This is a genomic window from Pigmentiphaga daeguensis (genome assembly GCF_039523035.1).
Lineage (GTDB): Bacteria > Pseudomonadota > Gammaproteobacteria > Burkholderiales > Burkholderiaceae_B > Pigmentiphaga > Pigmentiphaga daeguensis.
The window spans coordinates 1-53940 of sequence record NZ_BAAAEN010000032.1 but is presented as its reverse complement, the minus strand read 5'-3'; the positions used below and the strand labels follow the sequence as shown (position 1 = coordinate 53940).

Annotated in this window: 53 protein-coding genes and 1 pseudogene; 34 read left to right on the top strand and 20 right to left on the bottom strand. The window is 68.3% G+C overall.

Features of this window, described 5'->3' with window-relative positions:
* Nucleotides 1-352, top strand: a pseudogene (locus ABD104_RS26905) (hypothetical protein); the annotation flags it as partial.
* 115 nt (nt 353-467) lie between these two features.
* Here the strand turns inward: ABD104_RS26905 and ABD104_RS26900 are convergent.
* Together ABD104_RS26900 and ABD104_RS26895 are read right to left on the bottom strand one after the other, a co-directional pair.
* Nucleotides 468-1076 carry a cupin domain-containing protein gene (locus ABD104_RS26900; protein WP_343928547.1) on the bottom strand — a complete coding sequence of 203 codons (609 nt, stop codon included), beginning with the start codon at nt 1074-1076 and terminating at the stop codon, nt 468-470.
* Between the two features lie 28 nt (nt 1077-1104).
* Nucleotides 1105-2076 carry a Bug family tripartite tricarboxylate transporter substrate binding protein gene (locus ABD104_RS26895; protein ID WP_343928546.1) on the bottom strand — a complete coding sequence of 324 codons (972 nt, stop codon included), beginning with the start codon at nt 2074-2076 and terminating at the stop codon, nt 1105-1107.
* A 143-nt stretch (nt 2077-2219) separates the two neighbouring features.
* On the opposite strand from ABD104_RS26895, the gene ABD104_RS26890 reads away from it, so the two are divergent.
* The 12 genes from ABD104_RS26890 (at nt 2220) to ABD104_RS26835 (ending at nt 12313) form a co-directional block, all read left to right on the top strand.
* The gene (locus ABD104_RS26890; RefSeq protein WP_087841181.1) at nt 2220-3149 is read left to right on the top strand and encodes a LysR family transcriptional regulator; all 930 of its coding nucleotides are present in this window, start codon (nt 2220-2222) and stop codon (nt 3147-3149) included.
* Nucleotides 3150-3221: 72 nt separating this feature from the next.
* The gene (locus tag ABD104_RS26885) at nt 3222-3623 is read left to right on the top strand and encodes a RidA family protein (protein ID WP_087841182.1); all 402 of its coding nucleotides are present in this window, start codon (nt 3222-3224) and stop codon (nt 3621-3623) included.
* A 2-nt stretch (nt 3624-3625) separates the two neighbouring features.
* On the top strand, nt 3626-4582 hold the full coding sequence (locus ABD104_RS26880) for a Bug family tripartite tricarboxylate transporter substrate binding protein (protein WP_343928545.1): 957 nt from the start codon (nt 3626-3628) through the stop codon (nt 4580-4582).
* A 63-nt stretch (nt 4583-4645) separates the two neighbouring features.
* Complete coding sequence (locus tag ABD104_RS26875) at nt 4646-5332, top strand: GntR family transcriptional regulator (protein WP_087841184.1); 687 nt, start codon at nt 4646-4648, stop codon at nt 5330-5332.
* Between the two features lie 76 nt (nt 5333-5408).
* Complete coding sequence (locus ABD104_RS26870) at nt 5409-5669, top strand: AbrB/MazE/SpoVT family DNA-binding domain-containing protein (RefSeq protein WP_087841185.1); 261 nt, start codon at nt 5409-5411, stop codon at nt 5667-5669.
* Nucleotides 5666-6061, top strand: a complete 396-nt coding sequence (locus ABD104_RS26865; RefSeq protein WP_087841186.1) for a type II toxin-antitoxin system VapC family toxin — start codon at nt 5666-5668, stop codon at nt 6059-6061. Before ABD104_RS26870 ends, ABD104_RS26865 begins: the two co-directional genes overlap by 4 nt.
* 22 nt (nt 6062-6083) lie before the next feature.
* A complete protein-coding gene (locus ABD104_RS26860; RefSeq protein WP_087841187.1) occupies nt 6084-6776 on the top strand; it encodes a PAS domain S-box protein in 693 nt (230 codons plus the stop codon).
* 111 nt (nt 6777-6887) lie between these two features.
* A complete protein-coding gene (locus ABD104_RS26855; protein WP_087841188.1) occupies nt 6888-7628 on the top strand; it encodes a DUF3348 domain-containing protein in 741 nt (246 codons plus the stop codon).
* A gap of 10 nt (nt 7629-7638) precedes the next feature.
* Entirely contained in the window at nt 7639-10224 is a 2586-nt protein-coding gene (locus ABD104_RS26850; protein WP_343928544.1) for a DUF802 domain-containing protein, read from the top strand.
* Nucleotides 10224-10859 carry an OmpA family protein gene (locus ABD104_RS26845; RefSeq protein ID WP_087841190.1) on the top strand — a complete coding sequence of 212 codons (636 nt, stop codon included), beginning with the start codon at nt 10224-10226 and terminating at the stop codon, nt 10857-10859. Before ABD104_RS26850 ends, ABD104_RS26845 begins: the two co-directional genes overlap by 1 nt.
* On the top strand, nt 10852-11454 hold the full coding sequence (locus ABD104_RS26840; protein WP_343928543.1) for a DUF2894 domain-containing protein: 603 nt from the start codon (nt 10852-10854) through the stop codon (nt 11452-11454). Before ABD104_RS26845 ends, ABD104_RS26840 begins: the two co-directional genes overlap by 8 nt.
* Nucleotides 11455-11557: 103 nt before the next feature.
* A complete protein-coding gene (locus tag ABD104_RS26835; protein WP_132980309.1) occupies nt 11558-12313 on the top strand; it encodes a YoaK family protein in 756 nt (251 codons plus the stop codon).
* A gap of 27 nt (nt 12314-12340) precedes the next feature.
* Here ABD104_RS26835 and ABD104_RS26830 read toward each other — a convergent pair whose 3' ends face one another.
* Entirely contained in the window at nt 12341-13519 is a 1179-nt protein-coding gene (locus ABD104_RS26830) for an ABC transporter substrate-binding protein (protein WP_343928542.1), read from the bottom strand.
* 205 nt (nt 13520-13724) lie between these two features.
* On the opposite strand from ABD104_RS26830, the gene ABD104_RS26825 reads away from it, so the two are divergent.
* Complete coding sequence (locus tag ABD104_RS26825) at nt 13725-14630, top strand: LysR family transcriptional regulator (RefSeq protein WP_279818446.1); 906 nt, start codon at nt 13725-13727, stop codon at nt 14628-14630.
* A 23-nt stretch (nt 14631-14653) separates the two neighbouring features.
* On the opposite strand, the gene ABD104_RS26820 is transcribed toward ABD104_RS26825, so the two are convergent.
* From ABD104_RS26820 to ABD104_RS26810, 3 genes are read right to left on the bottom strand one after another with little or no spacing between them, the layout of a single operon-like run.
* The gene (locus ABD104_RS26820) at nt 14654-15550 is read right to left on the bottom strand and encodes a fumarylacetoacetate hydrolase family protein (RefSeq protein ID WP_279818445.1); all 897 of its coding nucleotides are present in this window, start codon (nt 15548-15550) and stop codon (nt 14654-14656) included.
* Nucleotides 15547-16080: a VOC family protein gene (locus ABD104_RS26815; protein WP_087841196.1), complete on the bottom strand. Its 534-nt coding sequence runs from the start codon at nt 16078-16080 to the stop codon at nt 15547-15549. The genes ABD104_RS26820 and ABD104_RS26815 overlap by 4 nt, the downstream gene beginning before the upstream one ends.
* 34 nt (nt 16081-16114) lie before the next feature.
* Entirely contained in the window at nt 16115-17143 is a 1029-nt protein-coding gene (locus ABD104_RS26810; RefSeq protein ID WP_279818444.1) for a CDP-6-deoxy-delta-3,4-glucoseen reductase, read from the bottom strand.
* A 292-nt stretch (nt 17144-17435) separates the two neighbouring features.
* On the opposite strand from ABD104_RS26810, the gene ABD104_RS26805 reads away from it, so the two are divergent.
* The gene (locus tag ABD104_RS26805) at nt 17436-18182 is read left to right on the top strand and encodes a GntR family transcriptional regulator (RefSeq protein WP_176400842.1); all 747 of its coding nucleotides are present in this window, start codon (nt 17436-17438) and stop codon (nt 18180-18182) included.
* A 43-nt stretch (nt 18183-18225) separates the two neighbouring features.
* On the opposite strand, the gene ABD104_RS26800 is transcribed toward ABD104_RS26805, so the two are convergent.
* Nucleotides 18226-19971, bottom strand: a complete 1746-nt coding sequence (locus tag ABD104_RS26800; protein WP_343928541.1) for a tannase/feruloyl esterase family alpha/beta hydrolase — start codon at nt 19969-19971, stop codon at nt 18226-18228.
* 214 nt (nt 19972-20185) lie between these two features.
* Here ABD104_RS26800 and ABD104_RS26795 point away from each other — a divergent pair, with 214 nt between their 5' ends.
* Nucleotides 20186-21217: a TauD/TfdA family dioxygenase gene (locus ABD104_RS26795; RefSeq protein WP_343928540.1), complete on the top strand. Its 1032-nt coding sequence runs from the start codon at nt 20186-20188 to the stop codon at nt 21215-21217.
* 10 nt (nt 21218-21227) lie between these two features.
* On the top strand, nt 21228-22199 hold the full coding sequence (locus tag ABD104_RS26790) for a Bug family tripartite tricarboxylate transporter substrate binding protein (RefSeq protein ID WP_165963267.1): 972 nt from the start codon (nt 21228-21230) through the stop codon (nt 22197-22199).
* 9 nt (nt 22200-22208) lie between these two features.
* On the opposite strand, the gene ABD104_RS26785 is transcribed toward ABD104_RS26790, so the two are convergent.
* Entirely contained in the window at nt 22209-22940 is a 732-nt protein-coding gene (locus ABD104_RS26785) for an IclR family transcriptional regulator (RefSeq protein ID WP_087841202.1), read from the bottom strand.
* A gap of 154 nt (nt 22941-23094) precedes the next feature.
* Here ABD104_RS26785 and ABD104_RS26780 point away from each other — a divergent pair, with 154 nt between their 5' ends.
* The 4 genes from ABD104_RS26780 to ABD104_RS26765 are packed head-to-tail and all read left to right on the top strand — an operon-like array spanning nt 23095 to nt 27623.
* A complete protein-coding gene (locus ABD104_RS26780; protein WP_343928539.1) occupies nt 23095-24843 on the top strand; it encodes a hypothetical protein in 1749 nt (582 codons plus the stop codon).
* A complete protein-coding gene (locus tag ABD104_RS26775) occupies nt 24840-25586 on the top strand; it encodes a hypothetical protein (RefSeq protein ID WP_087841203.1) in 747 nt (248 codons plus the stop codon). Before ABD104_RS26780 ends, ABD104_RS26775 begins: the two co-directional genes overlap by 4 nt.
* 19 nt (nt 25587-25605) lie before the next feature.
* Nucleotides 25606-26613, top strand: coding sequence for a dipeptidase (locus ABD104_RS26770; protein WP_165963266.1), 1008 nt, complete (start codon nt 25606-25608; stop codon nt 26611-26613).
* Between the two features lie 23 nt (nt 26614-26636).
* Complete coding sequence (locus ABD104_RS26765; protein ID WP_279818440.1) at nt 26637-27623, top strand: Bug family tripartite tricarboxylate transporter substrate binding protein; 987 nt, start codon at nt 26637-26639, stop codon at nt 27621-27623.
* Nucleotides 27624-27672: 49 nt separating this feature from the next.
* On the opposite strand, the gene ABD104_RS26760 is transcribed toward ABD104_RS26765, so the two are convergent.
* Together ABD104_RS26760 and ABD104_RS26755 are read right to left on the bottom strand one after the other, a co-directional pair.
* Nucleotides 27673-28107: an RcnB family protein gene (locus ABD104_RS26760; protein WP_279818438.1), complete on the bottom strand. Its 435-nt coding sequence runs from the start codon at nt 28105-28107 to the stop codon at nt 27673-27675.
* A gap of 125 nt (nt 28108-28232) precedes the next feature.
* The gene (locus ABD104_RS26755; protein WP_132980302.1) at nt 28233-29195 is read right to left on the bottom strand and encodes a Bug family tripartite tricarboxylate transporter substrate binding protein; all 963 of its coding nucleotides are present in this window, start codon (nt 29193-29195) and stop codon (nt 28233-28235) included.
* A 237-nt stretch (nt 29196-29432) separates the two neighbouring features.
* On the opposite strand from ABD104_RS26755, the gene ABD104_RS26750 reads away from it, so the two are divergent.
* Together ABD104_RS26750 and ABD104_RS26745 are read left to right on the top strand one after the other, a co-directional pair.
* Nucleotides 29433-31229 (top strand): putative bifunctional diguanylate cyclase/phosphodiesterase, encoded by a 1797-nt coding sequence (locus ABD104_RS26750; protein ID WP_132980301.1) that lies wholly within the window; start codon nt 29433-29435, stop codon nt 31227-31229.
* Nucleotides 31230-31248: 19 nt separating this feature from the next.
* Nucleotides 31249-32412, top strand: a complete 1164-nt coding sequence (locus ABD104_RS26745) for a sensor domain-containing diguanylate cyclase (RefSeq protein WP_087841208.1) — start codon at nt 31249-31251, stop codon at nt 32410-32412.
* A gap of 8 nt (nt 32413-32420) precedes the next feature.
* Here the strand turns inward: ABD104_RS26745 and ABD104_RS26740 are convergent, their stop codons facing one another.
* Nucleotides 32421-33200 (bottom strand): IclR family transcriptional regulator domain-containing protein, encoded by a 780-nt coding sequence (locus ABD104_RS26740; protein WP_343928538.1) that lies wholly within the window; start codon nt 33198-33200, stop codon nt 32421-32423.
* A 115-nt stretch (nt 33201-33315) separates the two neighbouring features.
* On the opposite strand from ABD104_RS26740, the gene ABD104_RS26735 reads away from it, so the two are divergent.
* The 8 genes from ABD104_RS26735 to ABD104_RS26700 all read left to right on the top strand — a co-directional run bounded on the left by ABD104_RS26735 (nt 33316) and on the right by ABD104_RS26700 (nt 41761).
* Nucleotides 33316-34290 carry a Bug family tripartite tricarboxylate transporter substrate binding protein gene (locus tag ABD104_RS26735; RefSeq protein WP_087841210.1) on the top strand — a complete coding sequence of 325 codons (975 nt, stop codon included), beginning with the start codon at nt 33316-33318 and terminating at the stop codon, nt 34288-34290.
* A gap of 23 nt (nt 34291-34313) precedes the next feature.
* Nucleotides 34314-35558: an aromatic ring-hydroxylating dioxygenase subunit alpha gene (locus ABD104_RS26730; RefSeq protein ID WP_087841211.1), complete on the top strand. Its 1245-nt coding sequence runs from the start codon at nt 34314-34316 to the stop codon at nt 35556-35558.
* Between the two features lie 5 nt (nt 35559-35563).
* Nucleotides 35564-36037: an aromatic-ring-hydroxylating dioxygenase subunit beta gene (locus ABD104_RS26725; protein ID WP_087841212.1), complete on the top strand. Its 474-nt coding sequence runs from the start codon at nt 35564-35566 to the stop codon at nt 36035-36037.
* Entirely contained in the window at nt 36034-37041 is a 1008-nt protein-coding gene (locus ABD104_RS26720; RefSeq protein ID WP_087841213.1) for a PdxA family dehydrogenase, read from the top strand. Before ABD104_RS26725 ends, ABD104_RS26720 begins: the two co-directional genes overlap by 4 nt.
* A gap of 15 nt (nt 37042-37056) precedes the next feature.
* Nucleotides 37057-38085 (top strand): 2Fe-2S iron-sulfur cluster-binding protein, encoded by a 1029-nt coding sequence (locus ABD104_RS26715; protein WP_343928537.1) that lies wholly within the window; start codon nt 37057-37059, stop codon nt 38083-38085.
* 71 nt (nt 38086-38156) lie between these two features.
* Nucleotides 38157-39083, top strand: coding sequence for a LysR family transcriptional regulator (locus tag ABD104_RS26710; RefSeq protein WP_087841215.1), 927 nt, complete (start codon nt 38157-38159; stop codon nt 39081-39083).
* 93 nt (nt 39084-39176) lie between these two features.
* Nucleotides 39177-40148 carry a Bug family tripartite tricarboxylate transporter substrate binding protein gene (locus tag ABD104_RS26705; RefSeq protein ID WP_279818425.1) on the top strand — a complete coding sequence of 324 codons (972 nt, stop codon included), beginning with the start codon at nt 39177-39179 and terminating at the stop codon, nt 40146-40148.
* Between the two features lie 32 nt (nt 40149-40180).
* On the top strand, nt 40181-41761 hold the full coding sequence (locus ABD104_RS26700; RefSeq protein WP_132980298.1) for a sulfatase family protein: 1581 nt from the start codon (nt 40181-40183) through the stop codon (nt 41759-41761).
* Between the two features lie 88 nt (nt 41762-41849).
* On the opposite strand, the gene ABD104_RS26695 is transcribed toward ABD104_RS26700, so the two are convergent.
* Genes ABD104_RS26695 through hmgA form a run of 3 tightly spaced genes read right to left on the bottom strand, consistent with a single transcriptional unit; the run spans nt 41850 to nt 45461 of the window.
* Nucleotides 41850-42824, bottom strand: coding sequence for a Bug family tripartite tricarboxylate transporter substrate binding protein (locus ABD104_RS26695; RefSeq protein ID WP_087841217.1), 975 nt, complete (start codon nt 42822-42824; stop codon nt 41850-41852).
* Nucleotides 42825-42843: 19 nt separating this feature from the next.
* Nucleotides 42844-44133: a fumarylacetoacetase gene (gene fahA / locus ABD104_RS26690; RefSeq protein WP_343928536.1), complete on the bottom strand. Its 1290-nt coding sequence runs from the start codon at nt 44131-44133 to the stop codon at nt 42844-42846.
* A complete protein-coding gene (gene hmgA / locus ABD104_RS26685; RefSeq protein ID WP_087841219.1) occupies nt 44130-45461 on the bottom strand; it encodes a homogentisate 1,2-dioxygenase in 1332 nt (443 codons plus the stop codon). Before hmgA ends, fahA begins: the two co-directional genes overlap by 4 nt.
* A 137-nt stretch (nt 45462-45598) precedes the next feature.
* On the opposite strand from hmgA, the gene ABD104_RS26680 reads away from it, so the two are divergent.
* A complete protein-coding gene (locus ABD104_RS26680; RefSeq protein WP_087841220.1) occupies nt 45599-46426 on the top strand; it encodes an IclR family transcriptional regulator in 828 nt (275 codons plus the stop codon).
* 153 nt (nt 46427-46579) lie between these two features.
* On the opposite strand, the gene ABD104_RS26675 is transcribed toward ABD104_RS26680, so the two are convergent.
* The 4 genes from ABD104_RS26675 to ABD104_RS26660 form a co-directional block, all read right to left on the bottom strand.
* Nucleotides 46580-47791 (bottom strand): vWA domain-containing protein, encoded by a 1212-nt coding sequence (locus tag ABD104_RS26675; RefSeq protein ID WP_132980297.1) that lies wholly within the window; start codon nt 47789-47791, stop codon nt 46580-46582.
* Between the two features lie 249 nt (nt 47792-48040).
* Nucleotides 48041-48343: a Dabb family protein gene (locus ABD104_RS26670; RefSeq protein ID WP_087841222.1), complete on the bottom strand. Its 303-nt coding sequence runs from the start codon at nt 48341-48343 to the stop codon at nt 48041-48043.
* 35 nt (nt 48344-48378) lie between these two features.
* Complete coding sequence (locus tag ABD104_RS26665; protein WP_420495212.1) at nt 48379-49500, bottom strand: methyltransferase; 1122 nt, start codon at nt 49498-49500, stop codon at nt 48379-48381.
* Nucleotides 49501-49533: 33 nt separating this feature from the next.
* Nucleotides 49534-50166, bottom strand: coding sequence for a class I SAM-dependent methyltransferase (locus tag ABD104_RS26660; protein ID WP_087841223.1), 633 nt, complete (start codon nt 50164-50166; stop codon nt 49534-49536).
* A 75-nt stretch (nt 50167-50241) separates the two neighbouring features.
* Here ABD104_RS26660 and gor point away from each other — a divergent pair, with 75 nt between their 5' ends.
* Nucleotides 50242-51597: a glutathione-disulfide reductase gene (gor, locus tag ABD104_RS26655; protein ID WP_343928535.1), complete on the top strand. Its 1356-nt coding sequence runs from the start codon at nt 50242-50244 to the stop codon at nt 51595-51597.
* Nucleotides 51598-51608: 11 nt separating this feature from the next.
* Nucleotides 51609-52463: a beta-keto acid cleavage family enzyme gene (locus ABD104_RS26650; protein ID WP_087841225.1), complete on the top strand. Its 855-nt coding sequence runs from the start codon at nt 51609-51611 to the stop codon at nt 52461-52463.
* 25 nt (nt 52464-52488) lie between these two features.
* Here ABD104_RS26650 and ABD104_RS26645 read toward each other — a convergent pair whose 3' ends face one another.
* The gene (locus ABD104_RS26645; protein WP_087841226.1) at nt 52489-53451 is read right to left on the bottom strand and encodes a Bug family tripartite tricarboxylate transporter substrate binding protein; all 963 of its coding nucleotides are present in this window, start codon (nt 53449-53451) and stop codon (nt 52489-52491) included.
* A 41-nt stretch (nt 53452-53492) separates the two neighbouring features.
* On the bottom strand, nt 53493-53903 hold the full coding sequence (locus ABD104_RS26640; RefSeq protein WP_343928548.1) for an amidohydrolase family protein: 411 nt from the start codon (nt 53901-53903) through the stop codon (nt 53493-53495).
* Nucleotides 53904-53940 lie beyond the last annotated feature (37 nt).

The following is a 53940-nucleotide window of genomic DNA, read 5'->3' as shown; positions in this document are numbered from 1 at the left end:
CGGGCCGCTCGGTCACGTTCCCGAAATGATCGGTCACGTTGCCGAAATCGCCGGTCACGATCCCGAAACGGCCGGTCACCTTTGTCCGAAATACGCAGCTTCCTTCAGGATGCCAATGATTTGTTCTTCTGTGAAACGCTTCTTCATGCTACCTCCACGGAGGCAGACTCTACATCATTACCGTACTAATCTCGGGGAGCAGGTCAAGACGACAAAAGCATCGTCGCGACAGATTGCCGGCCGATACAAACGTGCACGCATATCGCCCTCGGCACCTGCAACAGTCAAATCACGCGTGCTCGCAATGGGCGGCAACCGTGCATTGATCGCCGCAAAGTATCGATCCTGCTGAGCCCGTGCCTCGGCCAGCGGCAGCACAGTGGGATCCGCCTGGGCGCACCCAGCAGCCTTGAGACGGGCTTGCTCGGCGGCGATCAGGGGATCGAGAGCCGGGAGCGGTGCCGCCGTCATGCCTGAGCCTCCTGCCGCATGCTCTTGGGCACCAGGGAAAAATCCCAACCATTGTTCTCCATCTTGTCCAGCACATCGGCACCGTACTGGTCGATGATCTTCTGCCGCACGGCGGGCAGGCGGCCGACGTCGTCGAAGTCTTCCAACTGGCCCTGGATGATCACGAGCAGATGGGCGTCCTGGTCGGAGATGTTGATGAACTGGCGGGCGACCTTGGGCGGTATGGCGATCATGTCGTAGGGGGCCAGTTCCACGCTTTCCTGGCCCTCGTCGCCCCAGCGTATCAACCACCGGCCGGAAAGCGCCATGAAGGTTTCGTGGGTCTTCCAATGCACGTGGAGTTCGGGGCCGTCGTTGGGCGCGGCGACGGCAAGGCCGACGCGGATGACACCCTTGTCGCCATCGACGATGGCGGGGTTGGGGGACAGCCGTCCGGGCAGGGACGCGGGCGCCATCAGCACGTAGTTGGCCTTGGGGTTGAAGATGCGCAGCACGTCCGCGGGGATGCCGAGGTTGTCGTTCCAGTGGGCGGAGCGCGGTTTGAGTTTGTCGAAGCGGGCGATGCGGGATTGCATCTCGTCCTGGGTGGGGCAGAGGGTCTTCATGGTGGTTCCTGGTGGCAAGGGAAGGAGCTCAGTTCTGTACGCTGATGGCCGCATCGGACACGACTTTCTTCCAGGCGGTGTAGTCCTGTTTGATGAAGTTGGAGAAGTCGCGCGGATTGGCATAAACGACTTCGATGCCGTTGTCCGCCAGGCGTTTGCGGACCTCGGCGGCCGAGAATCCTCGCTTGATGGCGGCGGCAATCTTGTCGACGATGGGCGATGGCGTGCCTTGCGGCGCGAGCACGCCGTACCAGGTCGTCACGACCATGCCGGGCAAACCGACTTCGACCGCGGACGGGGTGTCGGGCAACAGGGGTTGGCGCTCGCGAGTCAATACGAACATCGCTTTCAACTGCTGTCCCTTGATGAGGGGCACGGAGCTGGGCAAGCCGTTGATCACCATGTCGATCTGTCCGCCCACCGCCGAGGTCACCGCCTGCGAGGCGCCCTGGTAGGGGACGTGCAGGATGTCGGTGCCGGTCAATGCCTTGAATTTCTCGAAGGCTAGGTGGTTGGATGATCCGGCGCCGCCGGAGCCGTAGCTGAACCGGCCCGGATGGGCGGTTAGCCGTGCGCGCAGGGCGGAAAAGTCGTCCTGGCCGAATTTCTGTGGATTGACCACGAATACGTTGGGCACCTCGGCGACCATGGCCACGGGTGCCAGATCGGCCAAGGGGTCGAAGCGCAGGCTCTGGTTGATGGCGGGGGTAATCGTCAGTGTGGGCGAGGTCAGCAGCAGGGTATAACCGTCGGGCTGGGACTTGGCGACGTGTTCCATGGCGATGCGTCCGCCGGCGCCGGACTTGTTTTCCACCACGACTGGCTGGCCCAGTTCCTGTGTCAGCCGCTCGGCCAGCATCTGGCCGACGACGAAGGTGGCGCCGGTGGGGAAGGGCAAGATCAGCTTGACGGGCTTAGCCGGATAGCTCTTGGCATCGCTGGCGATCGCAAGCGTGGAACAGGCCGCCAACAGGGCGCCCAGTAGCCAGGTCGGTTTCATCGCTGCCTCCTTATGCTTGTATTTGGCAGGCATGCTACGCGCCGTCGAACGGGGTGTCGGCGGGGTGGCGCTTATGAAGGAAATAAGCGGCGTCTAATGGGCGCAGGTTCGAGACTGCGCTTGCCCACTATTAGGGAGCCTCTATGCACCCGTTGGCCAATGTCGACTTTCGTACCCTGCAGATTTTCCTGACGTTGATGACCGAGCGAGGGGTGACGGCCACATCGCTGGTGGTGGGCGTTTCGCAGCCGGCCATCACGCAGGCGCTGAACAGGCTGCGCAAGACCTTCGGCGATCCGCTGCTGGTGCGCAGCCCGCAAGGCATGCAGCCGACGGAAAAGGCATTGGCCCTGGAGCGCGAGACCAGGCGTTTCCTGGAGGAGGTCGCGCAGATCCAGGCGTCGCAGGAGGATTTCGATCCCTTGCGCGAGCGGCGCGAGGTCGTGCTGACCGCCCCGGAGTATCTGGAGCAGTTGCTCCTGCCGGTCATAGCGACCGTGCTGCGGCGCGATGCCCCGTACGTCACGTTGAGCATACGTTCGCCCGACCAGCGGCGCATCGATGCGCTGCTGGCCGCGGGCGACGTGAATTTCCGGCTGGGGTGGGTGCGCGATCCCCAGCCCTCGGTGCGGGCCATGCCGCTGTTCGAGGACGATGTGGTGGTGATCGGCGGGCCCGGCAATCGGGCGCTGGCCGAGCGGCTGACATTGCCCGCCTACGTCGCCTTGCCGCACGCGCGCTTGCTGGGAAGCGGCCGTACCACCTCGGGCCGGGTGATCGACGAGTTCATCAAGCAGCATGGCCAGAGTCTGGCGGTCTGCATCCATGCCCAAGGGTTGATGGCACTGCTCGGCACGCTGATGGTGTCCGATGCCGTCGCCACGGTGCCGCGTCGCGTGGCGCTGAAGATACAGGAGGCATTTCCGGTGCGGATGGTTGATTTCCCGGGCCGTTTGCCGCGTGTCAGCAATGCCTTGTACTGGCACGAGCGTACCCAGCGCAGCGCCTTCCACCAGTGGTTCCGGGGAGTGATCGGCCAGGCGGCCAGGCATGCCGCTGCGACATATGCATGACCGGGTAGCGGTGGCTGGGTTTTTGTGGAATGATTGTGAAATATCACAAATATTTCACAAGGAGTGCCCTTCATGCCACGCAAGCAGCGCATCACCACCCCCCACGTCGCCGAAGCCGCCCCCGGCCTTTGGTCCAACTGCCTGCAAGTGGGCGACACTCTCTACCTGTCGGGCCTGACCTCTCGCGCCAACGACGGCGAAACCATCCAGGGCAGCGACGAGTACGAGCAATCGCAGTTCATCTTCGCCAAGATCAAGCATCTGGTGGAAGCGGCGGGCGGCAAGATCGACGACGTGGTCACGCTGACGGTGTTCGTGACGCGCATGTCGGGCAACCAGGGGGTGTGGAAGGCGCGCCGCGAGTTTTTCACGGGCGATTTTCCGGCCTGCGCGCTGGTCGAGGTGAAGGGGCTGGCCAAGCCGGAAATCCTGGTCGAGATCCAGGGCCAGGCCAGACTGGGCGCGGGGGGCTGATCATGAAGAAACTCGTGTTGGGTCTGGCGTTGTCGTTGGCATCCACTGCCCCGATGGCGCAGTCGTTTCCCTCGCAGCCGCTGACGCTGATCGTGCCCTATGCCGCGGGCGGATCGTCCGATGCCCTGGCACGCGCGCTGGCCCAGGTGGTGGGCAAAGCGGCGGGGGTGCCGGTGGTGGTGGAGAATCGTCCCGGCGGCGGCACGGTCATCGGCGCGCAGGCGCTGCTGGCCAAGCCTGCGGATGGGCAGACTGTGCTGATGATGGCGGCGAGCTTCGTCATCAATCCCTATCTGATCAAGAACCTGCCGTTCGATACGCGCAAGGATTTCCAGCCGGTGACGGCGCTGGCCTCGAATCCGCATGTGCTGGTGGTCTCGTCCAAGGTGCCCGCCCAGGACCTGAAGGGGTTCATCGACTGGGCGAAGGCGCAGCAGGGCAAGGCGAGCTTTTCGTCCTTCGGCAATGGTTCGTCGGGCCATCTGGGCTTCGAGCTGTTCAAGCAGCGCGCGGGCCTGGAAATGCTGCATGTTCCCTACAAGGGTTCGGCGCCGGCCACGATGGCGGTGCTGTCGGGCGAGGTGGACGCGACGCTGGGCGACGTGGGCGTGGTAGCGCCGCACATCGCGGCGGGCAAGCTGAGGGTGCTGGCGGTGTCGGGGGCGAGCCGCTCGGCCGCGCTGCCCGGGGTGCCGACTTTCGCCCAGGCCGGATTGGAGGGGTTCTCGTCGGAAACCTGGATGGGCCTGCTGACCCGCGCCGGCGTGGCGCAGGACCGGGTGGAACGTCTGCATGATCTGTTCGCCCAGGCCTTGAAGGACCCGGAGGTGCAGAAGACGCTGCAGCAGCAAGGCATGGAGGCCAAGCCCTCGGCCCCGGCCGAGTTCGCGCGTTTTCTGCAGCAGCAGTCGGACCAGTACCGCGTGGCGGTGGAGAAGGCGGGACTCAAGCCGGAATGAGCCGAGGCGGGGCGCCCGCGAGGCTACAATCGCGGGCGCACTTGCCACGCTTCATCCATCCGCATGCCCAGACCTTCGAAGACCTCGCGTATTGCCGCCGCCCGCGACGGCGATGAACATGCCGGTGGCTCGCCCTCGCTGGGCGAGCAGGCCTACGTGGCGGTCAAGCGGATGATCCTGTCGCACGAGCTGCGGCCGGGCGAGCACATCAATGTCGCGCAGTTGTGCCAGCGGCTGGGCCTGGGCCGCAGTCCCATCCACCTGGCCACGCACCGGCTGGCGCGCGAGGGGCTGGTGGAGATCCTTCCGCGCAAGGGGCTGCTGGTGAAGGCCGAGACCCTGGACGGTTTCCTGGAACTGATCGCGGCGCGGCAGTTGATCGAGCCTTTCCTGACGGGGCTGGCGGTGGATCGCATGCGTCCGGAGATCGTGGAGCAGTTGCAGGAACTGGTGGACGCCGGCTGGGAACGCTACCGCCAGAAGGACCACGCGGGCGGCATGGAGGTCGACCGGCGTTTCCATCATTTGTTGTACGACACGGCGGACAACCGCACCTTGTCGGATTTCGCGGCGCTGTTGCTCGATCGTTCCATGCTGCTGTGGTTCCGCCCCAAGGTGGATGCGGGCGAGCGCGCGAACGTGGCGGAACTGGAGGATCTGCTGGACTGCATCCGGCGCGGCGACCGCGACGGGGCCGTGCGGACGATGGAAGCGCACGTGGGGTCGATCCGGCAGAAGTACCTGGGTTGAGTTCTCCGACTACCTTCCATTTATCTTTCATGTAATGCAAAATTGCATTACAATGACCGGGTAATGGAGGTAAGCCATGAGCATATTGACCGTGACCGCCCGGGGCCAAGTCACCTTCCGGAAGGAAGTCTTGCAACACCTTGGGATCAAGCCGGGCGACAAGATCGAACTGGATCTGCTGCCGGATAATCGGGCCTCCTTGAAAGCCGCGGAGCGGAAAGGATCCTTCCGGGAATTGCGCGGCATCCTGAAAGGCAAGACCAACGGCGCCAAGCTAAGCATCGAGGACATCAACGATGCGATAGCGGAAGGTGCCATGAAGGCCGATGGGCAATGAAAGTTACCGCCGACACGAACATCATCCTTCGCAGCATCGTTGACGATGACGAAGCCCAAACGACCCGGGCCATCGAGCTACTGGAAACCGCTGACATGGTGGCGGTGAGCCTCCAGACGCTGTGCGAAGTCGTTTGGGTGTTGCGCGGTCGGTATGAGGTGGACCGCGCGGATATCGCCGTGGCGATCCGCGCGCTTTTGAGCACGAACAACGTCGTTGTCAATCGTCCTGCGGCCGAGGCCGGCCTGGCGTTGCTGGAGGCCGGCGGCGATTTTGCCGATGGGGTAATTGCCTATGACGGAACGTGGCTCGGCGCGGAAACCTTTGTGTCGTTCGACAAGAAGGCGGTGTCTCTGCTAACAAAGCAGGGGTATTCTGCAAAGCTGCTTTGACGAACCATTGCCCGAATGACCCATGGCCAAGCTGCCGCCCGCCGAAGTCCTGGACCTGCTGCTCGATGCCATCTGCGTCGTGGACCACGACGGCCGTTTCCTGTCGATCACGGGGGCGGGCGAGAGCATCTTCGGCTACAAGCCCGAGGAAATGCTGGGCCGCCGCATGATCGAGTTCGTCCATCCCGATGACCGCGCCCGCACGCTGCAGGCGGTCCAGCGCATCGAGGCCGGCTATCTCCAGCGCTATTTCGAAAACCGCTATGTCCGCAAGGACGGCAGCGTGGCCCACATCATGTGGTCGGCGCGGCTGTCGGACGACAAGACGCATCGCGTGGCGGTGGCGCGCGACATTTCCGCCCGCGACGAGGTACTGCCGGACGAGCGCCTGAAGCCGGCGGCGGCAGGGGAGACATGGCGGCTTTCCTCGGCACCGCCCAGCCTTACCCCGCCCGGATTCGGGCCGATCCCGCTGTCGGCGCAGGACTACAAGGTGCTGCGCGCCCTGGCCAACGGCACCGGCGAGTGCGTGACGCGCAAGGCCATCGTGCAGGCGCTGGACGAGAACTTCCTGGACTACGACCAGCGCCGCCTGGATACGCAGATGCGCCGTCTGCGGCGCAAGGTGGAACAGGCGTGCGGGCTGGAATTGCCGGTGTCGACGGTGCGCAGCCAGGGGTTCAAGGTCTACCGGAAGATCGAAGTGGCCGACTAGGGCCTGTTCCCGCTCTGTCAATGCAGATGTAACCACTTCTGTTCCCGTTGCCCCAGGCGGTTTGCCGGGCGGCCGGCCGTGTAAACTTCCGGCTTTTGCCCGTCCGGTCCCATGGCGCACATGTCCGGGCGCACAGGCGCCAGCGGTCCGGCTTTCGTCCGCCTGCTTGCCCGCCTGGCGCACGCCCACGTTCCCACCCCCCGGCAGCCGCTTGCCGACCGGCTGAGCCTGTGGCTCGGCTGGACCGATGCCATCGCGCTGTCCGCGGTGCTGAGCGGCAACGCGAAAGCGGCGCCCGCCAGCACGCCTGCCTGCGATACGGCCGCGCGGGAGGACTGCGTGCGGGTGCGGGACGAACTGGCCCAGGCCATCGAGCAGGACAGGGTGCTGCGCCCGGTGCGCAGCCGCCATCGTCGCGATCCGGCGCTTCTGGTCGATCCGGACGACGACACCGATTTTTCCCGCTACCGCCAGCGCTACCTGGCCAAGCAGCAGCAGATGGAGACCGGCATCGCGGCCCTGCGCGGCCGGTTGCGCGCCATGCTGGCCGCCGGGTCGCCCGACATGGCGCGGCTGGCGGCCGTGGACGCCGTCATGGAGCGGGTGCTGGGCACGCAGGAGCGCAACCTGTTGGCCTCGGTGCCCGGCCTGCTGGAAGGCCATTTCCTGCGCCTGCGCAAGGCGGGCCGGGATCCCGCCGAGAAGACGCAGGAGGCCGGCGCGCCGGCCAGCAACGATCCCGGCCCCTGGCTGGACACCTTCCGCGCGGACATGCGGGGCGTCCTGCTGGCCGAACTGGATTTCCGATTTCAACCGGTCGAGGGGCTGCTGGCGGCCCTTCGCGCAAGCTGATTCGTCCTAGATGAGCAGATATCTTCCTTTCGTGGTTTTCTTCGTGGGTCTGGCCGTCGTGGGCTGGGTGGGCGTGGGCTATGTCGGCTCGAACCTGCTGGCGCTGGCGGTGATCCTGCTGATCGCCGCGTTCTACGTGCTGGGCGGGCTGGAACTGCGGCGCTTCCACGAGGCGACGTCCTCGCTGGCGCGGGCCACGGCCGACCTGTCGTCCCCGCCATCCAGCCTGGGGACGTGGCTGGAGCAAGTGCACCCCTCGCTGCGCAACGCCGTCCGGCTGCGCGTCGAGGGCGAAAGGGTGGGGCTGCCGGGCCCGGCGCTGACACCGTACCTGGCCGGACTGCTGGTGCTGCTGGGCATGCTGGGTACGTTCCTGGGCATGGTGGCGACGCTGCGTGGCACGGGGGTGGCGCTGGAGAGCGCGACCGACCTGCAGGCGATCCGGGCGTCGCTGGCGGCGCCGGTCAAGGGACTGGGCTTCGCGTTCGGGACGTCGGTGGCCGGCGTGGCGGCATCGGCCATGCTGGGGCTGCTGGCCTCGTTGTGCCGGCGCGAGCGCCTGCAGGCGGCGCAGGCGCTGGATACGCGCATCGCGACGGTGCTGCGGCCGTATTCGCTGGCCCACCAGCGCGAGGAGTCGTTCAAGCTGTTGCAGCGGCAGGCGGAGCTGATGCCGGCGCTGGTCGACCGGCTGCAGGCACTGGCGGAGTCCGTGGCCAAACACAACGAGGCCCTGGGCGAGCGCCTGGCCGCCGGGCAGGAAAGCTTCCACGGCCGGGTGGAGGCCGAGTACCGGCGCCTGGCCGGTTCGGTGGAGCAAAGTCTGAAGGAAAGCCTGGCCGACAGCGCGCGGGTGGCCGGCGCCACGATCCAGCCGGTGGTCGAGTCCGCGATGGCCGGCCTGGCGCGCGAGACGGCCAGCCTGCACCAGACGGTCACGCAGGCGGTGCAGCGGCAGCTGGACACGCTGTCCAGCCGCTTCGAAGCCAGCACCGCCACGGTGGCCGATACCTGGAGCACCGCGCTGGGCGAGCACCGGCGGACCAGCGACGCGCTGGCCGGCGACCTGCGCGCGGCGCTGGACGGATTCGCCCGGACTTTCGAGCAGCGCTCGGCCAGCCTGGTCGACGGCATGTCCACCCGCCTGGAAGCGTCGGTGGACAAGGTGTCGTCGACCTGGGGGACGGCGCTGGCGGCACACCAGCAGACCAGCGAGACCCTGTCGGGCGAACTGCGCGCCACCTTCGACGGCGTCGCGCAGGCCTTCGCCCGGCGTTCGACCGAGATGGTGGAAACCGTGGCCGCGCGGCTGGAGGGCGTGGCCGGCCAGGTGTCGCAGGCTTGGAATGCGGCGCTGGCGGGGCACCAGCGTACCAGCGAGGCGCTGGCCGGCGACGTCCGTGCGTCCTTCGAGCGGCTGGCGGGGGATTTCGAGCAGCGTTCGGCGGGGCTGGTGGACGGGATCGCCGCCCGGCTGGATGCCACGGCCGGGACGGTGTCCGGTGCCTGGAGCATGGCGCTGGACGAGCACCGGCGCACGGGCGAGGCCCTGGCTGGCGACATGCGTGCGTCCTTCGAGCGTTTCGCGGCCACTTTCGAGCAAGGGGCGGCCAGCCTGGTGGAGCGCGTGGCCGGCCAGATGGAGGCCACCGTCCAGAACGTATCGGGCGCCTGGAACGAGGCGCTCGCGCGGCATGGACAGGTCAGCGAGCAGTTGTCCGGCGACACGCGCCAGGCGCTGGCCGAGGCCGCGGCCACCTTCGAGCGCCACGCGGTTTCGCTGCTGGACACGGTGGGACAGGCCCATGGCGAGCTGAGGTCCGAGCTGGCCGCGCGCGACGAGGCGCGGCAGGCGGCATGGACCGGCGCCCTGGAGACCCTGGCCGGGTCGCTCAGCCAGGAATGGCGCGAGGCCGGCGAGCGGATCGCGGGCCGGCAGCAGGAAGTCTGCGAGACGCTGGCGCGGACGGCGGGCGAGATGACGGCCGAGTCCCAGGCCCATGCGCGCGCCACCATCGCCGAGATCGAGCGGCTGGTGCAGGCAGCCTCGGAAGCCCCGCTGGCGGCGGCCCGGATCATCGGCGAACTGCGGCAGCAATTGTCCGACGGCATGACCCGCGACAACGCGATGCTGGAAGAGCGCGAGCGCCTGCTGCAGACGGTGGGCAGCCTGCTGGACACCGTCAACCACGCCAGCACCGAACAGCGGGAGGCGGTCGATGCGCTGGTGGCGGCGTCGGCCGAGATGCTGGAACGGGTGGGGACGCGCTTCACCGAGCAGGTCGGCGCCGAGACCGGCAAGCTGGAGTCCGTGGCCGCGCAGGTCACCGGCAGCGCCGTCGAGGTTGCCAGCCTGGGCGAGGCGCTGGGCCAGGCGGTCAAGCTGTTCGGCGAGTCCAGCGACAAGCTGATGGAGCATCTGCGCGGCATCGAGGGCGCGCTGGACAAGGCCATCGCCCGTAGCGACGAGCAGCTTGCCTACTACGTGGCGCAGGCCAAGGACGTGATCGACCTGAGCATGATGTCGCAGAAACAGATCGTCGAGGAGCTGCGGCAGCTCGACACGCAACGGGCGCCGGTGGGCGACGCGACCTGATGGCCGACGATATCGAATCCAACGTCGAGCCGGCATCGCCCGTCTGGGCGGTGTTCGGCGACCTGATGTCGGTCATGCTGGGGGCCTTCGTGCTGCTCCTGGTGGGCGTGATCGGCACGCAACTGGAGCTGTCCACCAAGCTCGAGGAAGAGGTGCAGCGCAGGCAGGGCGAGGCGCAGCGGCGGCAGGCCCTGGAGCAGGCGCTGGCCGGACCGCTGGCCGCGGGACGGGTGACGCTGGTCGATGGCCGCATCGGCATCAGCGGCAACGTGCTGTTCGCGTTGAACTCCGACGCCCTGCAGCCCGAGGGCCGGCAGTTGCTCAAGAGCCTGGTGGGGCCGCTGGGCGCCTACCTGAAGGCCCGCGACGAGATCATCATGGTGAGCGGGTTCACCGACGACAGGCAGATCCGCGAGGGCAACCGCCGCTTCGCCGACAACTGGGAACTGTCGGCGCAGCGGGCGCTGACGGTCACGCGCGCCCTGATCGACGAGGGTATCCCTTCGTCTTCGGTATTTGCCGCGGCCTTCGGCGCCGAGCAGCCGGTGGCGCCCAACGCCGACGAGGACGGCCGTTCGCGCAACCGGCGCGTGGAGATCGCGCCCATGCCCCGGTCTTCCCAGCGCCGTGAGTAAGGACGTCGTTACCGAGGCGGCGGCGCTGCTCGATGCCTGGCGGGGGCAGGGAGCCGATCGCGTCGACCCGCTGCGTTTCCATTTCATCGAGGCGCTGGCGCGGCGGGCGTCCGGCCACGACGGCGAGGCGCGCCGCGTCCTGGACGAGAAGCTGACCGCTGCACTGGCGGACTATGCCCGCGATGTGGCGCAGGCCGCGGATGCGAGCGAGGCCGTGGCGGCGCCCGTGGCCGCCGACGGCCTGACCACGCTGGTGGATCTCTTGTCCGCGAACGGCGCCGCGCTTCAGGATGCGGCCGGCGACATGGCGGTGCTGGACTACTTCCGTGGCCTGTGGGCCGAGTTGCGCGTGGGCCGGGAATTGCGGCAGGCCCTGGAGAACGTGCCCGAGAACGCCGGGCCGCTGAATTCGCTGCATCTCGTCCACCAATCGCTGATGCTGATGCACGACCTGGCGCCGGGATACCTGCGGCATTTCCTGTCGTATGCCGATACCCTGTCGTGGATGGAGCGCATGAGCGGCGCCGACCTGTTGCTGGGAGCCGCTGCGCGCGCCGAGGCGCCGAAGAAGGGCGGCAAGGGCAAGCCGGACTGAAGCCGGCTCCCGCAGGGCGCGGGAAAACGTCTATGCTTGGCGGGTCGCCCGGCGCGGCCTCTGCTGGCCCATGCGCCGCCGCCGTTCCCGGAATGCCCGCGCCATGCCCCTGTTCTACCTACGCAGACTGACCGCCGTCGAACGCACGCCCCAGGCCAACCGCCATCTCGCCTATTTCCTGGCCTTCGTCGCCGGCGCGGTGAACGCGGGCGGTTTCCTGGCGGTGCAGCAGTACACCTCCCACATGTCCGGCATCCTGTCGTCCATGGCCGATCACCTGGCCCTGGGCGGCATCGCCTTCTTCCTGCAGGGGCTGGCCGCGCTGCTGTTCTTCGTGCTGGGGGCCGCGACCTCGGCGGTGCTGATCAACTTCGGCCGCCGCTCGCGCCTGGCCAGCGAGTATGCGCTGCCGCTGCTGCTGGAGGCCGGGCTCCTGCTGTGCTTCGGCCTGCTGGGCGGCAACATCGAGCAGTTTCGCTGGCTGGCGGTGCCCGCGACCGTCATGCTGCTGTGCTTCATCATGGGCTTGCAGAACGCCATCATCACCAAGATCTCGCGCGCCGAGATCCGCACCACCCACGTCACGGGCATGGTGACCGACATCGGCATCGAGCTGGGCAAGCTGTTCTACTGGAACGTCTCGCGCGAGGCCGATCCGGGGCATTTCGTGCGGGCCGACCGCGCCAAGCTGCGCGTGCTGAGCATGCTGGTGGGGCTGTTCTTCGCCGGCGGCGTGGGCGGCGCGCTGTCGTTCGCCTATTTCGGCTTCGTGTCCACCGTGCCGCTGGCGGTGCTGCTGGGCCTGCTGGCGGCGATGCCGGTGGCCGAGGACCTGCAAGGGTACTGGCGGCACCACTAGGGGGTGCCGCGCGCGGCGGCGTGATGGTCACGCGCCCTCGGCCTTGAGCGCGCAGTCGCGCGCGTAGGCGTCCTCGTGGTCGGCCAGCACGTTGGGCACCAGCACCTTGAAGGCGGGCTTGCCGCCCGTGCCTTCCACCACCTGGTAGATGTGGTAGTTCTGGACAGGGTAGTTGTTGCGGTTGAACCGGAAGGGGCCGCGCACCGACTTGAACGGCGCGCCGCGCAGCGCGGCGGCCAGCGCGCGGCGGTCGGACACGTCGCCCGAGCGGGCGCGGACGGCGGCGTCGATCAGCATGGCGGCGTCATAGCTGAACGCCGCATAGGATGTCGGCGTGCGCTTGTACTTTTTCTCGAAAGCGGCGACGAAGCGGCGCGACTCGTCGTTGTCGGCGCCGGGCTGCCAGGATTCGGCCACGATGGCGCCGACGCCGGCCTTGCCCATGGCGTTCACGCTGCCGGGCTCGACGGTATGCACCGAATACATGGGCAGCTTCTGCAGCATGCCGAACTGCTGGTACTGGCGCACGAAGCTGACGCCCTGGCTGCCCGGGAAGAAGGCGAACAGCCCCTTGGCGCTCGAGTTGCCGGTGGCGGACAGCTCGGCCGAGAAGTCGAGCTGGGTGAGCGGGGTATAGGTTTCCTGCGCGATCTTGCCGCGATAGAAACGCTTCAGCCCGGTGACCTTGTCCTTGGAGCCCAGGAAGTTCGGCGCGAGGATCGCGATCGGATCGATGCCCTTGTCCTGGAGATACTTGCCCATGGCCTCGGCGGTGGCGTCGCTCTGCCACGAGGTGATGAAGAGATTGGGCTTGCACTGCGCGCCGGCCGTGGGCGAAGGGCCGGCCACCGAGCCGATGAAGGGGATGTCCGTGCCGGCGATCTTCCCCTGCAGGGCCATCAGGACGTTGGCGTAGGTCAGCCCGGTGACCACGTCCACCTTGTCGCGGTCCAGGAGCTTGGTCAGCGCCTGGACCGCGATCTCGGGCTTCATCTGGTCGTCTTCCCGGACGACCCGGGTGGCGACGCCGCCCAGTTTTCCCTGCATTTGCTCGACGGCCAGCATGAAGCCGTCGTACTGGTCCTGTCCCACGTCGGCCGACGGGCCTGACAGGGTGGCCAGGAATCCTATCCTGAGTTCGGCCGCCGCCGTGCCGCAGGCGGCCGCGGCGGCCAGGCCGAGGGTCAATGCCAGAGTGCGTCGCATGTGTGTCTCCCTTGTTGAATGTCCTGCCCGCAGTCCCTGTTGGGGCATGCCCGCATGCCTGCGGACCGGGCATCACCGTGCTTTATAGTTATGCCGTTGGTTGGCCAGTATCCGCGCCTGCCGGCCCGCCATCCATGGGCCGGCGGTGATTCCAGGCTATTAGCGGAATTGATAGTTTTTCCTGGGTTGCGACCGGAGCCGCGACGTGAAAGACCTGAATCTGCTGTATGTGTTCGAGGCGCTGTGGCGCGATCGTTCGGTTACCCTGGCCGCCGAGAACCTGGGCGTGACGCAGGGGGCGGTCAGCAGCGCGCTCAAGCGCATGCGCGAGGAGTACCGGGACAAGCTGTTCGTGCTGGCCGGCCGCCGCATGGAGCCCACGGCGCTGGCGGCCGAGATCGCGCCCGCGCTGCTCGAATCGCTGAACGCGATACGCAAGACGTCGGGCATGTTGTCGTCGTTCGACGCGGCGCAGTCGCGGCGGGCCTTCACCATACGCACGCGCGACGTGGGCGAGGTGGTGGTGCTGCCCAGCCTGTTCACCCGCATCGCCCGGGCCGCGCCAGACGTCAAGCTCAACGTCGTGTTCGCGCCCATCGACGAGACCGTGCAGGGCCTGTCGACCGGCCGCATCGACGTCGCGCTGGGCTACCTGCCGGCGCTCGAGCGCAACATCCACCGGAAGGTGCTGTTCAAGCAGCGCTACCTGTGCCTGATGCGGCGGGACCATCCCATCGCCAGGCAGGAACTGACGCAGAAGCGCTTCGTGGCCCAGCAGCACCTGCTGGTGGAGTACGCCGGCAGCGGCCACATCCTGCTGGAGCGGGCGCTGAACGAGGTGGGCGCCCGCGACCGGATCCAGGTGCGCATGCAGCAATACCTGGCGGCCCCGCACCTGGTGCTGAACTCGGACCTGATCTGGACCTGCCCGGAGTCGCTGGTGGTGGAGCTGTGCAAGTATTTCCCGCTGGCGGTGAAGCCGGTGCCGCTGCCGCTGGGCCATTTCGAGGTGGCGCTGTACTGGCATGACCGTTTCCACAAGGATCCGGCCAGCCAGTGGTTCCGGGCGCAGGTGGTCGACTGCATCGATGGCATCGGCTTCCGGCCCTGAGCGCAGGGCGTGCGCGCGCGGGTTCATTGCGCGATGGTGAAGCGGAATTCGCCGATGTGCTCGATCCATTGCCGCACGACGTCGCCCGGTTTCAGGAAGCGCTTGCGCGCGGCGCCCACGCCGGCCGGCGTGCCGGTCAGGATCAGGTCGCCCGGCAGCAGCGTCAGGCGCGAGCTCAGGTGGGCGATCTGGTCGGCGATGCTGAACAGCATGCGCGACGTGTTCGAATCCTGCATCAGTTCGTCGTTCACCCACAGCTTCATGGCCAGGTTCATGGGGTCGGGCACGAAGCGCGCGGGCGTGATGGCGGGGCCGATCGGGCAGGCGCCGTCAAAGGATTTCTGGCCTATCCAGTCCCACTTGAAGGGCGAGCCCTCGGCCACGCCGGGCCGGCCGAAATGGCCGCGCGCCGACAGGTCGTTGGCCACCACGTAGCCCGCCACGTAGTCCATCGCCTCGTCGACGTCGACGTCCTTGGCGGTCTTGCCGATGATCACGCCCAGTTCCAGCTCCCAGTCCAGCAGGGGAGCGCCGCCGGGCACGCGCACCCGGGCCTCGGGCCCGACCACCGTGGTGCCCGAGGCCTTGATGGCATGCCAGGGCATCTGGCCCGCACCCTTGGGGTCGATCTCCAGCGGCATGGACAGCTCGCGCTGCATTTCCTCGACGTGGTCGCGGTAGTTGGCGCCGGCGAAGTAGATGGTGGGCGGATGGGGGTGCGGCGCGAGCAGGGTGGCGCCGCGGACCGGATCGCGGGCGGGCAGGTCGCCGGCCAGCATGGCCAGCTTGCCGTCGGCGCGGGGCCAGTCGTCCAGCACGTCCTGCACGCGGGCATAGCGCGGCGAGGCGTAGATGTTGCCCTCGTGGAGCAGGCCGGTCCTGCTCTGGCCGTCGTGCAGGAAGGTCACGAGCTGGATCATGCGTCCCCCTGGTTGCGGATCTTGAGTTCTTCCAGCGAACCGATGTCGGCGGCGTCGTCCATCGAGAAGCGGTCGCCGAAGTCGAACAGGTCGTCGTGCTGGAAGCCGTTGTCGTAGCACTGCAGCTCCCACCAGTTGTGATCCAGGTCCTCGAGGTAGAAGGAGTACACGCCGTGCATGTCCTGCACCGGCAATACCTGGCGGATGCCGTACTTGTCCTGCAGGCGCACGGCGTCCGCGTGGGCCTGGTCCACGGCCTCGCGGCTGGGCAGGTCCAGGCCCCAGTGGTTGAGCAGGTTGGCGGGATGGACCTGGTCGCCGACCTCCACGCAGATGATGTGGAAGCGCATAGCCAGGCGCACCGCCATGGCCGGCTTGCCGTGGCGCACGCATTCCAGTCCCAGGAATTCTTCGTAGAACCGGCGCGAGGCCTTCAGGCTGTAGCACTCCAGCGTGCCGTGGCCCAGACAGAAGGGCTTGACCACGGAGTCGTGGGCCGGCGTATCGACCCTGCAATTTTCGGGCAGCATGATGTCTCCTTGTTCCAAGGCGTGGGTACGGATGTCAGCGCTTGTCGGCGGCGGTCAGGAACGCGTCGGCGAAGAATTCGTCCTGGGGCAGGCCGCAGCGCGCCACGTAGTCGCGGCGGGCCGCGTCGACCACGACCGGCGCGCCGCAGGCGTAGACCTGGTGGCCGGACATGTCGGGAAAATCCTCCATCGCGGCCAGGTGCACGTAGCCCGTGCGCCCGGTCCATGCGCAGCCGGGCGTGGGCTCGCTCAGCACCGGCACGAAACGCACGTGCTCGTGTCGGTCGGCCCACGATTGCGCCAGATCGTGCAGGTAGAGGTCGCCGCGCCTGCGGCCGCCCCAGTACAGCGTGATGGGGCGGCGGATGCCGCGCTCCAGCGCATGTTCGATCAGGGACTTGATGGGGGCGAAGCCCGTGCCCGAGGCCAGCATGATCATGGGCTTGTCGCTGTGCTCGCGCAGGAAGAACGAGCCGAGCGGGATTTCCAGCTTGTGGATCTCGCGCAGCTTCATCGCGCCGAACACGTGGTCGGTGAAGCGTCCGCCCGGCAGGTGGCGCATGTGCAGTTCGACCTGCCGGACGCCCTCGTTGTTCGGCACGCTGGCGATGGAATAGCTGCGGCGGGTGCCGTCCTGCAGCAGGATGTCCAGGTACTGGCCCGCGCGGAACAGCGTGGGCTCGTTCATGGGCAGGCCCAGCGTGACGATCATCACGTCGTCGGCGGCCCGTTCCATCTTCAGCACGCGGGCCGGCATGTATTTCGAGCGGATGGCATCGGCCGGATCCAGTTCGTTCACCTGGACCACCAGGTCGGTGAGCGGCGTGGCCTTGCACAGCAGCGCGTAGCCCTGGCGCTTGTCGTCCTCGTCCAGGCAACTGGGATGCACGTCGCCGTAGTCGACGCGGCCTTCGACGATGGTGGCGCGGCAGGTCCGGCAGATGCCGGAGCGGCAGCTGTAGGGCATGAACAGCCCGTTGTCGAGGCCGGCCTTCAGCACCGGGGTGCCGGGCGGGCAGGCGTAGGTGTGGCCGCTGGGATGCAGGGTGATGGTGTAGTCCATGTCTCTCCACCTGCGCCCGGTACGTCGCCGCGGCGCAGTCATCGTGTTCGACGCCAGTCTAATGACGGTCGGCCCGGGGAACTATCGTTGAAAGAGAAGGCTTGGTATTAGCAGCATTAATGAAGGGGCCGTCCGCATGGACGTGCCGGGACGAGGACGCCTGGGCATTCTCGCGATGGCGCAACTATTGATAGCAGCAATAGATGGCGCGCTTCGCGGCCCGCCGGTCCGGGCCGCGCCTGCGCCGTATACTGCCCGCTTGCCAGACGCAGACAACCAACCAGGGCATTCGATGGAGCCGTCCGCTATCACCCGATCTTCCGCATTCCTGCAAGCCAACGACGAAGGCAGCGCGACCAGCTTCCGCTGGCTGCTGGGGCAGTCCAAGACCTTGACGCTGCCGGAACAGATCGCCGCCCACGTGGGCGACCGCATCCTGAATTCCGCCATCGAGCCGGGCGAGTGGATACGCGAACAGGACCTGGCCGACGAGTTCGCGGTCAGCCGCAGCCCGGTGCGCGAGGCGATGCGGCTGCTGGAGAAGGAAGGCATCGTGCGTATCCATCCGCGCCGGGGCGCGCAGGCCACGCAGTTGTCGCTGAAGGAAATCGAGGACCTGCAGGAAGTGCGCCAGGCCCTGGTCCGCGTGGTGGCGCGGCGCGTGGCCGCCCGGTCGTCCCCCGAACTGGTGGCGATCCTGGAGGCGGGCGTGGCCCAGCTCGCGCCGCTGGCCGAGGATCCGGCGGGTGGCGATGCTTTCGGCGAGACGCTGTCGCGCCTGACGCTGTGCTGTGCCGCCCACAGCGGCAACGACCGCCTGTTCACGCTGATCACGTCGCTGTCGCTGCAGATGTCGCGCTATACGCGACTGGGCCTGCGCTCGGTCGAGCGCCGCAAGCGTTCGCTGGCGCTGTGGCGCAAGTCGCTGCAGGCTATCCGCAAGGGTGATGCCGACGAGGCCGAGCGGCTGTGGGCCGCCCGGCTGGACGAGAACAGCGCGGAGATCCGCCGCCTGCTCAAGGACAGCGGCGCCGCGTAGCGCCGGGCCTGGATCGGCCCGGGACGCGGCGCGCGCCGGCCGCCTAGCGCGCTCCCAGGCTGGAGCAGCGGTAGCTGTCGGCCGACAGCGGGTCGCCACCGCCATAGAGCGGGAAGGCCGGATAGCGGCACATGGGCCGCGAGGCCAGGACCTTGTGCGGCGCCGCCGTGTCGCGCCGGACCTGCACCAGGGCATCGGCCGGCGCGACGCCCGCGTCGGCCCAGCGGTCCAGGGTGTCCAGCGTATCGTGCGTGGTGGGGACTTCCTGGCCGGTGGTGCGGCTGGCCGCGCGGCCGCCGTGCGACGAGGCGGGCGAGACATACAGCCGCAGGAACTTGTCGGCGTCGGACTGCCCCATGCGCGCGACGACGCTCTCGTAGTACTGAATGCCGGCCGCAGGGCTTTGCGCAAAGTCCCCGGTGTTTTCGCGGATGATCAGCTTGCCGCCCCGCTTGAAGAAGGCCGACAGGTCGGGGTTGGTGGAGTCCATCCATTCCGAGACTTGCCGGATGCGGTCGGCGTAGGCGAGGGGATCGTAGCCGCGCACGTCGAAGGCGGGGTCGCGGGCGATGACGTAGCGGGCGTAGCTGCTGCCATAGATGACGCCTCGTGCGTCGGTGGCTGCCGGCGTGGGCACGGAAGGGACCTGCCCGGTGCTGATCCAGCGGCCGATGCCTTCGCCCCCCGGCTGTATCTCGCCGCCGAACATCCGGCCCGGATAGGTGGTGATGCCGTTGGCGAGCGGGAAGGGCATGCGCACGGGTTCATAGGCCGCCTTCAGCGTGGCGAGCTGCGCATCCGACAGGCAGGCGGCACCGTCGCCGCCGTCGGGACAGCGCAGCGCCTGGAGGTCGAACCTGGCCTGGCAGCCCAGGTAGTCGCTGACCACGCCATCGGCGATGCCGTCCAGCGCGTCGCAGGCGCCATTGACGGCGTCGGCCACCAGCTTGATGCTGGCCGTATCCAGCGTTCCGCCGTGGAACTGCGGCTGGGTGAAGGCCAGGAAGCCGTTGAAGAGCCCGGTCCATTGGATGACGGGGACGACCGACACGATGCCGTCGAAGTCCTGCGGGTAGCGCTGGGCCATCGTCAACCCCTCGCGTCCGCCTTCCGATCCGCCGAAGAAGTACTGCTTCCTGGGAGCGCGCTGGTAGAAGCGCCTGAAGACTTCGTGCGCGACGTCCTTGACCTTCTTGTAGGACTCGTGGGCGAAGTTGGCGAACATCTCGTCATTGAGCGCGAACTTCGCGGGGTCCGTGGCAAGGTAGGCGGCGGCATCGTGCCCCGAGTCCGTGCCGAACGTGGCGTAGCCCTGGGCCAAGGGCAGCGGCTGGCCGGCGGGCGCGTCGCGCAGGGGGTCGAGCCCGGTGACGAGGGTGCCGTTGAAGCCGCCGCCCCCGACCATCAGCGCTTTCTCGTTCCACGACAGCGGCAGGTTGATCTGGAAGCGGATGGGATCGGCGCCGGCGCTGCGCGCCGCGATGGCTCCCCGCACCTGGCAGTATTCCGGCAGGCCCGTGGCATCGCCGGCCGCCACCAGTTGGGCCGATGCCAGTGTCGCATCGCCGCTGGGCAGGCCGAGCAGGCGGCCTTCCACCTTGGTGCCGGCCAGCGCGGGGCAGGCCGTTCGCAGCGCCGCCTGGTCGGGCGGCGGCGTCGTGCCGGACGTGTCGCCGCCCCCGTCGCCGCCGCAGGCCGCGACGGCCAACGCGAAGCTGGCGCCGAACAGGAGTCCGGGGCGGAGCCGGCCGTGCCGGGTGGGCGTACGGGGGGCTGTCGTTGTGTGCATGTCTCCTCCTTGCCTGGATGTCATGGCCCATGGACGGCTTTCCATGGGTTGTTCATGAAATTTAATTCATATTTTCGTGAAGTCTGATGCATCTTCGTTCCTCTTACAATTGGAATCATGCCTATGCCCAGGTGGGTGGCAGGCGTATTCAACCAAGTCCTTAAATTGTCGACAATGTTAAGATGCTCAAAATTAATGCCACGAAGGAGACGACATGACGACCCGACCATTGCAACCCATCGCCGGTCCCGAGGTGTGGAGCGGCGACAGCCTGGCCGGCACCAGCGACTGGATCTGGCGCCTGGCGCCGGAGGAGATCCGCGAGCTGGCCGAGGCCACCGCCACGGCGCGAGCCAAGGGATTGGAGCCGACCGGGTTCGAGGCCGCCGACTTTCCCATTCCGCGCATGGCCGCGCGCCTGGAAAAAGTCCGCGGGGAACTCGAGGGCGGACGCGGTTTCACCCTGTTGCGCGGCCTGCCCATCGCCGACTACACGGACGACGAGGCGCGGCTGCTGTTCTGGGGCCTGTCCGTGCACCTGGGCGAGCCGCAGGAGCAGGATGGCGCCGGCAATCGCATGCACAGCGTCACCAATACCGGGATGAAAGTGTCGAACGACAATTCGGTGCGCAGCTACCAGACCGACGACGAACTGACCTTCCACAACGACGGCGGCGACGCGTTCATGCTGTTGTGCCTGCGCACCGCGCGGTCGGGCGGCGTCAGCAAGCTGGTCAGCGTCGCGACGCTGTACAACGAGGTGCTGCGGCGCCGGCCGGACCTGGTCGGCGTGCTGCAGGAGCCGTTCCATTTCGACACGCGGGGCCAGCATCGCGGCGGCTTGCGCATCCAGACCGTGCCCATCCTGAACTTTTTCGAGGACCGGCTCAGCGCCCTGTACAAGCGCCGCTACCTGAAGCTGGCGCAGGACCTGCCCGGCGTGCCGCGCTGGACCGATGCCCAGGCGCAGGCCATCGACCTGGTCGAGGAAATCTGCAACGACCCCGCGGTGCAACTGAGCTTCAGCATGGAGCCGGGCGACATCCAGATCGGCAACAACTATTCGGTGCTGCATGCCCGCACCAAGTACCAGGACCATGACGACCCGGCCCGCCGGCGGCACTTGCTGCGCGCCTGGCTGACCCTGCCCAACGGCCGGCCGCTGCCGGCGGTGTTCGGCCAGACGCGCGAGTTCGCCACGTCGTACGAGCGCCGACATGGGCAGGCCGCCGTGTCGGCTTCGTGAGGAGAGGGCGATGATCACCAAGCATCTGTTGGCCGCCGCGCTGGGCGGCATGCTGCTGGCCGCTCCGGCGGCGCGGGCGGACGACGCCTTTCCGTCGCGGCCCAGCAGGCTGATCGTGCCCTATACGCCCGGCGGCAATACCGATCTGCTGGGGCGGGTGGTGGCGCAGGGGCTGTCCCAGCTCTGGGGGCAGTCGGTCGTGGTCGAGAACAAGCCGGGCGCGGCCGGCACGATAGGCGTGGAGATGGTGGCCAAGTCCAGGCCGGACGGCTACACCACCGTGCTCGGCTCGTTCGGCAACATCCTGGTCGCACGCAGTTTGTACAAGAGCCTGAGCTACGATCCGGCCAAGGACCTGGAGCCGGTGGTGCTGCTGGCCACGCCGCCGGTGGTGCTGGTCGCCAACGAGAAGATGCCGTTCGATGACGTGAAGGGCTTGATCGAGTATGCGCGGCGCAATCCGGGCAAGCTCAACTACGGTTCGTCCGGCAACGGCTCGTCCAATCACCTGTTCGGCGAATTGTTCGCGTCCATGGCGGGCGTCAAGCTTACCCACGTTCCCTACAAGGGCAGCGGGCCATCCGTTTCGGACACGATCTCCGGACAGATCCAGTTGAACTTCGCGCCGTTTCCGCTGGTGCGCGAGCACATCAAGGGTGGCAAGCTCAAGGCGCTGGCGGTGACGAGCGCGAAGCGCTCGCCGGTGCTGCCCGACGTGCCCACGGTGGCCGAGGCCGGCCTGCCGGGTTACGAGGCAGTGGGATGGTTCGGGCTGATGGCCCCCGCGGGCACGCCCAGGGCTGTGCTGGACCGGATCAACCGCGACGTGAACCAAGTGCTGAAGTCGCCCGCCATCCGGGAGAACCTGGCCAGCGAAGGCGCCGAGCCGGCGGGCGGTTCGGTGGACGACGCGCGGCGCTCCATCGCCGAGGGCGAACGCAAGTGGGGAGGGCTGGTGGAGAAGCTGAACATCCAGCTTTAGCCGCCGGCGCTACTTCAACTGGCTGAGCGTTTGCACGGCCTCGCGCAGCGGTCCGATCAGCTTGTCGGGATCGAAGCGCGAGGCCGGCGTGACCAGGGACAGCGCGGCGATGCACGCGCCCTTGGCATCGAATACCGGCATGGCCACCGATTGCACCCCCGGCGTGTCGGTGCCTTCGGAGACGGCGTAGCCCCGCGCCGCGATCTCCTTGAGCAGGGCCGGCCTGGCCAGCACGGCACCCTGGCGCTGGAGCATCTCGCGGTAGGCGGGGCTGGAGAAGGCGGTCAGCACCCGGCCGGACGAGCTGTCGTTCAGGGATAGCAGGGTGCCGACCTTGACGTCGGCGCGCACCGCCACCTGCTGCGCTTCCACGCGGCGCACCAGCCGCACGCAATTGCCGTTCAGGACGGCCAGCGAAGCCGTTTCCCCCACCTGCAGGACCAGCTCCTGCATCACGTGCGCGAACCGTTCCCCCAGGTTGGCCTGCACCAGCGCGGTCTCGCCCACCAGCGCCGCGTGCAGCGACAGGCGGTAGCTGCCCTGTTCCGTCTGTTCCAGCCAGCCCGCTTCCACCAGCGTCAGGAGCTTCTGGTAGGTCGTGGCGCGGCTGCTGCCCGAGGCGGCCGCGAGTTCCATCAGTTTCATGGGCCGGTCGGACTTGCCCAGCAGATCCAGCAATTGCAGCGTCTTCAGTACCGAACTGAGCGGCCGGACGCCGCCGGCCTCGCGCGCTTCGAGCATGGCGCAGCTTCCTCGTCAGAAAAATTCTTGCATTCGCGGATGGGAAGTATAGAATGATTTAAATAGAATCATAAGTATTCTAATAGAATACAAAATCAGGAAACCGGTTTTCCCGATGCGCCGCATGGCAGGCGCGATGACGACAGGAGCATGCATGGACTTTGCCGACGTGGAAGAGGCCGCCGTGGCCCAGACGCAAGGCGGCGCCCCGGCCGGGCGCGAGCCGCGCATCCGCAGCGCGGATCTGTTGATGACGCCCGCCCGCATGGGCGTGATGCAGGCCAGCCGCCTGAGCGTGTCCCGGTTGCTGATGGCCAAGGCCATACGCGAGCGGTGGACGATCGAACGGGTGCGCTGGCAGATCGACGACCGGGCGCGCGGGACGGCGCTGTACCGCATCGACACGGGGGCGATGCCTTTCGATTTCATCGTCCATTCGTTCGAGCCCAGGATGGAAGGGCGGGCGGGCCGCATCATCGGCCGCGCCTGGGACATGATGGCGGCGCTGGTCGAAGGGCCGGTGTCCGAACGCGACATCCGCATCACGGGCGAGGAAATTCCCAAGCTCTACGCCGGCCGCGCCACGCCGGGCACCTTGATCTGGGCCCGCTCGAACCGTAGCGCGCGCGTGTTCAACCACACGGTGGAGTCGCTGGCGCAGGGGCGCCAACCCGACGTGCCCACGCTGGCCGACGTCTGCTACCTGATGCGCAACACCGGCCTGGATGGCAACGGCACGTTCGGCACCCGTTCGTTCCGCGCGCTGGAAAGCACGCATCCGCTGCGGCGTCCGCTGGACGCGCAGATGTTGTGCGCCTACATGATGCGGGTGTTCTCGGTGGACCTGGTCAATCACCTGGCGCATTGCGCCTCGCCGGCGGCGGTGCGCCTGGCGCCGGAGATCGAACGTTTCCTGGGCGTGGGCAACGCGTCGGCACTGGGACTTATCCTGTACGTGAACAACCATCCCAAGCTGGTGCACCACTGGGTACTGGCGCGGGAACAGGCCATCGTGGGCGCCAAGCGGCTGCGCGTGGCGGCCGGCGATGCGAAGCTGGCGCTGCTGTTGAAGCTGCTGGACAAGGCCATCGCGTTCCGGCGCGAGGATCGCATGGATTACGAACAGTTCACGGCCAGCGCGGACATCGCCGCCGACCTGGCGGCCATCCGGGCACAGGTGCAGGCGCTGCACGACACCGGCACGGTGCGGGGCAGCGTCGAACGCTATCCCTTGTCCGCGCTGTGCGACGCGCTGGACGGCACGGTGCACGAGGAAGCCTACGAAACCTTCCTGGGCCTGCTGACCGAACTGGTGCCCGAGCTGTGCGACCGCCTGGCCGAGGGCCTGGCGGTGGACGAGGAATACGCGACCGATCCGTCGATGTCCATCGGCCATCTGCGCGACCTGCTGCATGCCGAGTACGGGTGGGCCTTCGACATCGACCTGGAGTCCGAGGGAGCGTCGAAATTCGTCTGGTACAAGTCGGCCACGGCCGAAGAACCCCGGCGGGGTCCGCGCGCCGAGGCCGGCGAGGTCTTCAACCTCGGCCTGGACCTGCCGCGCCTGGTGGTGGGGCTGGACCGCGAGATCGCCCAGCGGCCGCCGGCCACCAGCGTCGCGCGCTTCCTGCTGGACAAGCCCGAATACCGTTTCATCGTGAGCCGCGTGCAGACGCTCAGCGGCATGGCCTTTCACTCGCCCCGCGCCAACATCATGGGCGAGCACTTCGTGCCGTGCGAGATCACGCGTTTCATCAACATCGGCATACACGGCATCGACAAGACGCGCGATTACCTGCAGCGCAACCTGCGCGGCGTCATCTACCAGGGCGCGCCCACCGCCGCCGACATCGCAGCCGGCGCCGATCCCCATTGGTTCTATCCCCAGGAGCCCGTCCTATGAACAGGCAAGCCGCCGATTCTGCCCGCGTGTTCGATGTGTCCGTGCGCGAGGCGCGCATGTGCATAGACCGCATTCTGCTGGTGTGCCGCCTGCCGCCCGGCTACGTGCACGGCGTGAGGGAAGTGGTGCTGCTTTCCCAGTCCATGGGGCTGGGCGGGTTCCGCGCCCTGTATGAAGGCCATGAACGGCTGCGCGAAGGCTGGCTGGACCGGGTGTCGGTGGTGGATGCCGATGACGGCGCGCTGGTCGTGGACGGCGGCGGCATCCACGCCTGGGTGCTGCTGCCCACCCTGATGGACCTGGGCGTGGAACGCGCCCGGTCGGCGGGGCGGGCCACGCTGCGCGTGTCCGGCGTGCAGGACCTGCACGAGTTGCACGTCATGGCCGGGCTGGGCCGCCGCTACGGCATAGGCGCCGAAGTCTCGCAGCCCGACGAGGCCACGGGCCAGGGGCCGAAGGCGGTGGTGACGCTGTTCAACACCGCGCGGCCCCTGGGCATCGACGAATGGGATCCGCTGCTGGCCCAGGCCATCCGCCACGGCTATCCGGTCGATGGCGGCTTGTGGCGGGCCATCCACGCCTTGTCGAACGAGGCCCTGGCTCCGGACTCGGTGGTCTCGCGCCGCCATGCCGGGCCGGTCATCCTGCGCGACGACGGCACGCTGCAAGGCCGCCCGCCGGCCGACGACGACATGGACCTGAACATGCTCCGCCATGTCCCCTCCAGCCAAGGATGCGCGTGACGCGCGAAGGACGATGCAGATGAACAACGTCAATGGACAGGCCGGCATCATCGTCGACGGATTGTCGATGCCGGTGCCGGAGCGGCGCTGGTTCGAGGAATGGCGCGAAGCCGGCATCGGCTGCGTCAACACCACGGTGGCGGTGTGGGAGAACGCCGCCGAGACCCTGGGCCTGCTGGGCAAGTGGCGCGTGGTGCTGGAGCAGAACCAGGACATCGTCGCGCCCGCCGCCAGCGTGGCCGAGATCGAGGCCGTGGCCGCCTCGGGCCGCACGGCCGTGATGTTCGGGTTCCAGAATACCGCGCCGGTGGAGCACAACCTGGACCTCTTCGCCATGTTCCGCCAGCTGGGCGTGTGCGTGATGCAGCTGACCTATAACTTGCAGAACTACATCGGCTGCGGCTACTGGGAAGAAAAGGACACCGGTATCTCGTCGCGGTTCGGCAAGCTGGCACTGGAGGAAATGAACCAGCTCGGCATCCTGATCGACCTGTCCCATTGCGGCGAGCGCACGACGCTGGAGGCCATCCAGATGTCGGCCAAGCCGGTGGCCATCACGCATGCCAACCCGCGTGAATACGTGGGCACGCCGGTATATGGCGCGGGCCGGCTCAAGCAGACCGAGGCCTTGCGCGAGCTCGCCCGGCGCGGCGGCGTGATCGGCCTGACGCCCAATCGCAACATGACCCGGCATGGCGCGGCGACGACGCTGGAGCAGTTCGGCGACATGGTGGCGTGGACGGTGGACCTGCTGGGGATCGACGCGGTGGCCATCGGCACCGATTACTGCCCCGGTCATCCGCGTTCGGTACGGACCTGGTGGCGCTACGCGAAGTGGTCGCGCCAGAGCGCGCCGGCCAAGGAGATGGAGATCGCGCCGCACGAAGGCTGGTCGGAGTGGATGCGCACGCCCGCCGGCGTGCAGAACATCATTGTCGAACTGGACCGGCGAGGCTTCGGCCGGGCCGACATCGACAAGATCATGGGGGGCAACTGGATGAGGCTGTTGCGTGAAACGATAGGCTGATTCGTCGATTGAGGAGCTGGGCCATGAACCGAATGCTGCGGTGTGCGTTGGGGGTGGGAGTGGTGGCGGTACTGGGCGTGGCCTCGTACGCCCGGGCGCAGGACGAGACGTTTCCGAGCCGGCCGATCCGGCTGCTGGTGGGGTTCGCGCCGGGAGGCGGGACCGACGTGGTGGCGCGGGTCATCGCGCCCCGGCTGTCCGAGATCCTAGGCCAGTCGGTCGTGGTCGAGAACAAGCCGGGGGCGAGCGGCATCGTGGCCGGCGGGATGGTGGCCAAGGCGCCGGCCGACGGCTATACCTTGATGATGGGGGTGGTGTCGGTCAACACCATCCTGCCGCATCTGTTCAACAACATTCCGTACGACACCGCCACGGATTTCGCGCCCGTGACGCTGACGGCCTCGGTGCCGCATTTCATCGCCGTGCATCCATCGGTGCCGGTGCACAGCGTGCCCGAGCTGATCGCCTACGCGAAGGCGCATCCCGGCGAGCTCAGTTTCCCGTCCGCCGGCAGCGGCACCACGCCGCACATCGCGGGCGAGATGTTCAAGAGCATGGCGGGGGTGCAGTTGCTGCACGTGCCGTACAAAAGCACCGGGCAATCGATGCCGGACCTGCTGGCGGGGCGCCTGCAGGTCGGGTTCGATACCTATCCGACCACGGCACCCTATGTGAAGACGGGCAAGCTGCGCGCGCTTGCCGTGACCGGCGCGCGCCGGCTGGCGGAGTTCCCCGACCTGCCCACGGTGGCCGAGTCGGGCCTGCCCGACTACCGTTTCGCCACCTGGTACGGTGTGTTCGCGCCCAGGGGCACGCCGGCCGCCATCGTCAATCGCCTGCACGACGGCATTGCCAAGGCCATGGCGGCGCCCGACGTGCGCGAGCAATTGGTGAAGATGGGCGTGGACGGGACCGAGACCAGGACGCCGGAGGAGTTCGCGGCGCTGGTGCGCGCCGACACGGAGCGGTTCGGCAAGCTGGTGAAGGCGGCGGGCGTGCGGGTGGACTAGGGCGCGCAGGCCCCCCGTTCCGGCGGGACGGGAGGCCTGCGGTGCGGGACTACGGGTTCAGAATGGCCTGGAGCACGACGCCGGTGGCCACACCGATCAGGAAGTAGTCGGCGCCGACGTTGATCCAGTGGTAGCCGCGGGGAGGCGGGGACAGGCGATGCACGCGCCAGTTATCCACCACGTACTGCGGCCCGCGATAGGGGTAGGGGACGCGGTCGCCCTTGGACCAGTGCCGATAGGCGGGATCCCCGGGCCCGCGTCCCGGCGGGCCCCGGTGGTCGTGGCCAGGCGCGCCGCCCGGGCCGCGCCCCATGTCGTGGCGGGGGCCGGGCCCCGGATGGCCCATGCCGGGATGTCCCGGTCCGCCATGGCCAGGGCCGCCGCCGGGCCGTCCGCCGGGAGGGCCGCCCTGCGCGTAGGACGCGGTCGAGGCCGCGAGCAGGATACCGGTCAGCAGATGCGCCAGCAGACGCTTGGATGCCATGATGATCTCCTTGAGGCAGTGCGACGCCCGGAACACAGGCGTTGCGTCGATTCTATGCCTCGCGCATGGCCGCGCCAGCCCCGCCGGGCCATGCAGGTATTGCAGCGTGTTTCAGCGGACCGGCCTCATTCCACCGTGACGTTGGCGGCGCGCACGATGTCCTTCCATTTCAGATAGTCGGTCTTGAGCAACTGGGCGAACTCCTCGGTCGACATGGCTTGCGCCTCGGCGCCCTGGGCGTGGATGGCTTCGCGGGTCTCGGGCTGGGCCAGCAACTTGTTGACCGCGGTGTTCATGGTGGCGACGATCTCCCTGGGCGTGCCGGCGGGCATGAACAGGCCGTACCAGGTACTGACGTCGAAGCCCTTGTAGCCCAGTTCGGCGACGGTGGGCACGTCGGGCAGCGAGGTGCTGCGCTTGGCGCTGGTGACGGCCAGCGCGCGCAGCTTGCCGGTCTGGATCTGCGCCATGGCCGACGGCACCGAGGACACCAGCAGATCGACGTTGCCGGCCAGCACGTCCATCATGGCGGCGTTCGAGCCCTTGTAGGGGATGTGCCGGATGTCGATCTTCGCGGCGTCCTTGAAGATCTCGCCGGCCAGGTGGATGGTGGTGCCGCTGCCGGGGGATCCGTACGTGATGGAGCCCGGTGCGGCCTTGGCCGCGCCGACCACGTCGGCCAGGGTCTTGAAGCGGGAATTCGCCTGCGTGACGATGACGATGGGCGTATAGCCGACGTGCGCCACCGCGACCAGGTCCTTGGTCGGATCGTAGGCCACGCTCTTGTACAGCCAGGGCGCGACCACCAGGTTGTCCTTCTGGCCCATCACCATCTCGTAGCCGGTGGGCGCGGCGCGCACGGCGGCGGCGATGCCTATGGTGCCGCCCGCGCCCGCGCGGTTCTCGGCCACGATGGTCCATTTCTCGGACTCGCCCAGCCTGGTGGCGACGAGGCGCGAGAGGATGTCGGTGCCGCCACCCGGCGGGAAGGGAATCAGCAGGCGGATGGGCTTGGCGGGATAGGCCTGGGCATGGGCGCCGGTGGCGGCCAGCGCCAGCGCGGCGATGGCAAGGCATTTGCGGAACATGGGATGTCTCCTTGTTCTGGGGGCGTCAAGCATACCGGAAACGGCCGCGGTCTCCGGTCCGGCCGGGTGGCCGTGGCGGAAGATTCCGCACGGGGTGATGGAAAACAAGCGTTATTTCCTGGATCATGGGGGAATTCCAATCAATAGAATATCGGGCGGACCGTCCTTCCCCCTGCGCGCCGGATCGGCTTCGCGCCTTTCGGGGGAAGACCGGCCCAGCCGTGGAGGAGGGAGCGCGTGCCCCCGCAGTACAACAACAGCCGGCGGAAAGTCGGCACGAGGGAACCCGCCAACGACGCGAGGTTCCCGGGCGGCCTGGAGCCGGAGACGGATTTCATACGCTACGCGCTGGACTGCGCCGCCATCGTGGCCAGTACCGATGCCCGGGGCACGATTACCTATGTCAACGCGCGGTTCTGCGAGATCAGCGGCTATACCCGGCAGGAATTGCTCGCCTCCAACCACCGGATGCTGAAGTCCGGCCTGCATGGCACGGCGTTCTTCCGCGCCATGTACCGCGAGATCGCCCAAGGCCGCGTCTGGCATGGCGAGATCTGCAACCAGCGCAAGGACGGCTCGCTCTACTGGATGGAAACGACCATCGTGCCCCGCGTCCTGCCGGACGGCACGGTGGACAGCTACACCTCGATCTGCCTGGACATCACCGAGCGCAAGCTGCTCGAGGACGCCTTGAGGACCAGCAAGGAGAGCCTGCGTCGCATCGCCTATGTCGATCCGGTGACGGGGCTGCCCAATCGCAGCTGGTTCCACCAGCACGTGGCGTCGCTGGTCGGCGAGTGCCGGCGGACAGGAACGGGCTTTCACCTGGGATTGATGGACGTCGACGCCTTCAAGGAAATCAACGATTTCTTCGGCCACCTGGCCGGGGACGAATTGCTGCGCGAGGTGGCCCGGCGGCTGAGGGCGGTGGACGACCCGCGCCTGTCGGTTTCCCGGATGGGGGGTGACGAGTTCGGACTGGTCCTGGCCGGCGCGACGGACGACGAGGCCACCGAGGTATTCGAGCGGGCGCTGGAAAGCGTGCGCGATCCCTTGCGCATCGCCGAGACGTCGCGGCGCTGTTCGGCCAGCCTGGGCGTGTCCGCGTTTCCCGGGCATGGCGAGGACAGCGAAAGCATGTTCCGGGCCGCCGATCTGGCGCTCTACCATGCCAAGTCGCTGGGCCGCGACCGCCTGGAATGCTTCCAGCCCAAGCTCAGGGAAGTGGCGGAGCGCAAGTCGGAGCTCCTGGCCGAGATCGAGACGGGGCTGCGGCGCGACGCGTTCGAATTGCATTACCAGCCCATCGTTCCCGTCGCGCCGGGCGGCAAGGTCGCGCTGGAGGCGCTGATGCGGTGGCGGCATCCGCAGCGCGGCCTCCTGCCGCCGGCCGCGTTCCAGGAAGGCTTCGCCGATCCCGCGGTCCGCGCGGCGCTGGGGATGTTCATGCTCGAGCGAGTGTTCCGGGACGTGGACGCGCTGTACGCGAGGAACATCCGGCTCGGGCGCGTGGCGATCAACCTGACGAACTCCGATTTTCGTTCCGAGGCCTTTCTCGACCGCTTCTTCGCGCTGGTCCGCGACAGCGGGATCGGGCCGGACCGGTTCTGTGTCGAGGTGACGGAAAGCATGTTCCTGGGCCTGAACCAGAAGCGGGTGGAGGACGGCCTGCGCCGGCTGCACGAGGCCGGCGTGGAGATCGCCCTGGACGATTTCGGTACGGGCCATGCCTCGTTGACGCACCTGCGCCTGCTGCCCATCGACCGGCTGAAGATAGACCGCAGCTTCGTCGCCAACCTGGTGGCGTCGGCCGAGGACCAGGCCATCGTGCGGGGCATCATCGACATCGCGCACAGCCTGGGCAAGACGGTGACCGCCGAGGGCGTGGAAACCGCGGAACAGGCCAGGCTCCTGTCCCGCATGGGGTGCGACCTGCTGCAGGGATGGTATTTCGGCAAGGCCTGCGATGCCGGCGGCCTGTCCGACGTGCTCGACATGATGCCGCCGATCGGCGCTCCCGCGCACAGGCCCTGACCGGAGGGGCCGCAAGGGCATGGACGCCAAGTCGGTCTTCGCGACGGTTGCACTGATGGTGCTGGCCAACGGGGCCGTGCTGGCGAACGTCTACCGAGGCCTTCCGTGGACGCTGCGGCCCGCCGCCATCCGCTGGCAGGCCGGAACGGCCCTGGTCGCCCTGGGCAGCGGCTTCTTCGCGTTCGGCAGCGGCATGCCCATGCCGGTCATGGTGACCCTGGCGAACGGCACGCTGCTGTTCGGCCTGGGTTCCTACCACCGGGCGTTCGAGCGTTTCTACGGCCGCCGTTCGTCGCCGGTGGACATCGTGATCGCCACGGCCGCGGTGGCCGGCACGTTCTGGCTGTCGGCCATCGAGCCGTGCTTCATCTGCCGCATCGGGCTGACGTCGGCCGCCTGGTCGCTGCTGCTGCTCCGGTCGATGTGGCTGCTGCACGAGATGCGCACCGAGGACGAGTCCCGCAGCCGGCGCATGCTGATCGTGATCTATGGCCTGGTCGTCGTCTACGTCATCGGCCGGGTGGCCGTCTACCTGCATCTGGACGTGCCGCGCGAGGCCACGATCGCGACCAACGACTACGGCATCAATCTGGTCTCGCCCATGTTCGTGGCCCTGCTGCCGGTGATCGGCACCACGGCGTTCGTCCTGCTTTGCGCCGAACGGGTGAAGCGTCAACTGGAGATCGCGGCGGCCACCGACTACCTGACCGGCCTGCCGAACCGGCGCACGCTGGTCGAGGACGGGAACATGGCGTTCCGCCGGACGCGGGCGACCGGCGCCGGCCTGGCGGTCGGGGTGATCGACATCGACCATTTCAAGAGGATCAACGACACCCACGGCCACGGCGTGGGCGACGAGGTGCTGGCCTTCACCGCGGATTGCCTGAAACAGGCGGCGCGCAAGGGCGACCTGGTCGCGCGCACGGGCGGCGAGGAGTTCGTGGTGCTGATGGACGACCTGGACCTGCCGGCGGCAGTCGCGGCGCTCGAGCGTATCCGCGTCGCCGTGGCGGACAGCCGCTTCAGCATCGACGGCGCGCCGGTGCCCATCACGATTTCGGCAGGCGTGGCCAGCTGCGAGCCGCGCGACCGGGATTTCGACGACGTGTTCCGCCGGGCCGACCGGGCGCTTTATCTGGCCAAGCTGGCCGGGCGGGACCGCGTGAAGCAGGCGGTGGCCTAGGCACTGCGCTAGAGCATGGCGCTGAGCATCCGGCGGCCACCCAGCAGTTCGGGCAGCAGGACCTCCACCATCCTGTCCAGCGTATAGCGGCCGGTGCCCGCTACCAGGCTCATCGCCGCGACGGTGCGTCCGGCCTGATCGTGGATGGGAACAGCGATGGAGCGCAGGCCCAGTTCGAGTTCCTCGTCGCTGGTGGCATAACCCAGGCGCCGCGTTTCCTCCAGCACCGCCGTCAGTTCGGGGATCCCCGTGCGGGTGCGGGGCGTGAGCGCGCGCCGCGGCATGCGGCCCAGCAGGCGCGCGATTTCCTCGTCCGGCAGGGCGGCCATCAGCACGCGTCCGGTGGCCGCGCAATGGGCGGGCAGGCGCGAGCCCATGCCCAGGCCGTCCGATAGGCTGCGCCGGGTCGCGGCGCGCGCCACGAAGACGACTTCGCCGCCGTCCAGCACGGCCAGGGAACTGGATTCCTTGGTGCGCTCGCTGATGGTTTCCAGCACCCGCTGGACCAGCTTGGGCAGGGGGCTGGAGCTGACATAGGCGTGCCCCAGGCGCAGCGCGCGGGGCGCCAGCCGGAAGTACCTGCCGTCGCTTTCCACATAGCCCAGCCGTTGCAGCGTCAGCAGTGAACGGCGCGCCGTGGCGCGCGGATGCCCGGTGATCTCGGCCGCCTCGCTCAGGGTGAGCGGGCCGCTGCGCAGGCCGAAGGCCTCGATGATCGCCAGGCCTTTCTCCAGGCCGGCGACGTATTCCTTGTCTTCTTTGCTGCGGGGTTCGGGCACGGTGCTCATGGTCGCGAGGTGTTCGTTTTGCGAACATTCTAACCACTTTTCTTGATCGTGGGATATCTGCGAACTAACGTTCGCTTTGCGACTTTCTGTTCGATTTATCCAAACGAGGTCAAGGATGAGACAAACTGCATGGACAGCCTGTGCCGTCGCGGTATGGGCGGCGATCGCCAGCCCGGCGCAGGCCGACGACGGCGCTTTCCCCAATCGCCCGGTACGCATCGTCGTGCCTTTCTCGGCCGGGGGCACGGCCGATGTGCTGCCCCGCATCATCGGCGAGAAGCTCAACGCGGCATGGGGCCAGCCCGTCATCATCGACAACCGGCCGGGCGCGGGCGGCAATATCGGCGCCGACATGGTGGCCAAGGCGGCGCCCGACGGCTACACGCTGATGGCCACGCCGCCGGCGCCGCTGACCATCAACCAGTATCTGTACAAGAACCTGCCGTTCGATCCCGAGCGCTTCGCGCCGGTGACCGTGCTGGCGCGCGTGCCCAACGTGCTGGCCGTCAAGACCGGCCTGCCGGTGAAGTCGGCGCAGGATTTCATCGGCTATGCCCGCAAGAACGGCGGGCAGGTGACCGTGGCGACGCAGGGCAACGGCACGACCTCGCACCTGACGGGTGCCCTGGTCGCGGCCCAGGCCGGCCTGGATTTCGTGTTCGTGCCGTACAAGGGCACGGCGCCGGCGCTGGCCGACCTGATGGGCGGACAGGTGGACGCCTTCTTCGACAACATCAGTTCGACCTTTCGCCAGCATGAGTCGGGCAAGGTGCGCATCCTGGCCGTGACCAGCGCGCAGCGCAGCCCCTTGCTGCCGAAGACGCCGACGCTGGCCGAGTCGGGGCTGCCCGGCTTCGACGTCAGCACCTGGTTCGGCGTGGTCGCGCCGGCCGGCACGCCACCCGAGGTGGTACGCAAGCTCAACGCCGCCATCGTCGAGGTACTGAAGATGCCCGACGTCAGGCAGAAGTTCATCGAGCAAGGCGCCGAAGTCGTCGGCGACACGCCGGCCCAGATGGCCGAATTCATGCGCGCCGAGCGCGCCAAGTGGAAGCAGGCCATCGACACGGCCGACGTCACCATCAACTGATGCTTGCAGCAACGAGGAAGTCCATGTCCCACAGCGAAACCCAAGAATCCCGGCGGACCTGGGAGCCGGGCCTGACCCGCGTGCCTTACTGGCTCTACCGCGACCAGGAAATCCACGAGGCCGAGCAACGGCGCGTCTTCCAGGGGCCGACCTGGAACTACCTGTGCCTGGAGGCCGAGATTCCCGAGCCCGGCTCCTATCGCACCACCTTCGTGGGCGCCATGCCGGTCATCGTGGCCCGCGACGAGGACGGCGAACTGCAGGCTTTCGAAAACCGCTGCGCCCACCGCGGCGCGCTGATCGCGTTGGAGGACGAAGGCAAGACGCGCGATTTCGCCTGTGTCTACCACGCCTGGCGCTATGACCTGCAGGGCAACCTGCGCGGCGTCGCGTTCCAGCAGGGCGTGAACGGCAAGGGCGGCATGCCGCCGGAGTTCCGCATGGAAGACCATCACCCGCGCAAGCTGCGCACCGCCAGCGTGGCGGGCATGGTGTTCGGCAGCCTGGACGAGGACGTGCCGCCGATCGAGGAGTACCTGGGCGACGAGATCCTGGAGCGTATCGAGCGCGTGCTGTGCAAGCCGGTGGAGGTGATCGGCCGCTTCAAGCAGACCATTCCGAACAACTGGAAGCTGTACATGGAGAACGTCAAGGACTCCTACCACGCCAGCCTGCTGCACGTGTTCTTCACCACCTTCAACATCAACCGCCTGTCGCAGAAGGGCGGGGTGATCGTGAGCGAGACCGGCGCCCACCACGTCAGCTATTCCAAGGTCTCGCACCAGCCGCAGCCCAATGCCGAATACAGCGCCGAAAAACTGCGCTCGGACAAGGAGGGCTATGCGCTGGCCGACCCGAGCATGCTGGACGGCTGCGACGAGTTCGGCGACGGCGTGACCTTGCAGATCCTGTCGGTGTTCCCCGGCTTCGTGCTGGCGCAGATCCAGAACACCCTGGCGATTCGCCAGATCCTGCCGGACGGGCTGGACCGGACGGTGTTGAACTGGACCTACCTGGGGTTCCAGGACGACACGCCGGAGCTGCGGCGCATGCGGTTGAAGCAGTCCAACCTGACCGGGCCGGCCGGATTCGTTTCCATGGAGGATGGCGCGGTGGGTGGCTTCGTGCAGCGCGGCATCGCGGGCAGCGATGGCCAGGCGGCCGTGCTGGAAATGGGAGGCAGCGGCATCGAGACGCAGGAGAACCGCACCACCGAAGCGTCGGTGCGCGGTTTCTGGAACGCCTATCGCGGCTATATGGAGATCTGAAGAGCATGGCCGAATTTACGCAAGAGCGGCTGGGCGCGCTGAACGCCGCCTACGCGCGCTGCATCGACAACGACGAGGTCGAGGCCTGGCCGGCGTTCTTCCAGGAGCGCTGCCTGTACGTCATCAATACCGCCGAGAACCACGCGGCGGGCATGCAGGCGGGCGTGATCTATGCCGACACGCGCGCCATGCTGCGGGACCGCGTATCGGCGCTGCGCGAGGCCAACGTCTACGAGCGCCACCGTTATCGCCACATCGTCGGACTGCCGTTCATGCTGGGCGTGCAGGACGGGGTGGCCAGCGTCGAGACGCCGTTCCTCGTGGTGCGCATCATGCGCGACGGCGCCACCGAGGTGTTCGCCTCGGGCCGCTACCAGGATCGCGTGGTCGAGGGCGCGGACGGGCAGTTGAGCTTCGCCGAGCGGCTGGTCATCTGCGACAGCCGGAACTTCGATACCCTGCTGGCGATACCGCTATGAGCGCCGACGCCCGACCATCCGCCGGAACCGTGCGCAAGCGCATTGCCATCGCGCTGGGCGATGCCAACGGCATCGGCCCGGAGATCGCCGTCAAGGCCGTCCACGCGCTGCGCGGCGCCCCGGTCGATTGCGTGCTGGTGGGCGATGGCTTCGTGTTGCGCGAGCAGGTGGCGCGCCACGCTCCCGGCATGGCGCTGGCGGCCTTCGACCCGGGCGCGGCGCGCCTGCCGGACCAGGTGTCGTGGGCCGAGGTGGCGGCGCTGCCGCCGTCGGAGTATCGGCCGGGCGAGGTGCGCGCCGCCGCGGGCGCGGCCATGGTGGCCTACGTGCGCGAGGCGGTGCGGCTGGCCCGCGCCGGCCTGGTCGATGCCGTGGTCGGCTGTCCGCATTCGGAGACATCCGTGGCGCGGGCCGGCATTGCGTTCTCGGGCTATCCGGGGCTGATCGCGCAACTGACGGGGACGCCGGCCGACCGGGTGTTCCTGATGCTGGTCACGCCCGACCTCAGGATCGGCCACGTGACGCTGCACGAACCGGTGCGGCATGCACTGGCCCGGCTGGACACGCAACTGGTCGTGGACGCGGCGCTGGCCGTCATCGACGGCGCGCGGGCGATCGGCATCGAGCGGCCGCGCCTGGGCATTTTCGGCATCAATCCGCACGCGGGCGAGGGCGGTCTGTTCGGCGACGAGGACCAGGCCATCACCGAGCCCGCGGTGGCGCGCCTGCGCGCCATGGGCCTGGAGGTGGACGGTCCCCAAGGAGCAGACCTGATGCTGGCGCAACGCGGGCATGACGTGTACCTGGCCATGTTCCACGACCAGGGGCACATTCCCGTCAAGCTGCTGAGCCCCCGCCAGGCCAGCGCGCTTTCCCTGGGCGGCGGCGTGCGTTTCAGCAGCGTCGGGCACGGCTGCGCCTTCGACATCGCCGGACAGGGCACGGCCGACCCGGCCGCGGTATTGCGTACCGTGCGCCTGTTGGCCGGGCTGGCCGATCACTAGGTCCGCCGGACCGGGATGGAATCCATGCAATACACCATACGCATCGATCAACGAGACATCGAATTTCCCTGCGAGGACGGCCAGACCGTCCTGGACGGCGCCCTGGCCGCCGGCTACGAGATCCCGTATTCCTGCCGCACCGGCATCTGCGGCAGTTGCCGGGGCCGCATCGTGCGCGGGGACGTCCGCGGCGGCGCCGGCGAGGGCGTGCTGGACGACGACGAGCGGCGCGAGGGCGGGACGCTGCTGTGCCAGGCCCGGCCCTGTTCCGACCTGGACGTGGCGGTGCGCGACATCGAGCGCCGCGATCCCGCCGCCAGCAAGACCGTGGCCGCCAAGGTCTACCGGCTGGCGCGCGCCGCCCACGACGTGACGGTGCTGCATCTGCGTTTTCCCGCCGGCACGCGGGTGCGCTTCAAGGCGGGGCAGTACCTGCACGTGCGGATGGCGGACGGCACCATACGCCATTTCTCGATGGCCAATCCGCCGCAGCAGAGCGACGGCGTGGAGCTGCACATCCGCCACGTTCCGGGCGGGAAGTTCTCGGGCTACCTGGCGGAGTCGATGCAGGCCGGCCAGTTGCTGGACGTGTCGCTGCCGTTCGGCGATTTCTACCTGCGCGAGACCGGCCGGCCGGCGGTGCTGGTGGCCAGCGGCACGGGTTTCGCCCCCATCAAGTCCATGGTGGAGGACGCCATCAAGCGCAAGCTCAAGCGGCCGATGACGCTTTACTGGGGCGCGCGCCGGGAAGAGGACTTGTACCTGGCGGACCTGCCGCGCAAATGGGCCGACAAGCACGGCTGGTTCCGCTTCGTGCCCGTGCTGTCCGACAGCCCGCCGGACGAAGGCTGGCAGGGCCGCCGCGGGTTCGTCCACCAGGCGGTGATGGACGACTTCGCCTCGCTGGCGGATCACGAGGTCTATGCCTGTGGCTCGCCCGCGATGATAAGCGCGGCGCGCCAGGGCTTCGTGCACGAGCGGGGATTGGCCACCGACCGCTTCCATTGCGACGCATTCGTGCCCATGGCGCCGCAGGCGGCGTAGCCGCCGCATCCCTCGGGGCCTCCGCCCCCCGGCTGTGCCAGAATGAGGCGTCGTCGGGGTGCGGAGGTTTCATGGACTGGATTCAACGCCTGCGTGTCAGGCAACTGTATGTGTTGGTCTCTCTTCACGAGACGGCCAACCTCAGCCTGACCGCGGCGCGGATGCACATGACCCAGCCCGCGCTGTCCAAATGGCTGCGCGAGCTGGAAACCGACCTGGGCGTGGAGCTGTTCGAGCGGCACTCGCGCGGGCTGGTGCCCACGCGTTTCTGCGATACGCTGGTCGAGCACGCGCGGGTGGTGCTGGGGGAGCTGGAACGCACCGGCGAGACGCTGCGCGCGATGAGCGACGGCTCGGACGGGCAGTTGCTGGTCGGCACCACGCCCATCGGGACCAGCGGACTGCTGCCCGCCTGCCTGGGCAACTACCGCCGCCTGCGGCCGGGCATCTGCACCGTCGTCCACGAGAATTCGCTGGAGAAGCTGCTGCCCCAGCTCAAGGAGGGCAGGCTCGATTGCATCGTGTCCCGCATCGAGGCGCCGGTCGATCCGGCGGTCGTGGCCGAGCCGCTGCTGGATGAAGGCATATGCGTGGTGGCCAGCCGGGGCCACCCGCTGGCGCGGCTGCGCAAGGTGAGCTGGGCCCAGGCCCGCGACTATCCGTGGGCGATGCCCCAGTCGGGCACGCCCCTGCGGCGCGAGATGGAACTGGCCCTGGCCGCGGTGGGCGAGCCGCCGCCGCGCGCCGCCATCGAGGCTTCGTCGGTGGTGCTGATCGCCTCGCTGCTGCAGGACGACGAGATGCTGGCGGTGATGTCGGACGCCGTGGTGCAGGCGCTGTCCCGGCTGGAGCGGCTGAAGGTCCTGCCTCTGGCGCTGGGACGCCGGGCCACGGTGGGCGTGCTGCGGCGGGCGGGCACGATGCCGACGCCCGTGCTGGAGGATTTCCTGTCCTGCCTCAGGCATGCGGCCCAGGCGGTCGGCCGGCGGCCGGAATAACCAGAATTCATGGCAGCGGGCCCATTAGTCATTATCCAGTCCGGGCCCTTGCATCCATACTCCGGGCACAAATCCATCATGCAAGGAGACAACATGGGTGCGACCCGTATCCTCGTCGCGGCCTGTGCCACATTCGCCGTGGCCGCGACCGCCGCCGCGCAGCCGGCGGCCTTTCCGTCCCGTCCCGTGCGCATCGTCGTGCCTTTCGCCCCGGGCGGTGCCGTGGATGTGATGACGCGGCAACTGGCGCGCGTGATGTCCGAGCAGCAGGGCTATACCGTCATCGTCGAGAACAAGCCCGGCGCCTCCGGCCTGATCGCCTCCGAGGCGGTGGCCAAATCCGCGCCCGACGGCTACACGCTGCTGATGGCGACCTCGAACACGCATGGCGTGAACAGCTTTCTGTTCAAGCAACTGCCCTACGACCCGGTCAAGGACTTCGCGCCGGTGGCGATGGTGGCCGACAACGTCGTGGTGCTGCTGGCGCACCGGTCGTTCCCGGCGACGACGTTCCAGGAAGCGGTGGCACTGATCCGCAAGACGCCCGGCAAGTACAGCTATGCCTCGCCCGGGTCGGGCACGGTCCATCACATGGGCATGGAACTGCTGAAGGCGGCCGCCCACCTGGACGTGGTGCACGTGGGCTACAAGGGTGCCGGTCCCGCCATGGCCGACCTGGCGGCCGGACACGTGCCGCTGATGATGGGCGGCATCGCGCCCGCGGCGCCGTTCATCAAGTCGGGCGCGGTGCGCGTGCTGGCCGTGGCCAACCCCGAGCCGTTCCCCACGCTGCCCGGCGTGCCGCTGTTCAAGGACGTGGCGCCGGAGGTGTCCGTGACCTCGTGGATGGGCTTGACGGCGCCGGCCGGCACGCCCGCCGCCGTGGTCGACCGGATCAATGCCGACGTGCGCAAGGCACTGGACAAGCCGGGTTTCGCGCAGACCATGGCCGAGCTGGGCATGGTGCCCCGCCCGATGAGCCCGGCCGACATGGGCCGCCAGATCGCCGCCGACATGCCCAAGTGGAAGCGGGCGGTGCAGATTTCCGGCGCCACCGCCGAATGAGCCCGGCCGACTACGCTTCGATGGAATCCCCGATGCCGCAATCGCAACGCCCCGTCAATTTCCTGTTGTTCATCACCGACCAGCATCGCGCCGACCATTTGGGCGCCTATGGCAACCGTGTCGTCGCCACGCCCAACCTGGACGCGCTGGCCGCCGCCGGCTGGCGCGGCGACGAGATGCACGTCGCCACGCCCATCTGCATGCCCAACCGCGCCAGCCTGCTGACCGGGCGCTACCCCTCGGCCCATGGCGCGCGCCACAACGGCATTCCGCTCGACCTGCAATCGGCCACCTTCGTGGACGTGCTGCGCCAGGCCGGCTACCGCACCTCGCTGGTGGGCAAGGCGCATTTCCAGAACATGACGGACAATCCGCCGCCGTGGCCGCCCAATCCCGCCGACCGGCTGGCGCGCGAGGCGAAGGTGCGCGGGCCCGGGCGCTACGACCAGGAGAACCGCAACAAGTGGCTGACCCAGGAGGGCTACGACCTCGACTATCCGTTCTACGGCTTCGAGGACGTGGACCTGGTGGACGATCACAGCGACTCCGTCCACGGCCACTACCGCCAATGGCTGCGCCGGCACCATCCCGAGGTGGAGGCCCTGATCGGGCCGAAGGCCGCCACGCCCGCGCCGGACTACGTGCTGACCTCGTTCGGCCAGGCCTGGCGCACGGCGGTGCCCGAGGAGCTCTATCCCAGCGCCTACATCGCCGACCGCACCATCGAGCGCCTGGAGCGCGCCGGCGGCCAGCCGTTCTTCATCCAGTGCTCGTTCCCCGATCCCCACCATCCCTTCACGCCGCCGGGCAAGTACTGGGACATGTACGACCCCGACGAAATGAAGCTGCCGCCGTCCTTCCACACCGGCGAGGCGCCGCTGCCCCACGTCGAATGGCTGTACCGGCAGCGCGACAGCGGCAAGGCGGTCAAGCATACGCCCGCCATCTTCGCCTGCACCGAACGCGAGGCCAAGGAGGCGCTGGCGCTGAACTACGGGTCGATCACCAACATCGACCACCAGATCGGCCGGGTACTGGCGGCGCTGAAGCGGCTGGGGCTGGAGAACGACACGGTGGTGATCTTCACCAGCGACCACGGCGACTATCTGGGCGACCACCAGTTGATGCTGAAGGGCCCCATCCACTATCGCGGCCTGGTGCGGGTGCCGTTCATCTGGCATGACCCGCGGCAGCCGGTGCGGGGCGCCGGCAGCGCACTGGCCAGCACCATCGACGTCGCGCCCACGATCCTGGCGCGCGCGGGCGTGGCCGGCTTCAATGGCATCCAGGGCAAGAGCCTGCTGGACGTCATGGCCGGCAAGGCCGAGCGCGTGCGCGAACACCTGATGATCGAGGAAGAGGGCCAGCGCGTCATCCTGGGCTTCGACGCCCGCATCCGCTGCCGTACCCTGCGTTCGGACCGCTATCGCCTGACGATCTACGACGGCGCCGAGTGGGGCGAGCTGTACGACCTGGAACGGGATCCCATCGAGGCCAGAAACCTGTGGGACGATGCCGGGTATGCGGGGGTCAAGGCCGACATGATGCAGGCCCTGGCGCGCGACATGCTCCATCACATCGACACCAGTCCCTATCCCGACGCATTGGCATGACCCCCCCTACGCGCTGACGCGCGCCCCCCAGGGGGCGATGCGAGCGGACTGGCAAAGCCAGATCCGCCGCATCCTGGGTGGTAGCGAATCAGTCCAGGGTAATCTTGAGGTCGCGGATCAGTTTTTGCCAGAGGTCGCTTTCGCTCTTGACCAGGGCGGCGTATTCCTGGGGCGTGCTGCCGACGGGCTCGATGCCGAACTCGACCAGCTTCTTGTTCACGGCCGGGGTCTTGATGGCGGCGGTGACTTGTTTCTGCAGCGTGGCGATGACCTCGGGCGGTGTGTTCGCGGGGGCGACCATGCCGACCTGGGCCGAGGCTTCCACGCCCTGGATGCCCAGTTCCGCGAAGGTAGGCACGTCGGGCAACTGCGGCAGGCGCGTGGGGTTGGCCACGGCCAGCGGACGGACCTTGTGGCCCTTGATGAAGGCGTTGCCGGCGGCGAGGTCGGTCATCATGGCCGGCAACTGGCCGCCCGCCACGTCGACCAGCGCGGGCGCGGCGCCGCGATAGGCGATGTGCAGCATGCGCATGCCGGTGCGTTCCTTCAAGAGCTCCATGGCCAGGTGGTGCGGGCTGCCCGCGCCGGCCGAGGCGTAGCTGTACTTGCCAGGCTGGCTCTTGACCTTGGCGATGAAATCCTTGGCGTCCTTGAACTCGGTGTTCGGCCCCACGATCAGGATCATGGGGAACTTGCCCATGAGCGTGACGGGCGCCAGGTCGCGCGTGGGGTTGTAGCTCAGGTTCTTGTACAGGGCGGGGTTGAACACCAGCGTGCCGTTGTCGGCCGACAGCACCGTGTAGCCGTCGGGCGCGGCGCGCGCCGTCTCGACCGCGCCGATGGCCGTGTTGCCGCCGGGCTTGTTGTCGACCACGACGGGCTGCTTGATGATCTCGGACAACTGGGCGCCGATGGTGCGGGCCAGGAAGTCGGAGCCGCCGCCCACCGCGTAGGGAACGATCCAACGGACGGGCTTGGAGGGATAGGCGTCGGCCGCCGCGGCCGCGCCGGTCCAGAGGACCAGCGTCGAAGCCGCCAGTGCCGTCGTCCACGTATTTTTCATGCTTGTCTCCTTGGAATTGTCATGCTTGGGGCAAAGCGGGCAGGATGGTGCCGGCGCACGAGCCGAAGCCTACGCGGTAGCCGTCGCCCTGGCACCAGCCGGTCAGGATGACTTCATCGCCGTCCTCGATGAAGGCGCGGGTCGCCCCGCCGATGTCCACCGGATGCTTGCCGTTGACGGTAAGTTCCAGCAGCGACCCGTACGAGCCGGCGTCGGGCCCGCTGATCGTGCCGGATCCCATCAGGTCCCCCACCCGGGTGTTGCAGCCGGACACCGTATGGTGCGCCAGTTGCTGAGCCATCGTCCAGTACATGTACTTGAAGTTGGTGGCGGCGAGGGTGGCGGCCTGTTCCCGGCCTTGCGGGCGCAGCGAGACTTCCAGGTGGATGTCGAAGGCGTGCTGGCCGTCGTGGCGCAGGTAGGGCAGGGGTTCAGGTTCCTGGCGGGGCTGCCGGGTGCGGAAGGGGGCCAGGGCGTCCATCGTGACTACCCAGGGCGAGATGGTGGTGGCGAAGCCCTTGGCGTTGAAGGGGCCCAGCGGCACGTATTCCCAGGCCTGGATGTCGCGGGCGCTCCAGTCGTTCAGCAGGACCATGCCGAAGATGCGCGATTCGGCCTCGTCGCTGGACACCGGTTCGGCCATGCCGTTGGGCACGCCGACGAAGAAGCCGGTCTCCAGTTCGAAGTCCAGCTTCAGGCAGGGCGAAAACACCGGCCTTTCCTGGTCGGGAAGCTTGATCTGCCCGTTGGGACGCCGCACGGGCGTGCCGCTGACGACCACCGACGAGGCGCGGCCGTTGTAGCCGATGGGGATCTCCAGCCAGTTCGGCAGCAGCGCGTTCTTGGGATCGCGGAACAGGGCGCCGACGTTGGTCGCGTGTTCCTTCGAGGAATAGAAGTCGGTATAGCCGGGGATCTCGACCGGCAGCAGCAACGTGGCGCCTGCCTGCGGCACCAGCGCCCGGGCGCGCGCCGCGGCGTCGTCGCGCAGGGTGGCGGTATCGGCGGCCAGCAGCGTGCTGACCTGGCCGCGCACGCTGCGCCAGGTGTCCCGGCCGGCGGCCATGAAGGCGTTCAGGCTGCCCGCGGCGAACAGGGGGCGGGGCGTGCGCAGCAGGCCGGTCTGTTCGAGGCGGGCCAGGTCCAGGATCTGGTCGCCGATGGCCACGCCCACCCGGGCGTCGGCGTCCGCGGACGGCTTGAATACGCCGTAGGGCAGGTTCTGGATGGGGAAGTGGCTGTCGGCGGCATTGGCCGACTCGACCCAGCTTTTCAGGCCGGGGGCGATCGTGGGATCGGCGGGGTTCATCGGGTCTCCGGGGAAAAATGCTTGGTCAGGTTCTGCCAGCACTGGAAGTACTGGCTTTGCAATTGGGCCGTGTCCAGCGCGTAGCGGGTGGGCTTGATGACGTGGCGGGTCTCGAACATGAACGCCATCGTATCGCCGACCTTGTGCGGCCGGGAGGTGTCCGCGCGCGAGGCTTTCTCGAAGGTGTCGCCGTCGGGGCCGTGGCCCGTCATGCAGTTGTGCAGGCTGGCGCCGCCCGGCACGAAGCCCTCGGCCTTGGCATCGTAGGCGCCGTGCACCAGGCCCATGAATTCGCTGGCCACGTTGCGGTGGAACCAGGGCGGGCGGAAGGTGTCCTCGGCCGCCAGCCAGCGCGGCGGGAAGATGACGAAATCCAGCGAGTCCACGCCCGGGGTGTCGCTGGGGGCGTGCAGCACCAGGAAGATGGACGGATCGGGATGGTCGTAGCTGATCGAGCCTATGGTGTTGAAGCGCCGCAGGTCGTACTTGTAGGGGGCGTAGTTGCCGTGCCAGGCCACGACGTCCAGCGGCGAATGGCCGATGTCGGCGCGCCAGAGGCGGCCGCCGAACTTGGCCACCAGCTCGAAGCGGCCTTCGCGGTCTTCATAGCCGGCGCGGGGCGTCAGGAAGTCGCGCGGGTTGGCGAGGCCGTTGGAGCCGATCACCCCCAGGTCCGGCAGGCGCAGCAGTGCGCCGAAGTTTTCGCAGATGTAGCCGCGTGCCTCGCCGTCGGGCAGCGACACCTGGAAGCGGCAGCCGCGCGGCACGACCGCGATCTCCTGCGGTTCGAGGTCGATCACGCCCAGCTCGGTGGCGATGCGCAGGCGGCCTTGCTGCGGCACGATCAGCAGTTCGCCGTCGGCGCTGTAGAAATAGCGGTCCCGCATGGAGCGGTTGGCGGCGTAAAGGTGGATGGCGCAGCCCTGCATGGCGTCGGCCGAACCGTTGCCCGCCATGGTGATCCAGCCGTCGACGAAATCGGTCGGCGCCTGCGGCATGGGCAGAGGATCCCAACGCAACTGGTTGGGCGAAGTCGGCGGTACCTGGCTGAAATCGCTCACCAGGCGCGGGCTTTCCATGGGTTCGAAGGGCAGGTGCACCGCGGCGGGACGTATCCGGTACAGCCACGACCGGCGATTGTGGCTGCGCGGCGCGGTGAAGGCCGTGCCGGACAATTGCTCGGCATACAGTCCGTAAGGGGCGCGTTGCGGGGAGTTGCGTCCCACGGGCAGGGCGCCTGGCAGGGCTTCGGTGGCGAACTCATTGCCGAAGCCCGACATGTAGCCGGTGCTGGCGGCGGTTTCGGCGGGGTGGGCAGGCGTGGTCATGGTCGTCTTCGGTAGGGGAGCGGGATTTACGTTGAAAGTAATACGTTTACGTTAAGCGTAATTTTTGTTGGCTGCGGCGTCAAGTAATTACGTCATGCGTGCTAGGATTACGTTAAACGTAATCGTGCGAGGGCGGCGTGGCCACCAAGGAAAGAACGGACGCGGGCGAGGACGAGGCGCCCGCGCGCGCGGGCAGCGGAGTGCAGGCGCTGGAAACCGGCCTGACGGTGCTCGACGCCTTCGCCGACGTCGTTCGCCCCATGATGCTCAAGGAAGTCGCCCTGGCGGCCGGCATGCATCCGGCCAAGGTGCATCGCTACCTGGCCAGCTTCGTCAAGCGCGGCTACGTGGAGCAGGATCCGCAGGGGCGCTACAGCCTGGGGCGCGGCGCGCTGCGCATCGGCCTGGCCAGCCTGGCCTCCCTGGACGCCGTCCGGCTGGTCACGCCGCTGCTGGACGAGCTCAGCAACGCGCTGGGCGAGACCGTGCTGGCGGCGGTCTGGGGCAACCGCGGGCCCACCGTGGTGCAGTGGCGCGACTCGCCCCGGCCGGTCATGGTGAACGTGCGCCCCGGGTCGGTCCTGCCGTTGCTGTCGTCGGCCACCGGGCGGGTGTTCGCCGCCTTCATGGAGCCGCCGCTGACAGCGTCGCTGGTCGAGGAAGAGCTGAAGGAGCGGGCGGCCGAGGGCGCATACCCCTCGGACGACCGGGAAGTCGCGGAACTGCTGGACGGCGTGCGCGCGCTGCACCTGGGCCGAGTCACCGGCGACGTCCTGCCCGGCGTGGACTCGGTCAGCTCCCCCGTCTTCGACTACGACTCGCGCATGGTGCTGGCCATCACCGCCCTGGGCAACAGCGCCCGCTTCGATTCCGACCCCGCCGGCCCCATAGCCACCGCGGTCCGCCAGGCCGCCGCAACCCTGTCCCATCGCCTGGGTTACCCGGGCGCCGCCAGGTCCTCATAAGAAAAAGCCGCTCGACAGAGCGGCAAATGACTGCACCCAACACCAGTATGACCCTGGCGAAGGATGGCGCGAACTCCGTACCATCCCCAATATCGCGGGTTCGTGATCAATCTGAATCTGCGAATATTTCCGCTCTTCAAGACCCCCCGAGGCTCAATACTCCGCCGTAAGCGTGATCTCCCCGCGGATGTCCGTGCCGTTGTTGATGACCACGCGTACGGTCTTGGGCTTGCCGTCCGCCTTGCCGCGATAGGTGACGATGTAGCCGCCGGCCGCGACTTCGGCGATGGGCAGGTCGATCAGGCTGAATTCCTTTTCGTCCCATTCGAAGTAGGCTCCGCCGGTGCCCGCGGCGCCCGCGAAAACCTTCATGTCGGTGTGCTGCCGCGGATTGTCGATCGCCGGCGATACCACGTGCACGACAGCCTTGCCCTTGAGCTTGGTGATGAGATCGGCCGCCAGAGGAGGGATCCAGCGACCGCTGATGCTGGCCTCGGAATAGGTCGATCCGTTGTGCGATACCACATCGGTGACCACGATCAGCACGCGTTGTGCGCCGGTACGCCAGGGCGTCTTGTCGTAGGCGAACTGCAGTGCGCCGACTCCGTTCTCGGGGCCGTCGCCGCCCCCCGTCGCGGTTTCCTCGGTGATGAACTGCTTGAACTTGGCGAAATCGGTGGTGGGCGCGAAGACCTGGCGTTCGCTCGGGTCGAAGGCCGGCGGCTGGGTGCTGCCCGTGCCGAGGCGCGGGGAGCCGGTGGTCTTGGTGTCGAACGCATCGCCGAAGGTGACCGCGCCCAGCTGGACGTCCAGGCCGCTCTTGCCGAGAAAGTCGGCGAACTCGATGATGGACGTCTGCACGCTCTTGAGGGCGCCGCTCATGCTGCCCGTCGTGTCGAACACGAACACCACGTCCGCCTTGGCTCGCGTCGAATCCTCGCCGATGCGGCGCACGGTGTGGCCCTTGACGATGCCGTTCTCCACCACGACGAAGTCATCCGCTTCCAGGTCGGGAACGCCCGCGCGCGTCAGGTTCGCGCGGGTGGCCGCAAACTTGTTGGGACCGGAGCGCATGGACAACTGCCGGGCCGACAAGGTCGTGGCGGTCGGCGCGGCGAAACCCGCGATGTTGATGTCGAACAGGCCGCTGCCATCGGTCCTAGCGGCGACGGACCCGGCCGCCGTGATGGTGGGATCGGTGATCGGCGCGGGCGGCTTGGCGGTGCTGTCGGCGTAGGGGTCGGGCGGCGGCGGGGTGCCCGGGTCGCCTCCGCCGCTCGAGGTGACCGCCCCGTCTCCGCCGCAGCCCGCGAGGAATCCCGCGACCAGCAGCGCCATCAATCCATTCCTGGAAAACAGTTTCATCATCGTGCTCCCTGACGTCCCCCCCTGGGGGCGCATGCCATGAATGCGCGGCGCGCGGACCATCCTGGTGAAAAAGGGTGGGCCGTGCGACGCGGACTGGTGTTGAACCGCGGTCCGAATCGGATCAGGGGTTCGTGCAGGGGATGGTAGGGAGGAACCGCAGGCCGCTGAATATGGCAAACGGCGGGCCGGAACTAGGCCGAAAGGGGGAGGGGGAGCCGCGCCTCGGGCGTGGGCGCGGCGAGGGAATCAGGCGATTTCGTAGTCGACCATGCAGCCGGAGCTGAGATAGCGATCCATTCTGGCGCGCGTTTCCATGTGGACCGGATGGGCGTGATAGGCCTGCAGCGCGTCGCGGTCAGTGAATACCGTGTAGACCACGACGTCCAGCGCCTTGCTGGACGTGCTGAAGTTCAGGCCCGCCTCGGATTCCAGCAGGCCCGGGATGCGTCCGCGCTGTGCCGCGATGGTTTCGCGGATGATGGCGAAGACCGATTCGCGGGTCTCGCCTTCCTCGAGTTTCAAGCGCCACATGGCGATGTGCTTGATCATGGAAGCTCCTTGGTGCGTGCGTGGAAGTGGTTCGTCTAGCGCGCCGCGAGCCGCCACAGCGCCGTGGTTTCGGCGGCCCGGGCCGCGTGCAGCGGGTCGTTCCCGTCCCGGACCTTGGGATGGCGGGGGCGGGTCTCGATCCGGTCGATCACCCGCAGGCCGGCGTTCTCCACCAGGGACAGCAGTTCGTCCCGGGAGCGCAGGCCCAGGTGTTCGGCCAGGTCCGACAGGATCAGCCAGCCTTCGCCTTGCGGTGCCAGATGTGCGGCCAGCCCGGCCAGGAAGCCGCGCAGCATGCGGCTGTCGGGGTCGAAGACCGCGCGGTCCAGGCCTGCGTGCGCGGGGCCGGGCACCCAGGGAGGGTTGCAGACGATGAGTTGCGCGCGGCCCGGGGGGAAGAGATCGGCCGCTTCGACGCGGACACGGTCCGCCACGCCGAGCCGGTCGATGTTCTCGTGCGCGCAGGCCAGCGCGCGGGGATCGGCGTCGGTCGCCACGATGCGGCGCACGCCGCGCCGGGCCAGCACGGCGGCCAGGACGCCGGTGCCGGTGCCGATGTCGAAGGCGGTGTCCTGGCCGGGCAGCGGCGCCTGGGCCACCAGGTCCACGTATTCGCCGCGTATCGGCGAGAAGACTCCGTGATGCGGATGGATGCGGGCGCCGAGCGCCGCCACGGGCACGCCTTTCTTGCGCCATTCGTGGGCGCCGACCACGCCCTGCAATTCACGCAGCGAGACCACGGCGTCGCGGCCGATCTCGCCGTAGGCTTCCCGGCAGGCCTGCCGCACGTCGGGCGCCCGCCGCAGCGGAATGCCGAAATCCGCGTCCAGGGGTACCAGCAGCATGCCCAACACGCGTGCCCGTTGCAACTGGGCCTGCCGGTACAGATGGAAGGTCTGGGTGATGGTCGCGCCCGGCTTGAACGGCCGGCGGTCCGCTCGCCGCGCCATGGCCTGCAGCAACAGGCGGGCGTTCTGGAAGTCGCCGCGCCACAACAGCGCCGTGCCTTCGCAGGCCAGGCGGTATGCCTGGTCGGCCGGCATGCGGTCGTCGGCGGCCGCGACGCGCCGGGGAGGAGGATGCCCCCCGGCCGACAGCCATGCCGCCTCGCGGGGTTCGGGATCGTTCCAGTGCAGGATGTCGTCGGCAGTCGTCACGGCGGGAAAAGGCAAGGGCGAAGGGGGCCGAGTCTACTCCATCGGCGCGGCCCGGCGCCGCCAGACCGTGGCGAGCCAGGGTTGCTGGGCGCGGGGCAGGCCGGCGGGCCGGTAGTAATGTTCGAGCTCGTCGAAGCCGGCGGCGTCCAGGTAGCGGCGCCATTGCTCCAGGTCGTGGTAGACGCCGTAGCGGCCCCGGTTCCAGCCTTCCTCGTTGTTGCCGCGCGGGTTGGAGCAGAACAGCACGCCGCCGGGCTTGAGCGTGCCGCGCAGCGCCGCCAGCACGCGTGGCAGGTCCTGGCTGGGGATGTGGAACATCGAGGCGTTGGCGAAGATGCCGTCGAAGCGGCCGGCGGGCAGGTCCAGCGCCAGGAAGTCCTGGCACCATACCTCGCAGCCGCTGTGCGAGCGCGCCATGGCGGCGAAGGACGGCGAGCCGTCCAGGCCCACGGCCTCGTGGCCGCGCTCGCGGAAGGTTTTCAGGTCGCGGCCCGGCCCGCACCCGAAGTCCAGGATGGCCAGGGGCGGGGGCGCGGCGAGGTGCCGCAGCAGCGCGTCGATGTTCTGCCCGACGTCGTGGTCGCGCGTGCCTTCCCAGAAGGCGGCGGCGTTCCGTTCGTAGTAGTCCAGCGTGGGGGCGGAAATGTCTCGGTGGGGGTCGGTCATGGGGTTCGGCGGCGTGGGCCGTGCGGGTTATGATCCAGGGCCTACGTATACGATCTTGTCGCGGAGACCTGCCTGATGCCTGCGTTCGACTACGACCTTATCACCATTGGCGCCGGTTCGGGCGGCGTGGCCGGTTCGCGCCGGGCCGCGTCGTACGGCGCCCGCGTGGCGATCTGCGAGGACGGCCGGGTGGGCGGGACCTGCGTCATCCGCGGCTGCGTGCCCAAGAAACTGCTGATGTACGGCTCGCAGTTCGCCGATGCCTTCCAGGACGCGGCCGGCTACGGCTGGAGCGTCCCGGACGCGAGCCTGGACTGGGGCGCCCTGGTGGCCGCCAAGAACCGCGAGATCGATCGCCTGGAAGGCGTCTACCGCCGGATGCTCGACCAGGCCGGCGTGACGCTGATCGAAGGCCGGGCCGTGGTGGTGGACCCGCATACGGTCGAGGTCGCCGGCAAGCGCCATACGGCCGAGCGCATCATGATCGCCACCGGCGGCCATCCCGTGCTGCCCGACATCCCCGGCATCGAACTGGCGATCACCTCGAACGAGGCGCTGTCGCTGGACAAGCTTCCGGGCGACGTGCTGATCGTGGGCGGCGGCTATATCGCGCTGGAATTCGCGGGCATCTTCCGCGGCGCCGGCGCGCGCGTGACCCTGGCCATCCGGCGTGACCAGGTGCTGGGCGGATTCGACCAGGACATCCGCCAGAGCGTGGCCGAAGGGCTGCAGCGGCGCGGCGTCGTCATCCGGCCGCACACCCGCGTGGTGGGAATGGCGCGGCGCGACGGCCGCATCGCCGTGCAGATCGACGATGGCGAGATCTTGATGGTCGACCAGGCGATGATGGCCACGGGCCGCGCGCCCAATACCCGCGGCCTGGGGCTGGAGGCCTGCGGCGTGGCGCTGGGCGAGCGCGGCGAGATCAAGGTGGACGGCCAGTCGCGCACCAGCGTGCCCAGCATCTACGCCGTCGGCGACGTTACCGACCGCCTGAACCTGACGCCCTGGGCCATCGCCGAAGGGCGGGCCCTGGCCGAGACGCTGTACAACGACAATCCCATGCAGGCCGATGCCGAGAACGTGCCCGCGGCCGTATTCAGCCAGCCGCCGGTGGCCACGGTCGGCCTGTCCGAAGAAGATGCCCGCAAGCGCTACGGCAAGGTCCGCGTCTATCGTTCGCGCTTCCGGCCGATGAAGAACACGCTGTCGGGCCGCGACGAACAGACCATGATGAAGCTGGTCGTGGACGACGCCAGCGACCGGGTGGTGGGCTGCCACATGGTCGGCCCCGATGGCCCCGAGATCATCCAGGGCCTGGCCATCGCGATGAAATGCGGCGCGACCAAGCGGCAGTTCGACCAGACCATAGGCCTGCACCCGACGGCGGCCGAGGAGTTCGTCACCATGCGCGAGCCGGTCGGCGCCTGAGAGAAGGAAAAATGAACATGCCCGCTTCCGCCCCGTCCAGCCTGGATGCCCCGCTGATCGTCACCGTGGCGCCCAACGGGGCCTACAAGAAGACCGCCGACCACGCCGCGGTGCCGGTCACCCCCGGCCAACTGGCCGAGACCGCCAAGCGCTGCCTGGACGCCGGCGCGGCCATGCTGCACATGCACGTACGCAAGGCCGACCAGTCGCACAGCCTGGAGCCCGAGGCCTACCTGGCCGCCACGCGCGCCGTGCGCCAGGCCGTGGGCAACGAACTGGTGGTGCAGATCACCACGGAAGCCGCGGGCGTGTACGCTCCCGACGAACAGGTCGCCTCGGTGATGGCCGTCAAGCCCGAGGCCGTGTCCGTGGGGCTGCGCGAGATCGCGCTGGGCCCGCAGGCCGATGCCCGCGTCGCCTCGCTGTTTTCCTGGCTGGCCCGGGAAAGGGTCATGACCCAGGTCATCCTGTACGACACCGGCGACGTCGAACGCTGGATGGACTACCGCCGCCAGGGCGTGGTGCCCGACGCGCCGTGGTTCGTGCTGTTCGTGCTGGGGCGCTACAGCGCCGGCCAGACCTCGTCGCCGTCCGACCTGCTGCCTTTCCTGGCCGCCTACGACCATGCCCATCCATGGGCCATGTGCGCGTTCGGCCGCCACGAGCACGCCTGCGCGGCGGCGGCGGCCGCGCTGGGCGGGCATGCGCGCGTGGGGTTCGAGAACAACCTGTACTTGCGCGATGGATCCGTCGCCGGCGACAACGCCGCGCTGGTGCGGCAGGTGGCCGAGGTCGCCGGTGCGCTGGGGCGCAGGATGGCGACCGCGGACCAGGTGCGCGCGCTGTTCCTGGGCGACGAGCGCTAGGCTCGCGCCCGCCGCATCCGCCGGATCAATCCAGGCGGATGTCCGCGGCCCGCACGATTTCTCCCCACTTGGCCGCTTCGGCACTGCGGTACTTGGCGAAGTCCGCCGGCGTGCCGCCTAGCGGCTCGGTGCCCGAGGCCGCCAGTTCCTGCTTGTAGTCGGCGCTGGACAGGATCTTGTTGACGGCCTTGTTCAGCGTGTCCACCGTGGCGGCCGGCGTCGAGGCCGGGGCGACCAGGCCGAACCACGCTTCGGAGGCAAAGCCCGGCAGCGTCTCGGCCACGGTGGGGATGTCCTCCATGCCCTTCACGCGCCTGGGCGAAGCGACACCCAGCGCCCGCATCTTGCCGCCCTTGACGAAGGGCAGCGTGCTGGGGGAATTGTCGAACATCACCTGCACCACGCCCCCCATGAGGTCGGTCGCCGCCGGCGCGCTGCCGCGATAGGGAATGTGCTGGATGCCGATGCCCGCCTGGGTCTTCAGGAGTTCCATCGTGAGATGGCTGGTGGTGCCGTTGCCCTGCGAGCCGTACGACAGCTTGCCCGGGTGCTTGCGCGCGTAGTCCACCAGTTCGGCCACCGTCTTGAACGGCGCGGACGGATTGGCCACCAGCATGATGGGCACCGCGGCCACCAGGGCGACCGGCGCGAAGCTGGTGGCCGGGTCGTAGCCGGGGTTCTTGTACAGGTGCTGGTTGATGCTGAGCGGGCCGGCGGTGGACAGCAGCAGCGTGTAGCCGTCGGGCTGGGCGCGTGCGACGGCCTGCGCGCCGATGTTGCCGCCGGCGCCGGGACGGTTCTCGACGACCACCGTCTGCTTGAGTTCCGTTCCCAGGCGCGCCGCCAGCGACCGGGCGATGATGTCCGTCGTGCCGCCCGGCGGGAAGGGAACGACGAAGGTGATGGGTTTTTCGGGATAGGCGGCGTGGGCGGACGCGCCGGCGGCAAGCATGGCCGCGGCCAGCAGGAAGCGCGGGTTCAAGGGCATGGGGGGTCTCCTGGATATTTATGGTGGGGAAGGGGCGCGGATCACGCCTGCCGCGGCACAGGCTCGAAGCCGTACAGCGCCTGCGGGTTGTCGACGAGCATCCGGTGGCGGTCGGCCGCGTCGGGTACCCAGAGCGGGATGAGGTCGACCAGGTCGCCGTCGTTGGGCATCGGGCCGGTATGGATGGGATGGGGCCAGTTGCTGCCCCAGATCATGCGATCGGGGCGCGCGGCCACCACGCGGTGGATCATCGGCAGCATGTCGGCGTGCGGGTAGGGCTGGCTGGACAATCGATACAGGCTGGCCAGCTTGATCCAGCAGCGGTCGGTGTCCAGCAGCGACATCACCGTCGCGAAGGACGCCGAATCCAGCCCCTCGTCCGCGCGGATGCGAGAGGTGGCTCCGGTTGTTTGGACAGTATTTTGAGATTTTAAGTGGAACGCTCCGGGCACATCATGCTGCCGTTTTAATCGCAGGCAGCATCGCGAA

What these genes read in the sequence shown, in the direction of transcription:
- ABD104_RS26900 (WP_343928547.1), bottom strand. Translation starts at nt 1,076, where the DNA reads ATGAAGACCCTCTGCCCCACCCAGGACGAGATGCAATCCCGCATCGCC.
- ABD104_RS26895 (WP_343928546.1), bottom strand. Translation starts at nt 2,076, where the DNA reads ATGAAACCGACCTGGCTACTGGGCGCCCTGTTGGCGGCCTGTTCCACG.
- ABD104_RS26890 (WP_087841181.1), top strand. Translation starts at nt 2,220, where the DNA reads ATGCACCCGTTGGCCAATGTCGACTTTCGTACCCTGCAGATTTTCCTG.
- ABD104_RS26885 (WP_087841182.1), top strand. Translation starts at nt 3,222, where the DNA reads ATGCCACGCAAGCAGCGCATCACCACCCCCCACGTCGCCGAAGCCGCC.
- ABD104_RS26880 (WP_343928545.1), top strand. Translation starts at nt 3,626, where the DNA reads ATGAAGAAACTCGTGTTGGGTCTGGCGTTGTCGTTGGCATCCACTGCC.
- ABD104_RS26875 (WP_087841184.1), top strand. Translation starts at nt 4,646, where the DNA reads ATGCCCAGACCTTCGAAGACCTCGCGTATTGCCGCCGCCCGCGACGGC.
- ABD104_RS26870 (WP_087841185.1), top strand. Translation starts at nt 5,409, where the DNA reads ATGAGCATATTGACCGTGACCGCCCGGGGCCAAGTCACCTTCCGGAAG.
- ABD104_RS26865 (WP_087841186.1), top strand. Translation starts at nt 5,666, where the DNA reads ATGAAAGTTACCGCCGACACGAACATCATCCTTCGCAGCATCGTTGAC.
- ABD104_RS26860 (WP_087841187.1), top strand. Translation starts at nt 6,084, where the DNA reads ATGGCCAAGCTGCCGCCCGCCGAAGTCCTGGACCTGCTGCTCGATGCC.
- ABD104_RS26855 (WP_087841188.1), top strand. Translation starts at nt 6,888, where the DNA reads ATGGCGCACATGTCCGGGCGCACAGGCGCCAGCGGTCCGGCTTTCGTC.
- ABD104_RS26850 (WP_343928544.1), top strand. Translation starts at nt 7,639, where the DNA reads ATGAGCAGATATCTTCCTTTCGTGGTTTTCTTCGTGGGTCTGGCCGTC.
- ABD104_RS26845 (WP_087841190.1), top strand. Translation starts at nt 10,224, where the DNA reads ATGGCCGACGATATCGAATCCAACGTCGAGCCGGCATCGCCCGTCTGG.
- ABD104_RS26835 (WP_132980309.1), top strand. Translation starts at nt 11,558, where the DNA reads ATGCCCCTGTTCTACCTACGCAGACTGACCGCCGTCGAACGCACGCCC.
- ABD104_RS26830 (WP_343928542.1), bottom strand. Translation starts at nt 13,519, where the DNA reads ATGCGACGCACTCTGGCATTGACCCTCGGCCTGGCCGCCGCGGCCGCC.
- ABD104_RS26820 (WP_279818445.1), bottom strand. Translation starts at nt 15,550, where the DNA reads ATGATCCAGCTCGTGACCTTCCTGCACGACGGCCAGAGCAGGACCGGC.
- ABD104_RS26815 (WP_087841196.1), bottom strand. Translation starts at nt 16,080, where the DNA reads ATGCTGCCCGAAAATTGCAGGGTCGATACGCCGGCCCACGACTCCGTG.
- ABD104_RS26810 (WP_279818444.1), bottom strand. Translation starts at nt 17,143, where the DNA reads ATGGACTACACCATCACCCTGCATCCCAGCGGCCACACCTACGCCTGC.
- ABD104_RS26805 (WP_176400842.1), top strand. Translation starts at nt 17,436, where the DNA reads ATGGAGCCGTCCGCTATCACCCGATCTTCCGCATTCCTGCAAGCCAAC.
- ABD104_RS26800 (WP_343928541.1), bottom strand. Translation starts at nt 19,971, where the DNA reads ATGCACACAACGACAGCCCCCCGTACGCCCACCCGGCACGGCCGGCTC.
- ABD104_RS26795 (WP_343928540.1), top strand. Translation starts at nt 20,186, where the DNA reads ATGACGACCCGACCATTGCAACCCATCGCCGGTCCCGAGGTGTGGAGC.
- ABD104_RS26790 (WP_165963267.1), top strand. Translation starts at nt 21,228, where the DNA reads ATGATCACCAAGCATCTGTTGGCCGCCGCGCTGGGCGGCATGCTGCTG.
- ABD104_RS26785 (WP_087841202.1), bottom strand. Translation starts at nt 22,940, where the DNA reads ATGCTCGAAGCGCGCGAGGCCGGCGGCGTCCGGCCGCTCAGTTCGGTA.
- ABD104_RS26780 (WP_343928539.1), top strand. Translation starts at nt 23,095, where the DNA reads ATGGACTTTGCCGACGTGGAAGAGGCCGCCGTGGCCCAGACGCAAGGC.
- ABD104_RS26775 (WP_087841203.1), top strand. Translation starts at nt 24,840, where the DNA reads ATGAACAGGCAAGCCGCCGATTCTGCCCGCGTGTTCGATGTGTCCGTG.
- ABD104_RS26770 (WP_165963266.1), top strand. Translation starts at nt 25,606, where the DNA reads ATGAACAACGTCAATGGACAGGCCGGCATCATCGTCGACGGATTGTCG.
- ABD104_RS26765 (WP_279818440.1), top strand. Translation starts at nt 26,637, where the DNA reads ATGAACCGAATGCTGCGGTGTGCGTTGGGGGTGGGAGTGGTGGCGGTA.
- ABD104_RS26760 (WP_279818438.1), bottom strand. Translation starts at nt 28,107, where the DNA reads ATGGCATCCAAGCGTCTGCTGGCGCATCTGCTGACCGGTATCCTGCTC.
- ABD104_RS26755 (WP_132980302.1), bottom strand. Translation starts at nt 29,195, where the DNA reads ATGTTCCGCAAATGCCTTGCCATCGCCGCGCTGGCGCTGGCCGCCACC.
- ABD104_RS26745 (WP_087841208.1), top strand. Translation starts at nt 31,249, where the DNA reads ATGGACGCCAAGTCGGTCTTCGCGACGGTTGCACTGATGGTGCTGGCC.
- ABD104_RS26740 (WP_343928538.1), bottom strand. Translation starts at nt 33,200, where the DNA reads ATGAGCACCGTGCCCGAACCCCGCAGCAAAGAAGACAAGGAATACGTC.
- ABD104_RS26735 (WP_087841210.1), top strand. Translation starts at nt 33,316, where the DNA reads ATGAGACAAACTGCATGGACAGCCTGTGCCGTCGCGGTATGGGCGGCG.
- ABD104_RS26730 (WP_087841211.1), top strand. Translation starts at nt 34,314, where the DNA reads ATGTCCCACAGCGAAACCCAAGAATCCCGGCGGACCTGGGAGCCGGGC.
- ABD104_RS26725 (WP_087841212.1), top strand. Translation starts at nt 35,564, where the DNA reads ATGGCCGAATTTACGCAAGAGCGGCTGGGCGCGCTGAACGCCGCCTAC.
- ABD104_RS26720 (WP_087841213.1), top strand. Translation starts at nt 36,034, where the DNA reads ATGAGCGCCGACGCCCGACCATCCGCCGGAACCGTGCGCAAGCGCATT.
- ABD104_RS26715 (WP_343928537.1), top strand. Translation starts at nt 37,057, where the DNA reads ATGGAATCCATGCAATACACCATACGCATCGATCAACGAGACATCGAA.
- ABD104_RS26710 (WP_087841215.1), top strand. Translation starts at nt 38,157, where the DNA reads ATGGACTGGATTCAACGCCTGCGTGTCAGGCAACTGTATGTGTTGGTC.
- ABD104_RS26705 (WP_279818425.1), top strand. Translation starts at nt 39,177, where the DNA reads ATGGGTGCGACCCGTATCCTCGTCGCGGCCTGTGCCACATTCGCCGTG.
- ABD104_RS26700 (WP_132980298.1), top strand. Translation starts at nt 40,181, where the DNA reads ATGCCGCAATCGCAACGCCCCGTCAATTTCCTGTTGTTCATCACCGAC.
- ABD104_RS26695 (WP_087841217.1), bottom strand. Translation starts at nt 42,824, where the DNA reads ATGAAAAATACGTGGACGACGGCACTGGCGGCTTCGACGCTGGTCCTC.
- fahA (WP_343928536.1), bottom strand. Translation starts at nt 44,133, where the DNA reads ATGAACCCCGCCGATCCCACGATCGCCCCCGGCCTGAAAAGCTGGGTC.
- hmgA (WP_087841219.1), bottom strand. Translation starts at nt 45,461, where the DNA reads ATGACCACGCCTGCCCACCCCGCCGAAACCGCCGCCAGCACCGGCTAC.
- ABD104_RS26675 (WP_132980297.1), bottom strand. Translation starts at nt 47,791, where the DNA reads ATGAAACTGTTTTCCAGGAATGGATTGATGGCGCTGCTGGTCGCGGGA.
- ABD104_RS26670 (WP_087841222.1), bottom strand. Translation starts at nt 48,343, where the DNA reads ATGATCAAGCACATCGCCATGTGGCGCTTGAAACTCGAGGAAGGCGAG.
- ABD104_RS26660 (WP_087841223.1), bottom strand. Translation starts at nt 50,166, where the DNA reads ATGACCGACCCCCACCGAGACATTTCCGCCCCCACGCTGGACTACTAC.
- gor (WP_343928535.1), top strand. Translation starts at nt 50,242, where the DNA reads ATGCCTGCGTTCGACTACGACCTTATCACCATTGGCGCCGGTTCGGGC.
- ABD104_RS26650 (WP_087841225.1), top strand. Translation starts at nt 51,609, where the DNA reads ATGAACATGCCCGCTTCCGCCCCGTCCAGCCTGGATGCCCCGCTGATC.
- ABD104_RS26645 (WP_087841226.1), bottom strand. Translation starts at nt 53,451, where the DNA reads ATGCCCTTGAACCCGCGCTTCCTGCTGGCCGCGGCCATGCTTGCCGCC.